This window comes from Lentzea sp. NPDC036949, assembly GCF_055608075.1.
The window spans coordinates 1,120,031-1,175,558 of record NZ_JBVJRA010000001.1 but is presented as its reverse complement, the minus strand read 5'-3'; the positions used below and the strand labels follow the sequence as shown (position 1 = coordinate 1,175,558).

The 55,528-nt window shown below is 70.5% G+C and carries 58 protein-coding genes (2 of these 58 cut by a window edge); 20 read left to right on the top strand and 38 right to left on the bottom strand.

Annotation, left to right across the window (positions count from 1 at the left end):
- The 4 genes from ACZ7CD_RS05965 to ACZ7CD_RS05950 all read right to left on the bottom strand — a co-directional run.
- A protein-coding gene (locus ACZ7CD_RS05965) for an ABC transporter ATP-binding protein (RefSeq protein ID WP_360385278.1) crosses the window boundary here: on the bottom strand, positions 1-807 show its 5' portion. It extends 288 nt beyond the left edge of the window; 807 of the gene's 1,095 nt are visible here — the first part of the coding sequence; the start codon lies at positions 805-807; the stop codon falls past the left edge of the window.
- A gap of 151 nt (positions 808-958) precedes the next feature.
- The gene (locus ACZ7CD_RS05960) at positions 959-1,855 is read right to left on the bottom strand and encodes a sugar ABC transporter permease (RefSeq protein WP_360385276.1); all 897 of its coding nucleotides are present in this window, start codon (positions 1,853-1,855) and stop codon (positions 959-961) included.
- Between the two features lies 1 nt (position 1,856).
- Entirely contained in the window at positions 1,857-2,774 is a 918-nt protein-coding gene (locus ACZ7CD_RS05955; protein ID WP_470378383.1) for a carbohydrate ABC transporter permease, read from the bottom strand.
- A 61-nt stretch (positions 2,775-2,835) separates the two neighbouring features.
- A complete protein-coding gene (locus ACZ7CD_RS05950; protein WP_470378382.1) occupies positions 2,836-4,095 on the bottom strand; it encodes an extracellular solute-binding protein in 1,260 nt (419 codons plus the stop codon).
- A gap of 220 nt (positions 4,096-4,315) precedes the next feature.
- Here ACZ7CD_RS05950 and ACZ7CD_RS05945 point away from each other — a divergent pair, with 220 nt between their 5' ends.
- Together ACZ7CD_RS05945 and ACZ7CD_RS05940 are read left to right on the top strand one after the other, a co-directional pair.
- Complete coding sequence (locus ACZ7CD_RS05945) at positions 4,316-5,353, top strand: LacI family DNA-binding transcriptional regulator (protein ID WP_360385272.1); 1,038 nt, start codon at positions 4,316-4,318, stop codon at positions 5,351-5,353.
- A gap of 134 nt (positions 5,354-5,487) precedes the next feature.
- Complete coding sequence (locus ACZ7CD_RS05940) at positions 5,488-6,591, top strand: LacI family DNA-binding transcriptional regulator (RefSeq protein WP_360385270.1); 1,104 nt, start codon at positions 5,488-5,490, stop codon at positions 6,589-6,591.
- 7 nt (positions 6,592-6,598) lie between these two features.
- Here ACZ7CD_RS05940 and ACZ7CD_RS05935 read toward each other — a convergent pair whose 3' ends face one another.
- A complete protein-coding gene (locus ACZ7CD_RS05935) occupies positions 6,599-7,270 on the bottom strand; it encodes a hypothetical protein (protein WP_470378381.1) in 672 nt (223 codons plus the stop codon).
- A 150-nt stretch (positions 7,271-7,420) separates the two neighbouring features.
- On the opposite strand from ACZ7CD_RS05935, the gene ACZ7CD_RS05930 reads away from it, so the two are divergent.
- The 3 genes from ACZ7CD_RS05930 to ACZ7CD_RS05920 all read left to right on the top strand — a co-directional run bounded on the left by ACZ7CD_RS05930 (position 7,421) and on the right by ACZ7CD_RS05920 (position 9,526).
- Positions 7,421-7,933, top strand: a complete 513-nt coding sequence (locus tag ACZ7CD_RS05930; protein WP_458429621.1) for a beta-class carbonic anhydrase — start codon at positions 7,421-7,423, stop codon at positions 7,931-7,933.
- Between the two features lie 214 nt (positions 7,934-8,147).
- The gene (locus ACZ7CD_RS05925; protein ID WP_360385264.1) at positions 8,148-9,017 is read left to right on the top strand and encodes an A/G-specific adenine glycosylase; all 870 of its coding nucleotides are present in this window, start codon (positions 8,148-8,150) and stop codon (positions 9,015-9,017) included.
- Positions 9,017-9,526: a 2'-5' RNA ligase family protein gene (locus ACZ7CD_RS05920; protein ID WP_458429623.1), complete on the top strand. Its 510-nt coding sequence runs from the start codon at positions 9,017-9,019 to the stop codon at positions 9,524-9,526. The genes ACZ7CD_RS05925 and ACZ7CD_RS05920 overlap by 1 nt, the downstream gene beginning before the upstream one ends.
- Here ACZ7CD_RS05920 and ACZ7CD_RS05915 read toward each other — a convergent pair.
- Entirely contained in the window at positions 9,475-10,221 is a 747-nt protein-coding gene (locus ACZ7CD_RS05915) for an alpha/beta fold hydrolase (RefSeq protein ID WP_360385260.1), read from the bottom strand. The two genes, ACZ7CD_RS05920 and ACZ7CD_RS05915, sit on opposite strands and share 52 nt — an antisense overlap.
- Positions 10,222-10,236: 15 nt before the next feature.
- Here ACZ7CD_RS05915 and ACZ7CD_RS05910 point away from each other — a divergent pair, with 15 nt between their 5' ends.
- From ACZ7CD_RS05910 to ACZ7CD_RS05900, 3 genes are read left to right on the top strand one after another with little or no spacing between them, the layout of a single operon-like run.
- On the top strand, positions 10,237-11,697 hold the full coding sequence (locus ACZ7CD_RS05910) for a M1 family metallopeptidase (RefSeq protein WP_470378380.1): 1,461 nt from the start codon (positions 10,237-10,239) through the stop codon (positions 11,695-11,697).
- A 10-nt stretch (positions 11,698-11,707) separates the two neighbouring features.
- The gene (locus ACZ7CD_RS05905; RefSeq protein WP_360385256.1) at positions 11,708-12,019 is read left to right on the top strand and encodes an antibiotic biosynthesis monooxygenase family protein; all 312 of its coding nucleotides are present in this window, start codon (positions 11,708-11,710) and stop codon (positions 12,017-12,019) included.
- Positions 12,020-12,024: 5 nt separating this feature from the next.
- Positions 12,025-12,834, top strand: a complete 810-nt coding sequence (locus tag ACZ7CD_RS05900) for an SIR2 family NAD-dependent protein deacylase (RefSeq protein WP_360385254.1) — start codon at positions 12,025-12,027, stop codon at positions 12,832-12,834.
- On the opposite strand, the gene ACZ7CD_RS05895 is transcribed toward ACZ7CD_RS05900, so the two are convergent.
- The 7 genes from ACZ7CD_RS05895 to ACZ7CD_RS05865 form a co-directional block, all read right to left on the bottom strand.
- Positions 12,794-13,885, bottom strand: a complete 1,092-nt coding sequence (locus tag ACZ7CD_RS05895; protein ID WP_360385252.1) for a hypothetical protein — start codon at positions 13,883-13,885, stop codon at positions 12,794-12,796. The genes ACZ7CD_RS05900 and ACZ7CD_RS05895 overlap by 41 nt on opposite strands.
- A gap of 23 nt (positions 13,886-13,908) precedes the next feature.
- Positions 13,909-14,886, bottom strand: a complete 978-nt coding sequence (locus ACZ7CD_RS05890) for an endonuclease/exonuclease/phosphatase family protein (protein WP_470378379.1) — start codon at positions 14,884-14,886, stop codon at positions 13,909-13,911.
- 147 nt (positions 14,887-15,033) lie between these two features.
- Positions 15,034-15,825: a hypothetical protein gene (locus ACZ7CD_RS05885; RefSeq protein ID WP_458429628.1), complete on the bottom strand. Its 792-nt coding sequence runs from the start codon at positions 15,823-15,825 to the stop codon at positions 15,034-15,036.
- A gap of 22 nt (positions 15,826-15,847) precedes the next feature.
- Positions 15,848-16,984: a hypothetical protein gene (locus ACZ7CD_RS05880; RefSeq protein WP_470378378.1), complete on the bottom strand. Its 1,137-nt coding sequence runs from the start codon at positions 16,982-16,984 to the stop codon at positions 15,848-15,850.
- 7 nt (positions 16,985-16,991) lie between these two features.
- Complete coding sequence (locus ACZ7CD_RS05875) at positions 16,992-17,312, bottom strand: WXG100 family type VII secretion target (RefSeq protein ID WP_360385244.1); 321 nt, start codon at positions 17,310-17,312, stop codon at positions 16,992-16,994.
- Positions 17,309-17,944 (bottom strand): YbaB/EbfC family nucleoid-associated protein, encoded by a 636-nt coding sequence (locus ACZ7CD_RS05870; RefSeq protein ID WP_470378402.1) that lies wholly within the window; start codon positions 17,942-17,944, stop codon positions 17,309-17,311. Before ACZ7CD_RS05870 ends, ACZ7CD_RS05875 begins: the two co-directional genes overlap by 4 nt.
- A gap of 247 nt (positions 17,945-18,191) precedes the next feature.
- Positions 18,192-20,756, bottom strand: a complete 2,565-nt coding sequence (locus tag ACZ7CD_RS05865; RefSeq protein WP_360385242.1) for an ATP-dependent Clp protease ATP-binding subunit — start codon at positions 20,754-20,756, stop codon at positions 18,192-18,194.
- 318 nt (positions 20,757-21,074) lie between these two features.
- Between ACZ7CD_RS05865 and ACZ7CD_RS05860 the strand changes: the two genes are divergently transcribed.
- Positions 21,075-21,869, top strand: coding sequence for a (2Fe-2S)-binding protein (locus tag ACZ7CD_RS05860; protein ID WP_360385240.1), 795 nt, complete (start codon positions 21,075-21,077; stop codon positions 21,867-21,869).
- Positions 21,870-21,927: 58 nt separating this feature from the next.
- Here the strand turns inward: ACZ7CD_RS05860 and ACZ7CD_RS05855 are convergent, their stop codons facing one another.
- The 6 genes from ACZ7CD_RS05855 to ACZ7CD_RS05830 all read right to left on the bottom strand — a co-directional run bounded on the left by ACZ7CD_RS05855 (position 21,928) and on the right by ACZ7CD_RS05830 (position 27,231).
- A complete protein-coding gene (locus ACZ7CD_RS05855; protein ID WP_360385238.1) occupies positions 21,928-22,725 on the bottom strand; it encodes an ABC transporter ATP-binding protein in 798 nt (265 codons plus the stop codon).
- Positions 22,722-23,774, bottom strand: coding sequence for a FecCD family ABC transporter permease (locus ACZ7CD_RS05850; protein WP_360385236.1), 1,053 nt, complete (start codon positions 23,772-23,774; stop codon positions 22,722-22,724). The genes ACZ7CD_RS05855 and ACZ7CD_RS05850 overlap by 4 nt, the downstream gene beginning before the upstream one ends.
- Complete coding sequence (locus tag ACZ7CD_RS05845; protein ID WP_470378377.1) at positions 23,771-24,763, bottom strand: FecCD family ABC transporter permease; 993 nt, start codon at positions 24,761-24,763, stop codon at positions 23,771-23,773. Before ACZ7CD_RS05845 ends, ACZ7CD_RS05850 begins: the two co-directional genes overlap by 4 nt.
- A gap of 333 nt (positions 24,764-25,096) precedes the next feature.
- Positions 25,097-25,450 carry a histone-like nucleoid-structuring protein Lsr2 gene (locus ACZ7CD_RS05840; RefSeq protein ID WP_360385232.1) on the bottom strand — a complete coding sequence of 118 codons (354 nt, stop codon included), beginning with the start codon at positions 25,448-25,450 and terminating at the stop codon, positions 25,097-25,099.
- Between the two features lie 112 nt (positions 25,451-25,562).
- A complete protein-coding gene (lysS, locus tag ACZ7CD_RS05835; protein WP_360386605.1) occupies positions 25,563-27,017 on the bottom strand; it encodes a lysine--tRNA ligase in 1,455 nt (484 codons plus the stop codon).
- Between the two features lie 85 nt (positions 27,018-27,102).
- Positions 27,103-27,231, bottom strand: coding sequence for a hypothetical protein (locus ACZ7CD_RS05830; RefSeq protein WP_470378376.1), 129 nt, complete (start codon positions 27,229-27,231; stop codon positions 27,103-27,105).
- 295 nt (positions 27,232-27,526) lie between these two features.
- On the opposite strand from ACZ7CD_RS05830, the gene ACZ7CD_RS05825 reads away from it, so the two are divergent.
- The gene (locus tag ACZ7CD_RS05825; RefSeq protein WP_458429632.1) at positions 27,527-28,279 is read left to right on the top strand and encodes a class I SAM-dependent methyltransferase; all 753 of its coding nucleotides are present in this window, start codon (positions 27,527-27,529) and stop codon (positions 28,277-28,279) included.
- Here ACZ7CD_RS05825 and ACZ7CD_RS05820 read toward each other — a convergent pair.
- The 5 genes from ACZ7CD_RS05820 to ACZ7CD_RS05800 form a co-directional block, all read right to left on the bottom strand.
- Positions 28,269-29,060, bottom strand: coding sequence for a type III pantothenate kinase (locus tag ACZ7CD_RS05820; protein WP_360385228.1), 792 nt, complete (start codon positions 29,058-29,060; stop codon positions 28,269-28,271). The two genes, ACZ7CD_RS05825 and ACZ7CD_RS05820, sit on opposite strands and share 11 nt — an antisense overlap.
- A complete protein-coding gene (gene panD / locus ACZ7CD_RS05815; RefSeq protein WP_360386602.1) occupies positions 29,060-29,548 on the bottom strand; it encodes an aspartate 1-decarboxylase in 489 nt (162 codons plus the stop codon). The genes ACZ7CD_RS05820 and panD overlap by 1 nt, the downstream gene beginning before the upstream one ends.
- Before the next feature lie 10 nt (positions 29,549-29,558).
- Positions 29,559-30,449 (bottom strand): pantoate--beta-alanine ligase, encoded by an 891-nt coding sequence (panC, locus tag ACZ7CD_RS05810; protein WP_360385226.1) that lies wholly within the window; start codon positions 30,447-30,449, stop codon positions 29,559-29,561.
- A gap of 1 nt (position 30,450) precedes the next feature.
- Positions 30,451-31,341, bottom strand: coding sequence for a Rossmann-like and DUF2520 domain-containing protein (locus ACZ7CD_RS05805; RefSeq protein WP_360385224.1), 891 nt, complete (start codon positions 31,339-31,341; stop codon positions 30,451-30,453).
- 102 nt (positions 31,342-31,443) lie between these two features.
- Entirely contained in the window at positions 31,444-32,592 is a 1,149-nt protein-coding gene (locus ACZ7CD_RS05800; RefSeq protein ID WP_360385222.1) for a PrsW family intramembrane metalloprotease, read from the bottom strand.
- A 30-nt stretch (positions 32,593-32,622) separates the two neighbouring features.
- Here ACZ7CD_RS05800 and ACZ7CD_RS05795 point away from each other — a divergent pair, with 30 nt between their 5' ends.
- Genes ACZ7CD_RS05795 through ACZ7CD_RS05785 form a run of 3 tightly spaced genes read left to right on the top strand, consistent with a single transcriptional unit; the run spans position 32,623 to position 35,066 of the window.
- The gene (locus tag ACZ7CD_RS05795) at positions 32,623-33,534 is read left to right on the top strand and encodes an SAM-dependent methyltransferase (protein WP_470378375.1); all 912 of its coding nucleotides are present in this window, start codon (positions 32,623-32,625) and stop codon (positions 33,532-33,534) included.
- A 16-nt stretch (positions 33,535-33,550) separates the two neighbouring features.
- A complete protein-coding gene (locus ACZ7CD_RS05790; protein ID WP_470378374.1) occupies positions 33,551-33,973 on the top strand; it encodes a DUF1203 domain-containing protein in 423 nt (140 codons plus the stop codon).
- 13 nt (positions 33,974-33,986) lie between these two features.
- Entirely contained in the window at positions 33,987-35,066 is a 1,080-nt protein-coding gene (locus ACZ7CD_RS05785; protein ID WP_470378373.1) for an NADH-quinone oxidoreductase subunit D, read from the top strand.
- A 32-nt stretch (positions 35,067-35,098) separates the two neighbouring features.
- Here the strand turns inward: ACZ7CD_RS05785 and ACZ7CD_RS05780 are convergent, their stop codons facing one another.
- The 7 genes from ACZ7CD_RS05780 to ftsH are packed head-to-tail and all read right to left on the bottom strand — an operon-like array spanning position 35,099 to position 41,670.
- On the bottom strand, positions 35,099-36,640 hold the full coding sequence (locus tag ACZ7CD_RS05780; RefSeq protein WP_470378372.1) for a DUF6779 domain-containing protein: 1,542 nt from the start codon (positions 36,638-36,640) through the stop codon (positions 35,099-35,101).
- A 50-nt stretch (positions 36,641-36,690) separates the two neighbouring features.
- Positions 36,691-37,143: a DUF3180 domain-containing protein gene (locus tag ACZ7CD_RS05775; protein WP_360385212.1), complete on the bottom strand. Its 453-nt coding sequence runs from the start codon at positions 37,141-37,143 to the stop codon at positions 36,691-36,693.
- Complete coding sequence (gene folK, locus ACZ7CD_RS05770; RefSeq protein WP_360385210.1) at positions 37,140-37,637, bottom strand: 2-amino-4-hydroxy-6-hydroxymethyldihydropteridine diphosphokinase; 498 nt, start codon at positions 37,635-37,637, stop codon at positions 37,140-37,142. The genes ACZ7CD_RS05775 and folK overlap by 4 nt, the downstream gene beginning before the upstream one ends.
- A complete protein-coding gene (gene folB, locus ACZ7CD_RS05765) occupies positions 37,634-38,026 on the bottom strand; it encodes a dihydroneopterin aldolase (RefSeq protein WP_360385208.1) in 393 nt (130 codons plus the stop codon). Before folB ends, folK begins: the two co-directional genes overlap by 4 nt.
- Positions 38,019-38,804: a dihydropteroate synthase gene (gene folP / locus ACZ7CD_RS05760; RefSeq protein ID WP_360385206.1), complete on the bottom strand. Its 786-nt coding sequence runs from the start codon at positions 38,802-38,804 to the stop codon at positions 38,019-38,021. Before folP ends, folB begins: the two co-directional genes overlap by 8 nt.
- Before the next feature lie 32 nt (positions 38,805-38,836).
- On the bottom strand, positions 38,837-39,484 hold the full coding sequence (gene folE, locus ACZ7CD_RS05755) for a GTP cyclohydrolase I FolE (RefSeq protein ID WP_360385204.1): 648 nt from the start codon (positions 39,482-39,484) through the stop codon (positions 38,837-38,839).
- The gene (gene ftsH / locus ACZ7CD_RS05750; RefSeq protein WP_360385202.1) at positions 39,481-41,670 is read right to left on the bottom strand and encodes an ATP-dependent zinc metalloprotease FtsH; all 2,190 of its coding nucleotides are present in this window, start codon (positions 41,668-41,670) and stop codon (positions 39,481-39,483) included. The genes folE and ftsH overlap by 4 nt, the downstream gene beginning before the upstream one ends.
- A 378-nt stretch (positions 41,671-42,048) precedes the next feature.
- Here ftsH and ACZ7CD_RS05745 point away from each other — a divergent pair, with 378 nt between their 5' ends.
- Complete coding sequence (locus ACZ7CD_RS05745) at positions 42,049-43,695, top strand: substrate-binding domain-containing protein (protein ID WP_360385200.1); 1,647 nt, start codon at positions 42,049-42,051, stop codon at positions 43,693-43,695.
- Positions 43,696-43,764: 69 nt separating this feature from the next.
- Here ACZ7CD_RS05745 and hpt read toward each other — a convergent pair whose 3' ends face one another.
- The 4 genes from hpt to dacB are packed head-to-tail and all read right to left on the bottom strand — an operon-like array spanning position 43,765 to position 48,532.
- Positions 43,765-44,313, bottom strand: a complete 549-nt coding sequence (hpt, locus tag ACZ7CD_RS05740) for a hypoxanthine phosphoribosyltransferase (protein WP_030472607.1) — start codon at positions 44,311-44,313, stop codon at positions 43,765-43,767.
- A gap of 17 nt (positions 44,314-44,330) precedes the next feature.
- Positions 44,331-45,242, bottom strand: coding sequence for a tRNA lysidine(34) synthetase TilS (gene tilS / locus ACZ7CD_RS05735; protein WP_470378371.1), 912 nt, complete (start codon positions 45,240-45,242; stop codon positions 44,331-44,333).
- Positions 45,243-45,252: 10 nt separating this feature from the next.
- Positions 45,253-46,296, bottom strand: a complete 1,044-nt coding sequence (locus tag ACZ7CD_RS05730) for a zinc-dependent metalloprotease (RefSeq protein ID WP_360385196.1) — start codon at positions 46,294-46,296, stop codon at positions 45,253-45,255.
- Between the two features lie 28 nt (positions 46,297-46,324).
- A complete protein-coding gene (gene dacB, locus ACZ7CD_RS05725) occupies positions 46,325-48,532 on the bottom strand; it encodes a D-alanyl-D-alanine carboxypeptidase/D-alanyl-D-alanine endopeptidase (RefSeq protein WP_470378370.1) in 2,208 nt (735 codons plus the stop codon).
- A 915-nt stretch (positions 48,533-49,447) separates the two neighbouring features.
- Between dacB and ACZ7CD_RS05720 the strand changes: the two genes are divergently transcribed.
- A complete protein-coding gene (locus ACZ7CD_RS05720) occupies positions 49,448-49,951 on the top strand; it encodes an inorganic diphosphatase (RefSeq protein ID WP_360385192.1) in 504 nt (167 codons plus the stop codon).
- A 61-nt stretch (positions 49,952-50,012) separates the two neighbouring features.
- Here ACZ7CD_RS05720 and ACZ7CD_RS05715 read toward each other — a convergent pair whose 3' ends face one another.
- Both ACZ7CD_RS05715 and ACZ7CD_RS05710 read right to left on the bottom strand, forming a co-directional pair.
- On the bottom strand, positions 50,013-51,653 hold the full coding sequence (locus tag ACZ7CD_RS05715; protein WP_470378369.1) for an MDR family MFS transporter: 1,641 nt from the start codon (positions 51,651-51,653) through the stop codon (positions 50,013-50,015).
- Positions 51,653-52,189 (bottom strand): MarR family winged helix-turn-helix transcriptional regulator, encoded by a 537-nt coding sequence (locus ACZ7CD_RS05710; protein ID WP_360385188.1) that lies wholly within the window; start codon positions 52,187-52,189, stop codon positions 51,653-51,655. The genes ACZ7CD_RS05715 and ACZ7CD_RS05710 overlap by 1 nt, the downstream gene beginning before the upstream one ends.
- Positions 52,190-52,352: 163 nt before the next feature.
- Here ACZ7CD_RS05710 and ACZ7CD_RS05705 point away from each other — a divergent pair, with 163 nt between their 5' ends.
- The 3 genes from ACZ7CD_RS05705 to ACZ7CD_RS05695 all read left to right on the top strand — a co-directional run bounded on the left by ACZ7CD_RS05705 (position 52,353) and on the right by ACZ7CD_RS05695 (position 54,619).
- Positions 52,353-52,811 (top strand): DUF4442 domain-containing protein, encoded by a 459-nt coding sequence (locus ACZ7CD_RS05705; protein ID WP_360385186.1) that lies wholly within the window; start codon positions 52,353-52,355, stop codon positions 52,809-52,811.
- An 83-nt stretch (positions 52,812-52,894) separates the two neighbouring features.
- Positions 52,895-53,614: an excalibur calcium-binding domain-containing protein gene (locus ACZ7CD_RS05700; protein WP_470378368.1), complete on the top strand. Its 720-nt coding sequence runs from the start codon at positions 52,895-52,897 to the stop codon at positions 53,612-53,614.
- A 36-nt stretch (positions 53,615-53,650) separates the two neighbouring features.
- Entirely contained in the window at positions 53,651-54,619 is a 969-nt protein-coding gene (locus tag ACZ7CD_RS05695; RefSeq protein ID WP_360385182.1) for a TIGR03617 family F420-dependent LLM class oxidoreductase, read from the top strand.
- Here ACZ7CD_RS05695 and ACZ7CD_RS05690 read toward each other — a convergent pair.
- A complete protein-coding gene (locus tag ACZ7CD_RS05690) occupies positions 54,597-54,770 on the bottom strand; it encodes a hypothetical protein (RefSeq protein ID WP_360385180.1) in 174 nt (57 codons plus the stop codon). The two genes, ACZ7CD_RS05695 and ACZ7CD_RS05690, sit on opposite strands and share 23 nt — an antisense overlap.
- Before the next feature lie 144 nt (positions 54,771-54,914).
- Between ACZ7CD_RS05690 and ACZ7CD_RS05685 the strand changes: the two genes are divergently transcribed.
- Both ACZ7CD_RS05685 and ACZ7CD_RS05680 read left to right on the top strand, forming a co-directional pair.
- The gene (locus tag ACZ7CD_RS05685) at positions 54,915-55,511 is read left to right on the top strand and encodes an ArsR/SmtB family transcription factor (protein ID WP_458429648.1); all 597 of its coding nucleotides are present in this window, start codon (positions 54,915-54,917) and stop codon (positions 55,509-55,511) included.
- Positions 55,508-55,528, top strand: the start of a protein-coding gene (locus tag ACZ7CD_RS05680) for an SRPBCC family protein (RefSeq protein WP_470374212.1). 720 nt of this gene lie beyond the right edge of the window; 21 of the gene's 741 nt are visible here — the first part of the coding sequence; its start codon is at positions 55,508-55,510; its stop codon lies off the right edge, out of view. The genes ACZ7CD_RS05685 and ACZ7CD_RS05680 overlap by 4 nt, the downstream gene beginning before the upstream one ends.

Genomic DNA, 55,528 nt, shown 5'->3' with positions numbered 1-55,528 from the left:
GGCGATCGCGTCACGCGAGAGCGGCACGATGACGCCGTCGAGCTTCGCGCCCTCGGACGTGATCGGCACGGTCTTGAGGTTCATGGCCGGCGAGCCGATGAAGCCCGCGACGAACGCGTTGGCCGGGCGGTCGTACAGCGCGCGCGGGGTGTCGCACTGCTGCAGCAGGCCGTCCTTGAGCACGGCGACGCGGTGACCCATCGTCATGGCCTCGACCTGGTCGTGCGTGACGTAGATCGTGGTGGTGCCGAGGCGCTGCTGGAGGGCGGCGATGTTGGCGCGGGTCTCGACGCGGAGCTTGGCGTCCAGGTTGGACAGCGGCTCGTCCATGAGGAACACGGAGGGCTCGCGGACGATGGCGCGGCCCATGGCGACGCGCTGGCGCTGACCACCGGAGAGCGCCTTCGGCTTGCGCTCCAGGTACTTGGTGAGGTCGAGCATCTTGGCGGCCTCTTCGACCTTCGCCTTGATCTCGGTCTTGTTGACGCCGCGGAGCTTGAGCGCGAAGCCCATGTTCTCGGCGACGGTCATGTGCGGGTAGAGCGCGTAGGACTGGAACACCATGGCGATGTCGCGGCCCTTCGGCGGGACGTTCGTGACGTCCTTGCCGCCGATGTGGATGGCGCCCTCGTCGATGTCCTCGAGGCCGGCGAGCATGCGCAGCGCCGTCGACTTGCCGGAACCGGACGGGCCGACGAGCACCAGGAACTCGCCGTCAGCGACCTCGAGCGACAGCTCGTCGACCGCGCGCACCGGCGGGTTGCCGGAGAACACCCTCGACGCCTTGACGTAGGACACCTCTGCCATGTGACGCACCTTTCACCGCTTGTCTGGGCGCGACGTTATGCATTGCAAGCGCTTACGGGAATGGCCGTAAGCGCTTGCGTTGCGCGAGTTCGCAACGCAAGCGCTTACGTCCGACAGCATGGATGAGCGCGCTCTCACGCGCCGCCCGCGGTCAGCCCTTCACGGCACCGGACGCGAGCCCGGTCACCAAGAACCGCTGCACCAGGTAGAACACGACGATCGCCGGGATGGCGACCAGGATGGACGCGGCCGCGAGGTGGCCCCACTCGGTGCGGTTCTGCTGCACGAACACCTGCAACCCGACGGCCAGGGTCTTCGACTCGTCCGCCGCCGACAGGAACGCCGACGCGAACGCCACCTCGCCCCACGCCGTGAGGAACGCGTAGAACGACGTCACCGCGAGGCCCGGCTTGGCCAGCGGCATGATCAGCCGCCAGAACACGCCGAACGGCGACAAGCCGTCCACGCGGCCGGCCTCGTCGATGTCGGCGGGGACCGTGTCGAAGTAGCCCTTGAGCATGTACGTGCAGAACGGCACCGCGGTGGTGCAGTAAACGAGCACCAGGCCGATGGTGGAACCGTTGAGCCCCAACGCGATCAGGATGTTGTAGAGCGGCACGATCAGGACCGCGAACGGGAACATCTGCACCAGCAGGAACGACATCATCAGGCCGCGCTTGCCGGGGAACCGGAAGCGCGAGGCCGCGTAGCCGGCGGTGGCCGAGATGAACACGCCGAGCACGGTGGTCAGCAGTGCGATCACCACGGAGTTGCCGAACCAGGCGAGGAAGTCGCCCTTCTCGCCGGCCAGCACGCGGCTGTAGTTGTCGAACGAGGACTCGTTCCACAGCTTCGGCGTCGGTTCGACGGCGCGGGCGTCGGGCTTCAGCGAGGTGACGAACACCCAGAAGATCGGGAACACCGAGATGACCGACGCGGTGATCAGCGTGGCGTGCAACAGGATCGAGGACCCGGCGGAGCGGTCCGACCGGCTCAGGCGGCGTTCGGGGGCCTTGACCACCTGGAGGGACGAAGCATCGAGCGTCACGTCACCACACCTCGCCCTGCTTGCGCAGTGCCCGCCGGTAGACGGCGGCGAACACCAACAACACCGAAAGGATCAGCACGCCGTAGGTCGACGCGATGGCGTAGTCGCGGGACGCGCCGGAGAAGAAGCGCTCGAACGCGTAGGTCACCAGGATGCGGGTGTTCGGGTTGGGGCCCGCCACCAGGTAGATCACCGGGAACATGTTGAACGTCCAGATGATGCCGAGCAGGATCACCGTGGACGACACCGAGCGCAGGCCGGGCAGGGTCACGTGGCGGAAGCGCTGCCACGGCGTCGCGCCGTCCATCTCCGCCGCCTCGTAGAGGTCGCCGGGGATCGACTGCAGGCCGCCCAGGAGCGCCACCATCATGAACGGCGTGCCCAGCCAGACGTTGACCATGATCACGGACACGAGGGCCCAGTCGGACTGGCCGAGCCAGACCGGGTCGGGCAGGCCGACGGCGCGCAGGATCTGGTTGATGATCCCGTACTGCGCGTTGAACATGTACTTCCAGGCGAACGCGCTGATGAACGCGGGCACGGCCCACGGCAGGATCAGCAGCACGCGGTAGAGCGAGCGGCCCTTCACCTGGCGGTTGAGCAGCATCGCCAGGCCCAGGCCGATGGTGTAGTGGAAGAACACGCAGGCGAACGTCCAGATCAGCGTGCGGACCAGCGTGCCCCAGAAGGCGCCGTAGGAGTCGCCGCCGGACAGGACGTTGAGGTAGTTCTTGAAGCCCACCACGTCGTAGGACGCGGCCCGGTCCAGGACCGGGTTGGCGATGTTGCCCTCGTTGATGTTCGTGAAGGTGAAGAACACGCCCTGCGCGAGCGGGTAGAGCACCAACACCGCGATGACCACCACGACCGGCAGCACCATCGCATACGCGTACCAGTACCGGTCCAGGAACCGACGCACCGATCTCCTCCGAACCCCAGGCGGACGGCCGGGGCGGCAGGCCCCGGCCGTCCAACACCAATCAGCCGATCGAGTACTCGGTGACGACCTGCTCCTTGTACGCCTTGGCGACGTCGTCGAGAGCGGCCTTCGGCTCCTTCTTGCCGGCGAGGACGTCGGCGTAGGCGATCTTCAGCGGGTCGAACAGCTGGCCGCCCTCGGGGATCCAGGCGCGCTCGTGCGCGACCTTGGTGACCGGCTCGAACGCGGAGACGACGGCGTTGGCCTTGACGTCGGCGTTCTGGTAGGCCGACTTGCGGGTCGGCAGCAGGCCCAGCTCCTTGGCGATGGCGGCCTGCGACTCGGCCGACGCCATGCACTGGACGAACTTGATCGACGACTGCTTCGCCTTGGTGCCCTGGCGGATCGTGTAGTCGTGGCCGCCGACCGGGGCGCTGCCCTTGCCCGCGGTCGGGCCGGGGACCGGCGCGATGCCGAGGTTGGCCGGGTCGGTGAACGCGGTGCCCTTGAGGTAGTCGGCCACCGCCCACGGGCCGTTGATCACCATGGCGGCGTCGCCGCTGGAGAACGCGGCCTGCATCGTGGTGTAGGAGTTGCCGGCGTCGAGCGAGGTGAACGCGGCCTTCGAGTCGAGCAGGCCCTTCGCGGTCTGCAGCGCCTTCACGTTCTTCTCGGAGTTGACCACGATCTTCTTCGCGGAGGCGTCGACCAGGTCACCGCCCTCGCCGTAGATGAACGGCAGCGCGTAGTACGCGTCGTTGTTGAGGAAGAACGCCTTCTCGCCGCCCAGCTTGGCGGCCGCTGCCTTGAGCTCGTCCCACGTCTTCGGCGGTTCGACGCCCGCGTCGGCGAGCTTCTTCTTGTTGTAGAGCAGCGCGAGGGAGTCGGTCACCTGCGGCACCGCGTAGGTCTTGCCCTCGAACTTCGTGGAGCCCAGCGGGGCCTCCAGGAAGTCGCCGGTGTCCTTCGCGAGGTCGGTGTCGGAGAGGTCGGCGACGTAGCCCAGCTTGGCGAACTGCGGCACCCAGGCGACCTCGGCGCGGAAGACGTCGGGGCCCTGGCCGCCCTGGGCTGCGGTCTTGTAGTTCGCGAGCGCCGTGTCGAACGCCTGCGTCTCGACCTTGACCTTGTAGCCGCCCTTCGAGGCGCAGTCGTTCGCGATCTTGGCGAACGCGGGGCTCTCGTTGGGGCCACTGGTGTCCCAGAACGTCACTTCGCCCGAGTCGGATCCGCTGTTGCTGCTCGATCCGCCGCTTCCGCAGGCGGTGAGCACGAGGGCGACACCCGTCGCCATGGCGGTCACGAGGGTTGTCCGTCGCATCGTTGCTGCCGTTCCCTCCAGCTGGGGCCTCGACTCCGAGCGAGACGAGGTGTTGCAAGGTTTTGCGAGAATGTTGCGGGCGATTTCACTACCCGAACCATGGTCAGGTCAAGACGTCGACCGTAACCAAGCCGTAACGGCCCCGTCCCGTGAACCGTCATTGCAAAATTTTTCTGGACACGGCAGGCTTGCGCCGACCCAAGCTGAGCAGGGAGGCAACGTGTCCGGACTGTCCGAGATCGCCAGGGCAGCCGGGGTGTCCATCTCGACCGTCAGCCGAGTGCTGAACCGGCGGGCGGGCGTCAACGACGAGACCCGCCAGCGGGTGCTGTCGGTGCTCGCGGAGATGCCGTACACCCCGCGCGGACTCGGCGCGTTGCAGCGCACGGGCGTGATCGGCCTGCTGGTGCCGGAGCTGTCGAACCCGGTGTTCCCGGCGTTCGCGGAGGCGCTGGAGACCCGCGCCGCGCGGCTGGGCTACTCCTCGCTGCTGTGCAACACCCGCAGCGGCGCGCCGATGGGCGAGGAGGAGTACGTCCGGATGCTGCTCGCCCGCGGGGTCGAGGGCATGGTGTTCGTGTCACCGGAGATCACCAACGTCGAGGTCCCGCTCGGGCAGGCCCCGCGGCCGAGCTACTACGCGAAGCTGCTGGCCGACGGCGTGCACATGGTGTTCCTGAACGGCGCCACGCCCGCGCTGGACGTGCCCGACGTGACGGTGGACGAGCAGATGGCCGGTTACCTGGCCACCAAGCACCTGATCGACCTCGGGCACGAGCGGATCGGGTTCGTGTCGGGGCCGGCGCGGTCGCTGCCGTCACGGCTCAAGCGCGCCGGGTGGGCCGCCGCCCTGGAGGAGAACCACCTGCCGGCGGGCTCGGAGTACGTGGCGCACGGGCCGTTCAGCGCCGAGGGCGGTGGCGAGGCGGTGGCGCAGCTGCTCGACACGGTGGCGCCGACCGCGGTGATCTGCTCGTCGGACCACATGGCGCTGGGCGTCATGCGCGAGGCACACCAGCGGGGGATCGCGGTACCCGATCGGCTGTCCGTCGTCGGGTTCGACGACATCCCGCTGGCTGCCTACTCCTCGCCCGCTTTGACGACGCTGGCGCAGCCGATCGAGGAGATGGCGGCGGCCGCGATCGACGAGCTCGTGCAGCGCCTGGACCCGGATCGGCGCAGGCAGGGCAACGACAACTACACGCGCGTGTTCCGGCCGCGGCTGGTCGTGCGGGAGTCGTCAGCGGCCCCGAGGTGAGACACCCGGCGGGGGATATTGGTCTGGACCAAATTCTGAACAAGCCAGATGGGACGACCAGCGCGGATGCGTCATTTGAGGGACGCCGGTCACCCTGACTTCACGAATTGGTTCTGAACCGTTACGGTCCTTTCATGGCGCGGTCTATGCATGTGCGACGTCCTGCGACGCTGGCCTCCCTGGCCGCTGAGCTGGGCGTTTCCCGGACAACGGTGTCCAACGCGTACAACCGTCCCGACCAGCTCTCCCCCGAGCTGCGTCGCCGGGTGTTGGACACGGCCCGAAGGCTGGGTTACCCCGGCCCGGATCCTGTGGCGCGCTCGTTGCGCACCCGCAAGGCGGGGGCGGTGGGCCTGCTGCTCACCGAGAACCTCTCCTACGCCTTCCGCGACCCCGCGGCGATCGGCTTCCTCGAAGGCCTCGCGCTGGCGTGCGAGGACGCGGGTACGGGCCTTCTGCTGGTGCCCGCCAACCCCGAACGCGAGGACGTCGCGTCCGTCCACCGCGCCGGCGTCGACGGCTTCGTCGTCTACTCGGTGCCCGACGACGACCCGCACCTCGCGGCCGTGCTGGAGCGGCCGGTGCCCACGGTGGTCTGCGACCAGCCCGACCTCGGCACCGTCGACCGCGTCGGCATCGACGACCGCGGGGCGATGTACGAGCTCGCGCAGCACCTGATCTCGTTGGGGCACCGCAGGATCGGCGTCGTGTGCATGCGCCTGGCCCGCGACCGCAACGACGGGTTCGTGACGCCGGACCGCCAGCACGCCGCGCACTTCCACGTGCAGCGCAACCGCCTCTCCGGTCTCGCCGAGGCGTTCAGCGAGGCCGGTGTCGACTGGTCGCAGGTGCCGGTGGTCGAGCGGTTCGACCACAACCCCTCGTCCGGTGCCTCCGGTGCCGCCCAGGTGCTCGACCGGGACCCGCAGGTCACGGCGTTGATCTGCACCTCGGACGTGCTGGCGCTGGGTGCCATGACCGAGGCGGCCCGGCGCGGGCTGCGGGTGCCGCACGACCTCACGGTCACCGGGTTCGACGGGATTCGCGGGGCCGAGGAGGCCGGGCTGACGACCGTGCGCCAGCCGGTGCTGGAGAAGGGGCGGGCGGCGGGCAAGCTGCTGCTCGACGCCAACGAGCGGTCCCGGCCGCGGTCGGTGAACCTCGCGACCGAGCTGATGATCGGCAACACGTCGGGCCCGCCGCGGGGCGGGGCGGAGGAGCGCTGGTTCGGCCCGTGAGCCGGGCCTAGTTCCCCAGCCGGAACACGGTGGGCTGGCTGGCCTTCCCGGCCAGCTTCGCCACCAGCAGGTAGTCGCCGGCGCCCAGCCGGGTGTGCGGTCCGCACCCCGGCTGCGAGGTCGAGGCAGCCCACTTCGTGCCGAAGTTGAAGACCTCCTTCGGTGCCAGCACCCGCACCTCCCTGCCCGTCGCGGCGAGGCAGTGGTTGCTCGACCACAGCACCGTGTGCCCGTCGGCGGTCAGCACGGTCAGCTCGCGGTGCTCGCGGCCGATGTCCTTGATGCACGGCGCCGGACCGTTGTTGACCACGTCCATCGACAGTTCCGGCTGGTCACCGCCGCTGTAGACCGGTTTGTCGACCTTCGCGACCACCACGACCGCGTCGTCGGGACACGGCTGCGGCGGGCCGGGCGGCGGAGGCGGCGCGGCTGTCGGGGTGCTCACCGCGGGCGGCGGGGTCGTCGAGGAGGACGCCGCACCGGCCTCCGACATCGTCGGCGGTGGCGTGGAGGCCGCGGCGGCCGCGGCGTTGGTGGGCTGCGACGGCTGGTCGGGGCCGGAGCCGAAGAGGCCGACGATCCAGATCACGAGCAGCAGCGTGACCAGCGCCGCGCCGATCGCGGCGATGCGGCGGCGCCAGTACACCGAGGACGAAAGTGGTGCTGTGGGCTCGATCACGGCCCGAACGTAGCGGGGTGACGTGGAATCCAGGCGTAGGCGAGCGTCGCTCGATCCGGTGAACGTGATATTGCCGGAAAGCCCTTGTGAACGCGCGCTCGCTGAAGTTCCATCGAGCGGGGGTCCGCCGGTAGGCCATGGAGGGTAGTCATGACCGCGATCGACGAACTGCTCAAGCGGAACTACGAGCTCGGGAACGTGGTTCCCGGAGACCGTTCCTCCGCGCGGCCGTCCCTGCAGGTGGCGATCCTGACCTGCATGGACTCGCGCATCCGGGTGTTCGAGATCTTCGGGTTGAAGCAGGGCGAGGCGCACGTGCTGCGCAACGCGGGCGGCGTCGTCACCGACGACATGATCCGCTCGCTGGCGCTGAGCCAGCGCAAACTCGGCACGCGTGAGGTGCTGCTGGTGCACCACACGAACTGCGGCCTCGAAATGGTCACCGAGGACGACTTCAAGGACGAGCTGGAGTCCGACACCGGCCTGCGGCCGACCTGGGCCGTGGAGGCGTTCAAGGTCGTCGAGCAGAGCGTGCGCGGGTCGATGGCCCGCCTGCGGCGCAGCCCGTTCATCCCGCACACCGACAAGGTCCGCGGGTTCGTCTACGACGTGCACACCGGCGAGCTGCGCGAGGTCGACGCCGCGGAGACCGCCGCCGCCTGACCCCGCCGCCACCTGACCTCGTGCCACGCGGGGCCCCCGCGTTTCCCTGAGGGGAACGCGGGACTCCCGCGTGACATCCAGGGGAACGCGGGACTCCCGCGTGCCCTCCAGGGGAACGCGGGCCCCCCGCGTGACATCCAGGGGCACGCGGGGAGCCTTCGTGCACCACGAGAGTACGAAAGCTCCCCGCGTGCGTTTGCGACAATGGCGAGCGATGAATCACGAGTTGCTGCTGGGCTGGTGGGACACCGCCGCCCGCGACCTGCCGTGGCGCCGACCCGACTGCACCGCCTGGGGTGTGCTGATCAGCGAGATCATGCTGCAGCAGACGCCGGTGAGCCGCGTGGAACCGATCTGGCACGAGTGGCTGGCGAAGTGGCCGGTCCCGAGTGCGATGGCCGCGTCGTCGCAGGGCGAGGTGCTGCGGATGTGGGGCAAGCTCGGCTACCCGAGGCGCGCGCTGCGGTTGCACGAGGCGGCCACGGCCATCGCGCGCGACCACGGCGACGTGGTGCCGTCGGACATCGAGACGCTGGAGTCGTTGCCGGGCATTGGCAGCTACACGGCCCGTGCGGTGGCGACGTTCGCGTACGGGCAGAAGTGCGCCGTCGTGGACACGAACGTCCGCCGGGTCGTCGCGCGCGCTGTGCACGGTGCCGGTGACGCGGGTCCGCCGTCGACCAAGCGAGACCTGCGGGACGTCGAGGCGATCCTGCCCGAGGACCGGGACGACGCCGCCGTGTTCAGCGCCGCCCTGATGGAGCTCGGCGCGTTGATCTGCACGGCGAAGAACCAGAAGTGCGCCGACTGCCCGCTGTACGCGGAGTGCGCGTGGCAGCTGGCCGGGCGGCCCGCCTACGCCGGGCCGGAGAAGAAGGTGCAGAAGTTCGCCGGCACCGACCGGCAGGTGCGGGGCAAGCTGCTCGACGTGCTGCGCGGCGCACCCGGCCCGGTGCCCAAGATCCAGCTCGACCTCGTCTGGAACGACGTCACGCAGCGGGAGAAGTGCCTGGTCTCGCTGCTGGACGACGGCCTGGTCGAGCAGACCCGCGACGGCCTGTTCGCGCTGCCGGGAGAGCACTGATGCACGCGCTGGTGGCGTTCTTCGACGACGACGCGGACAAGAAGGTTCGCGACCTGCAACGACGCATCGGCGTAACACCCGGCTTCCCACCGCACCTCACTTACGCGGCGGCGACGACCATCGGCCAGAAGGTGCGCAAGGAGCTGCGCGAGGACCTCGAACGGCTCTGGCTGCCGGACCTGTGGCTGCACCACCTGGGCACGTTCGCCGCGGTCGACAACGTGCTGATGCTCGCCGCCGTCGTCGACGCCGAGCTGCTGGCCGTCCACTCGGCGATCCACGACGTGCTGGCCGGCAACGTGAAGAACCCCAGCGCCTACTACCTGCCGGGCAACTGGGTCCCCCACTGCACGCTCGTGCACGGTGTCGGCGAAGCGGCGATCCGGGCGGCGTTCGCCGAGGTGTTCCCGGTCGAGCCGATCCGCGCGAAGGTCCGCGAGGTGTCGGTCGTGGACACTCAGACCGGTGAGGTCGACGTGCTCAAGAAGGCCTCCACGGCACCGCGGTAGACCCACGGAGCGGTGGCGTGCACCAGGTGCCCTGCTTCGGGGACGTGGAGGTACTGCCCGCCGCACGACCGCGCCGCCGCCGCCATCTGCCCTGGCAGCTGCCCGCCCTGGCCCGCCTCGATGACGAGCGACGGGCAGCGGACGGCCGCGATCTGGTCCCAGTACGCCCGCGTGCCCCACTCGGCGGCGATCTCGTAGAGGTCGTCCATCGCCGCGATCAGGTGCCAGCCGTCCTCGCGTTCCTCGAAGTACTCGGCGAACACCGGCGCGCCGAAGAACGACGTCACGTGCGCGAGCGACTGGAACGGCACCGGCCAGGCGTCGAAGAACCACTTCCACTCGTCGGTCGTGCGGCCCCTGTTGTCCGGGGCGAAGTCCTCGACCACAATCGCGCTGACCAGGTCAGGACGGGCCGCCGCGAGACACCACGCGTGCAGCCCGCCCATGGAGTGCCCGATCACGACGGCGGGTGCGAGATCGAGCCGCTCGATCGCCGCCGCGGCGTCGGCGACGAAGTCCTCGGTGCGGTAGGGGCCCCGCTGCGGGTTTCGGCCGTGCCCCCGCGCGTCGATCCCGACCACGCGGCCGTGCGGTGTGAGCCACTGCGCGACCGGCCACCAGGCCGTGGCCCTGCTCATCAGGCCGTGCAACAGCAGGACGCCCCGCCCCGTTCCGCCGAACTCCACCACCGACACAGGGATGATTAACGCATGAAGGCCCGTCCGTACCTCGTCGCCCTCGTGCTGGTCGTGCTCGTCGCCGGTCTGCTGGTCGTGTTCCGCACACCCGGCGGTGACCCCGCGCAGCAGCAGCAGCAGCGCCAGGACACGTCACCGCAGGCCGCGGTGGAGGCGGGCGCCGGTGCGGGCGACCCCTACTACCCGGCGGACGGCAACAGCGGCTACGACGTGCGGCTCTACGACCTCGCGATCACCTACGACCCCGGCTCGCAGCGGCTCGACGGCGTCGCGACGATCACCGCGACCGCGACGGACGACCTGGCCAGGTTCAACCTCGACCTGGAGGGCCTCGACGTCAGCGGGGTCGAGGTCGGCGGTCGGCCCGCGAAGTTCGCGCGGGAGGGCGACCACGAGCTCGTGATCACGCCGTCCGCCCCGGTCGCGAAGGGCGGGCAGTTCGTCACCGCCGTCACCTACGGCGGCAAGCCGACCACGATCAACGACGCTTCCCTGGGCCGCAGCGGCTGGCAGGTCTCGTCCACCGGTGGCGCGTTCGCCGCGGGCCAGCCGCACTCGGCGACGACGTGGTTCCCCGCCAACGACACCCCGCGCGACAAGGCCGCGCTGAAGGTCGCCGCCCGCGTGCCGGACGGCTGGTCGGTCGTGTCGAACGGCCTGGAGGGCGAGGTGACGAAGGACGGCGGCTGGTCGACGTTCCGCTGGCAGGAGGACACGCCGCTGGCGACGTACCTGGTCACGGTGGCCATCGACAGGTGGGAGATCGTCCGCTCGCAGCTGCCCGGCGGCACGCCGGTGGTCGACGCCTACGCACCCGGCACGTCCGCGCAGAAGAAGCCGGTCCAGGCGCGGCTGCCGGAGGTCCTCGCGCTGCTGGAGTCGAAGTTCGGCCCGTACCCGCAGCGCGCGGCCGGCAGCATCTGGGTCGCCGACCAGATCGGGTTCTCGCTGGAGACCCAGACCCGGCCGATCTACGCGGCCTGGGCGGACCTGGAGACCGTCGTGCACGAGAACGCCCATCAGTGGTTCGGCGACTCGGTGACGTTGCAGAGCTGGGCGGACATCTGCCTGAACGAGTGCCTGGCGTCGTACTCGCAGTGGCTGTGGGCCGAGCACGAGGGCGAGGACCTCGACGACCGCTACCGCCGCGAGCTGGAGCAGAAGCGCGGCAGCACCCGGTTCTGGTCGCCGAAGCTCTACGACATGGGCCAGGGCAACGAGTTCCGCGGCGTCTACGACAAGGGCATCTTCGCGCTGCACGCGCTGCGCAGGCAGGTCGGTGACGACGTGTTCTTCCCGGCGCTGCGCTCGTGGACCGCGCAGCACCGCGACGGCAACGCGTCCTGGCCGCAGTTCGAGGACCACGTCGCGAAGGCGTCCGGGCAGCAGCTCGACGGGTTCTTCCAGGCGTGGTTCCACGACTCGGGCATTCCGGGTGATCAGTACCTGCTGCCCGGCGTACTCCGCCGCTAGTGTGGGTGGCATGGCAGTCGTGAAGATCAACGCGATCAAGGTTCCCGAGGGCAACGGCCCCGAGCTCGAGAAGCGCTTCGCCGCCCGCCTCGGCGCGGTCGACGAGCAGCCGGGGTTCCTCGGCTTCGAGCTGCTGCGGCCGGTCGCGGGCGAGGACCGCTACTTCGTCGTCACGCACTGGGAGACGCACGAGGACTTCGTCGCGTGGCGCGACGGGCAGGCCGGTGCCGCCGCGCACTCCGGTGAGCGCGCGCGTCCCGTGTCGTCCGGTGCCGACCTGCTGGAGTTCGAGGTCGTGCTCGGGAGCAAGCCCAAGCAGTGACCGCGGTGGACAGCGCCTCCGTCGAGAGAGCCGCTGAGCTGGTCGCCGGCGCGGACGCGGTGCTCGTCTGCGCCGGTGCCGGCATCGGCGTGGACTCCGGGCTGCCCGACTTCCGCGGCACCGAGGGGTTCTGGCGGGCCTACCCGCCGTACGAGCGGCTCGGGCTGCGGTTCGAGGAGCTCGCCGACCCGGCGCACTTCGCCGACGACCCCGCGCTCGCGTGGGGGTTCTACGGCCACCGGCTCGCGCTGTACCGCGACACCGTGCCGCACGAGGGTTTCGCGATCCTGCGGTCGTGGGGTGCGCGCGTCTTCACGTCCAATGTGGACGGCCAGTTCCAGCGGGCCGGGTTCACCGACGTCGCCGAGGTGCACGGGTCGATCCACCACGCGCAGTGCGTGGAACCGTGCTGCGACGACGTCTGGGAGTGCTCGTTCGACGTCGAGGTCGACCCGGAGTCGATGCGCGCGCTCGACCCGTTGCCGACGTGCCCGAACTGCGGCGGGCTGGCCAGGCCGAACATCCTGATGTTCGGCGACTGGGGCTGGGTGCCGCACCGCAGCCAGGCGCAGCTCGACGCGCTCGCGCGGTGGCGGCGGGAGCAGCGGCGGCTGGTGGTGGTCGAGATCGGTGCGGGCACCGCGGTGCCGACCGTGCGGCGGCAGGCCGAGCTGGCCAGTGCCGCCTCCGGTGCGCTGGTCAGGATCAACCCGCGCGAGCCGGAGGTCAGGCACGGCCGGGGCGTCTCGTTGCCGATGAACGCCCTCGAAGCCCTCACGGCAGTTCGCGACTCAATCGGTCGAGGGTCGCGATGACCTCCTGCTGGGTGCCCACGGCCGCGTAGGCCTCCAGTGCGGCGTGCCGCTGCCCGGTGGTCTTGAACGTCACCTCGACCGTGTACGAGCCGCCCCACGCGGTGTACTCGTTCGGCTCGACGCTCGCCTGGTAGGCGTAGGCCGTGCCCTGCGGGAACCGGCTGCGCTGCCAGTACAGGCCCAGGCAGTGCTCACCGCCCTCGGTGCAGCGCAGCAGCGGGCGGTTCTTGTGGTCCCAGTCGTCCACGAACGGCACCGCCCCGCCGTCGACGTAGGTGTACTGGCGGGTGAAGTCCTTCAGCGTGTACGCGACGACCGTCGTGTAGACCTCGCCGAGGTGCGCCGCCGGTTCCGCGTCCTCGACGTGCAGGCCGGCGCCGAGCCGGATGACGTTGTCCCGCACGTCCACGTCCGGGTTGAGCCAGTACCGCGACAGCCCGAGCGGCATCGGGTTGACCGCCTCACCGGCGACGGGAGCGGGGTCCTGGTAGTGCGCCGGGTCGCACGAGTCGAACTTGCTGCGCTCCCCCAGCGGCACGTACATCGCCAGCCTGCTCGCGGCGGCGTAGCTGGTGGGTCCGGTCTTCTCGAACCGGGTGAGCGCGCTGGTGGAGGGGCCGTGGAACGGCGGCGGCTCGTCGTGGTCGTCCTTCTGGCTGCCGGCCTGGGTCGGGTTGTAGCACTCGGTGGTGTGCGGCCGGCCGTCGTTCTGGCCGAGCTTCGCGACCGACGGGCGGACGGCCCACTGCAACGCCGACCCGTGGCCGCCGCTGCCGATGTACTCCCGGCCGCCGTGGCGCACCGAGGCGATGGCACCGGCCAGCGCCGTCGAGGCCGTGACGGACACCCGGTCCGTCGCGATGGTGACGTCGGCGAAGGTGCGGTCCCAGTTCTGCTTGGACGCGCACTGCGTCTTGTAGAGCAACGCGAAGTCGTAGTGCTCCTGGACGCGCATGTCGAACGGGTCGGGAGCCTGGCAGCTGACGGTCTCCTCGGCCTGAGCGGGCGCGAGCAAGCCCCCCAGCAGAGCCGCGGTGGCGAGGATCTTCATGCCGTCGTTGTACCGACAACCCGCTAGCGCGGTACAACGAACTGTGCAACCAGGGCGCGGTGGTCGCTGCCCGGGATGTCGAACACGTCCACGGTGTCGACGGGACACCGCGGGTCCACCAGGACGTGGTCGATCGTGACCGGCGGTGGCCAGATGCCGCTCTGGCTGGGCCACGTGTGCACCAGCCCCTTGCCGACCTGGTCGGCGGCGTCGACGTAGCCCTTGTTGAGCAACCGCGTCATGCCGACGTGGTCCAGCGTGGCGTTGAAGTCGCCCGCGAGCACCCGCATCGAGCCGGTGGAGTCGGGGCTCGGCAGCCCGGCCAGCTCGCGCTGCCACGGCTCCGGCCCCTCGTCGACCACCGGTGGCAGCGGGTGCACCGACACCACCTCGATGTCCTGCGCACCCGGCAGGTCGACCAGTGCCCCTGCCTGCCGCAACGTGCCCGGAGGCGTGAGGTCGCGCCGGGTGAGCGGGAACCGGGACGCGATGCCGGAGCCCGACCCGCCCGGTTCCGGGATGAGGACCTGGTTCGGCAGCACCTGGTCGAGCCCGGCGCGTTGGAGGTCCCGCACCATCGCGGGCGACAGCTCCTGCATCGCGAGCACGTCGATCCGGCGGGCCTTGACCTGCGCGACCACGAACTCGGCGTCCGCCTGGCCCACCAGGAGGTTCGACGTCATCAGCCGGACCTCCTGCCCGACCACGTTCGGCCGCGGGTCCGAGAACGCCCGCGGCACCACGTTCGCGACCAGCACGACGGCCACCAACGTCATCGTCAGCCCCACGACCCACCGTTTGCGGAACAACGCGAACAACCCGATGACCAACCCCGCCACCGTGATGTACGGCGTCAGCGCCGTCGTGGCGATCATGTACCGGGTGCCGTCGATGCCCAGCAGCCGCACCAACGCCGCCGCCACGAACGCGACGGCGCAGATGACCAGCACGAACGTGGTGAAGCCGTTCCTGGGCTGCCTGAGCTCGATCCGGGTGTCCACGTTCGGGGGACGGCCGGTGGCACGGTTGCGTTGCCTCGCGGAACTGTCAGGCCCCTCGTGCATCCTGATCTCAACACCAACTCTCAGGGGGACGAACGGGAGCCGAGGACTGGATGCTCTTCTGCGCATCCGACGACGTCGGTGTGCTCATGCGGCAGAAGCGGGGTTCCTCGGTCTCACACCCGGAAAGCGCTGCAGCAGACCGGTTATCGCGTCGACCTCCTGCAGCAGGCGCTCGGGGTCGATCTGGCCGGGCAGCACCGAGTAGGCGATGCCGCCCTCCAGCGTCAGGTTGTGGAAGTCGTCCGCACCGGCCTCGGCGAGCAACCGCTGCACCACCTCCGGGACGAACATCGCGGCCGCTCGGTGCGGGTCACCGGTGAGGGCTGCGAAAGCCCGGTCCAGGCCCGCGGGAAGCGTCAGTTCACGCCATTCCCGAGACCCACCGTCCGCGACCGGTCGAGGCGCCTCACCAGCCCAGTTCCGCGCCCCTTCGCCCCCACCCGGGGAGCGGACCACCAGCTTCAGCGGCGGGAGCTCGGACGTGGCCACCTCGACACGGCGTTCGTGATGGGTGTTCGCGACGTCGGCGTTGGTCGGGTCCTGCAGCTCGATCGACGCCTCGGTCACCCGGATGCGCCACCCGTGTCGTTCGAAGTCCAACGCGTGCTCGAACCGCGAGTCGGAAACGCGTCCCAGCCAGGCGATCACGTTGCCGTACTCGTGGGCGAACGGGCGGAGGAGCCCGGCGGACCAGGCGCTCACGTCCTCGCCAGGACCCGACGCGGTCCCGCCCATCATCGCCGCGAACCTGGCCAGGTCGGCGGCGTGGTCGGCGGCTTCCCTCCTGGCGACCCGCCACCTCCACCAGAACATCAGCGCCAGCAGCACCACCAAGATCAGGACGAACAGCCCGAGCTTGAGCTCCCACGGTTTCATGCGTCCAGCTCCCCCAGCGTGGTCAGAGGTCCAGGTAACCCTGGATCCGGTGCTTCGGTTCGTCTGTGCCGATCTGGTCGTTCTCGGCTGCCTTCTCCACCGCGGCGATGTTGCGCAAGCCCTTCTCGTGCGACGGGTTGACCTGGGCCAGCGCCTCACCACCCACGGCCTCCACCATCGACTTGCCGAAACCGTGCTTCATCCGCTCCCCCGCGTCGCCCTTGGAGCTGTTGAGCTTGTCGCCCCACTGCCGGTGCACCGCGAACGGGCTGAGGCGCTCCAGGTTCTTGTCGGCGGTCGCGACACCGGCCTTCTTGTCCGCCATGGACTTCTGGAACGCGGTCCGCACGTTCTTGAGGCGGCTGCCCACGTTGCGCAGGAACTCCATGATCTTCTGCAGGAACTGGCGCAGCTTGGCCACGATGCGCGACACCCGCCCGGCGGTGGACGCGACACGCACACCGGTGGCCGCACCTGCCGCCGCGGTGGAGGCACCGAAGCTGGGTGCGGCGGCGGCGAGCGCCGGGACCCAGATGAGGATCAACCAGGTGATCAGCTCGGTGAGGATCGCCTTGATGATGTCCTCGATGATCTGCATGATCATGCTGGAAATCGTCAGCATCTGGGCGAGCTCGCCGGCTTGGCCCGCGACACCGCTGATGCCACTCGCGAACTCACCCAGCCTGGTCGCGGCCATGTCGGCCGTTTCCCCGCCCCAGGTCTGCACGGAGCTGGACAGGTCCTCGTCGAAGTTCTCCCGCAGGGTGGCGACACCCTGGGCGATGGCACCGAAGTTGTCGGCGGCCTGCGACAGCGCCGGGCCGTCGCCGCTGACGAAGTGGATCGCATCCTCCAGCGGCTGGACCACGCTGATGAGGAAGTTCAACCCCTGACCGACCAGCCAGCCGATCGGGTCCATCGCAATGCCCTGCGCCGCCGAGCCGACCGAGCTGAGCAGCGCGCTGCCCTCGGACGCCAGCGTGCTCGCGCCACCGGCCTCGCCACGCTTCTCGAACGCCTCGGACGTCTTGAGGTAGCTGCCGACGAACGGCGTCGCCTCGAGTGCTTTCTCACCCGTGGTCTTCTCGCCGACGGTGATCTCGACGCTGCCGGTCAGGTTCTGCGCGCCCTCGCTGACGTTCGAGGTTTCTTCCGCCATGCCGCGCCTACCCCCTGTCGATCTCGACCTGGAGCCCGTCGAAGATCTGCATCAACGCGTCCTCCTGGTCCTGGTAGCCCTGCGCGGTGCCGCGGAACTTGTCGGCGCCCGACTGCAAACCGTTCTGCATGTCCTTGAACAGCTCGTTCAGGTCGTTCAGCATCTGCGTGTACTCGTCCTTGACGAACAGGCCGATCACGCCCCACGACTTGCCGCCCACGTCCGACTGGCCGACCAGACCGGCGAGCTCGCTCGCGGCGCTGCGGTAACCGTCGAGCTTCCCGGCGAACGCGGTCAGCTCGGCCGGGTTGACGTCGAAGCCGCTCATCGTCCGTCCTCATCGTCGTACAGGTTGAGGTAGCCGCCGCCCTGCTTCGGTGGCGCCGGCGGAGGTGGTTGCTGCGAGCGGGACTGCCACGAGTCCTCGCGCAGCACGTTCTGGTCGGAGAAGTCCTCCGGGGACTCCTGCGCAGGCCGGCGTTGTGGCGGTGGTGGCGGCTGCCGGACCTGTCCCGCCTGCGGCACGGGCGGCGGAACCGGCGCGCGCGGCGGCACGGGCGGTGCGGGAGGAGTCGGCTGGGGCGGCTGCTGGGCCGCAGCCGCGTCCTGCTCGGCGGTGGCGCGGACGAGGTCCTCCTTGGACATGCCGAAGAGCTGCGCCTGGGTTTCCAGCACCTGGTCCTTGAGGTGCATGTCATCGCCCAGCGCGCCTTCGACGATGCCCGCCTGCCGACGGGCTGCCTCGGCGACGGCCTTCTGCAGCGTGGACATCAGTTCGGCGGCCAGTGCGTGCGGTGGGCGGCGCATGGCCAGGTCGGTGAGGCGGATGTCCCTGATGGACCCCGACGGGCCGGCCACGACGGTGACCGCCCTGTCCGCCGAGGTGGCGACGGCTTCCAGCTCGGTGAGCTGCTGCTGCATCTCGCCGATGCCGGCGAACTGCTGGTCCACGCGGTGCATCTGGGCCTGGAACCGCTCGAACTGAGCGACAAGCTGATCAAACTCGGCCGACACTGCCGTGACGCTCCTCAACACTCTCGGGTCAGCGGTGCTCAGCAGTCTGGCAGCGGCCGCACACCGAGGCGGCGAAACGGGCAAATCCACGCGGTCGAGTGACCGCGGCCACCGGCTCCGAACGCGAACCGGCCCCCAGGCGGTGTGCCTGGGGGCCGGTTCGGGTCGTGCCGGTCGTGCTAGTGGTGCTCGGTCACTCGTTCTCGGCGGCCGGCGCGTCCTGCTGCTCGGTGGCAGCGGCGGAGGCGGTCAGGTCGACCGGGGGCGAGTCCGGCACGCGGGTGGGCTTGGCCTCGCCGCGGAACACGAACTTCGCCTTGTCGTGCTGGTCCGACTCGCCGTCCCAGCCCTCGACGTCGGTGATGATGATCTGGCCCGGCTGGATCTCGCCGAACAGGATCTTCTCCGACAGGGTGTCCTCGATCTCGCGCTGGATCGTCCTGCGCAGCGGGCGGGCGCCCAGCACCGGGTCGAAGCCGCGCTTGGCCAGCAGGGACTTGGCCCTGTCGGTCAGCTCGATCGCCATGTCCTTGTTCTTCAGCTGCGTCTCGACGCGGGCGATCATCAGGTCCACCATCTTGATGATCTCGTCCTGAGTCAGCTGGTGGAAGACGATGATGTCGTCGATGCGGTTGAGGAACTCGGGCCGGAAGTGCTTCTTCAGCTCGTCGTTGACCTTGTTCTTCATGCGCTCGTAGTTGGACGCGGTGTCCTGACCCGAGGTGAAGCCGAGGCCGACGGCCTTGCTGATGTCCGACGTGCCCAGGTTCGACGTGAAGATGATGACGGTGTTCTTGAAGTCCACCGTCCGGCCCTGACCGTCGGTCAGGCGGCCGTCCTCCAGCACCTGGAGCAGCGTGTTGTAGACCTCCTGGTGGGCCTTCTCGATCTCGTCGAAGAGCACGACGGAGAACGGCTTGCGGCGCACCTTCTCGGTGAGCTGGCCGCCCTCTTCGTAGCCGACGTAACCGGGAGGGGCACCGAAGAGCCGCGACGCGGTGTACCGGTCGTGGAACTCGCCCATGTCGATCTGGATGAGCGCGTCGTCCTCGCCGAACAGGAAGTTCGCGAGCGCCTTCGAGAGCTCGGTCTTACCGACACCGGACGGGCCGGCGAAGATGAACGAGCCGGAGGGGCGCTTCGGGTCCTTCAGGCCGGCGCGGGTGCGGCGGATCGCCTGCGACACGGCCTTGACCGCGTCGACCTGGCCGATGATCCGCTTGTGCAGCTCGTCCTCCATGCGGAGCAGACGCGTGGTCTCCTCCTCGGTGAGCTTGAACACCGGGATGCCGGTCCAGTTGGCGAGGACCTCGGCGATCTGCTCGTCGTCGACCTCCGCGACGACGTCCAGGTCACCGTCCTTCCACTGCTTCTCCCGCTCGGCCTTCTGGCCCAGGAGCTGCTTCTCCGCGTCCCGCAGCTTGGCGGCGCGCTCGAAGTCCTGCGCGTCGATCGCGGACTCCTTGTCGCGACGCACGTCCGCGATCTTCTCGTCGAACTCGCGCAGGTCCGGCGGCGCGGTCATCCGGCGGATGCGCATGCGGGCGCCCGCCTCGTCGATGAGGTCGATCGCCTTGTCCGGCAGGAACCGGTCGTTGATGTACCGGTCGGCCAGCGTGGCGGCGGCGACGAGCGCGGAGTCGGTGATGGAGACGCGGTGGTGCGCCTCGTACCGGTCGCGCAGGCCCTTGAGGATCTCGATGGTGTGCTCGAGCGACGGCTCGCCCACCTGGATCGGCTGGAAGCGGCGCTCCAGCGCGGGGTCCTTCTCGACGTGCTTGCGGTACTCGTCGAGCGTGGTGGCACCGATCGTCTGCAGCTCACCGCGGGCCAGCATCGGCTTGAGGATGCTCGCCGCGTCGATCGCGCCCTCGGCGGCACCCGCGCCGACGAGCGTGTGGATCTCGTCGATGAACAGGATGATGTCGCCGCGCGTGCGGATCTCCTTGAGGACCTTCTTCAGGCGCTCTTCGAAGTCACCGCGGTAGCGCGAGCCCGCGACCAGCGAGCCGAGGTCGAGCGTGTAGAGCTGCTTGTCCTTGAGCGTCTCGGGCACCTCGCCCTTGACGACCATCTGCGCCAGGCCCTCGACGACGGCCGTCTTGCCGACGCCGGGCTCGCCGATGAGGACCGGGTTGTTCTTGGTGCGGCGGGACAGCACCTGCATGACCCGCTCGATCTCCTTGGTGCGCCCGATCACCGGGTCGAGCTTGCCCTCACGGGCCGAAGCCGTGAGGTTGCGCCCGAACTGGTCGAGGACCAGGGACGACGACGGGGTGCCCTCGCCGCGACCAGGGGCCTCCGACGAGCCCTTCTCCGTCGAGTAGCCGGACAGCAGCTGCAGCACCTGCTGCCGCACCCTGTTGAGGTCGGCGCCCAGCTTCACGAGGACCTGCGCAGCAACGCCCTCGCCCTCGCGGATCAGGCCGAGCAGGATGTGCTCGGTGCCGATGTAGTTGTGTCCGAGCTGCAGCGCCTCGCGCAGCGACAGCTCCAGGACCTTCTTCGCGCGTGGGGTGAAGGGGATGTGTCCACTCGGGGCCTGCTGGCCCTGGCCGATGATCTCCTCGACCTGCTGGCGGACGCCCTCCAGCGCGATCCCCAACGACTCGAGCGCCTTGGCGGCGACACCTTCACCCTCGTGGATCAGACCCAGGAGGATGTGCTCGGTGCCGATGTAGTTGTGGTTGAGCATCCGTGCCTCTTCTTGGGCAAGGACAACCACCCGCCTCGCGCGGTCGGTGAACCTTTCGAACATTCGCACTCCCTGACTGCTGCGTCGGCGGTCCTCGGCTCCACCGATCTACCCTGGTGAGCGCGGCACCGTGGCTCCACTGTAGTGGGCGGTACCGAGGCCTGTGGTTCCCGTCAGCGGACAGTCGCGTCCGTGGAACTCTGACATCAGCATCAACGCAGGTCGGGCCCAGCGGATTCCACAGATCGGGCGATGTCCGCTGAGCGCGAACAACCCCCCGTTGAGCGACGCTGCTGTGACCGGGCCCACCTCAGGGGGCGCGATCGGGTACCTTTTAGGTAAGGTTAGGCAAGCCTCATTCGCTGAGATTGGACTTGCGCGTTGACCGTACCTGCGAGGGTCTCACAGCAGAACCCGCGTGCGTTCACGCCACTGGCCGAATCCGTCGCCCGCCTGGACGTGGGAACCGAGATCCGCTTCGGAGTCCCCCCGTCGGACTGGACGATCTGCTCGGAGCTGGTGGCCGAGCCGTCGCGCTTCGACCTCTGGCGCAAGGACCTCGCCGAGTGGATGGTCGAGCAGCACGGCGAGTCGGACGACCGCGCGACCGCCGGCTACGTGATGGGCTGGTACCTGCACGTCCCCGCCTACCTCGCGAGCCTGCTCTTCCACACCGTCCGCCGCATCCCGTCCCTCAAGCCCGCGGACGTCGCGTTCCGGATCGCCCAGGAAGGCCGCCCGCACCCCGACGGCATCGCGCTGCTCTCCGACGAGTTCGCCTGTCTGCCCGACGACCCGGCCTCGAACCACCCGGCCGCGACCGTCGTGGCGAACGAGGCGGCGCTCGCCGCCCTGTTCCGCGCCCGCTACGCCGCGCACGCCGCGCAGTTCGTGACGTCGTTCGGCCAGGTGGTCCGCTTCGGCCGCCGCACCCTCTGGGCGGCGGCGACGGACATGCTGGAGTACGGCCCCTGGGCCGCGGGCCGGGTGTGCGGCGACGAGACAGCGGGCGTCACCGACGCGGCCCTGCTCCTGCCGGAGAAGCTCGACCCGTTCATCTCCGCGTCGACGCTGCACCTGACGGACGAGGGCTGGAAGCGCCGCCGCCGTTCGTGCTGCTTCCACTACGTGCTGCCGGACGCCGAGCCGTGCACGGCCTGCCCGCGCACGAGCTGAGCTGAGCGCCGCCCCCACCCGATGGGCGGCGCTACGGCCTGAGGCACCGCCGCAGGCGCTACGGCAGGCGGTGACGTGACCCGACCGGCACCACCAGCGGCGTTCCGGCCACCGGGTCCTCGACGACCCGCGCGTCCAGCCCGAACACCTCCAGCAGCATCTCCTCGGTCAGCACCTCCGCGGGCGTTCCCTGCGCCACGATCCGCCCACCGCGCATGGCGACGACGTGGTCCGCGTACCGCGCCGCCAGGTTGAGGTCGTGCAGCACCATCACGATGGTCCGCCCCATCGACGCGTGCAGCTCCTGCACGAGGTCGAGCACGTCGATCTGGTGCGCCAGGTCCAGGTACGTGGTGGGTTCGTCGAGCAGCAGCAGGTCCGTGCCCTGGGCGAGCGCCATCGAGATCCACGCCCGCTGCCGCTGGCCGCCGGACAGCTCGTCCACGGTGCGGTCGGCCAGGTCGGAGATGCCGGTCATCTCCAGGGCCGCGTCGACGGCGGCCGCGTCGTCCGAGGACCACTGCCGGTACCAGGACTGGTGCGGGTGCCGGCCGCGGGCGACCAGGTCCGCGACGGTCAGGCCCTCGGGGGCGGACGGCGCCTGGGGCAGCATGCCGAGCACCCGCGCCACCTCGCGCGTGGGCATCGAGTCGATCGCCTTGCCGTCCAGCAGCACCGCGCCGGACCGGGCGGGCAGCAACCGGCCGAGTGCGCGCAGCAGCGTGGACTTGCCGCAGCCGTTCGGGCCGATCACGGCCGTCACGGTGCCGCCGAGCACCGCCAGGTCCAACGAGTCGACGACCAGCCGTTCGCCGTAACCGACCGACAGCGACGTGGCCTCAAGACGCACACTCATACCCGCGCCTCCCGGCGGCTCCGAACCAGCAGGTACATCAGATAGGGGGCGCCGAGCACCGCCGTCACGACGCCGACGGGGAGCTCGGTGCGGTAGATCGTGCGGGCGACCAGGTCGGAGAGCATGACCAGGGCGCCGCCGATGACGACCGAGCCGAACAGCGGGGGCTGGGCGGTGCCGGCCAGGCGCAGGGCGATCTGGGGCGTGGCCAGCGCGACGAACGTGATCGGGCCCGCCGCGGCGGTGGCCACGGAGGCCAGGACGATCGCGACGACGATCAGGAACGAGCGGGCCGGGTTCACGCGGATGCCCAGGCCGCGGGTGGTCTCGTCGCCGAACTGGAGCGCGCCGAGGACGTGGCCGCCGACCAGGGCGACGGGGACCAGCACGGCCAGCGCCAGCGCGACCGGGACGACGTGCTCCCAGCCGCGGCCGTTCAGCGAGCCGGTGATCCACACCATCGCGCGGCCGGCGTCCTGGACGTCGCCGACGGTCAGCAGGTAGTGGGTGAAGTTGCCGGCCACGGCGGTGACGCCGATGCCGACGAGCACCATCCGGAAGCCCTCGATGCCCTTGCGCCACGCCAGCGCGTAGACGAGCAGGCCCGCGGTCAGGCCGCCGAGCAGACCCGCCAGCGGCACGCCGATCGACGCGGCGCTGCCGGTCACCACGCCGAGCGAGCCGGCGAACGTGATCACCGAGACCGCGCCGGCACCCGCACCCCAGGTGACGCCGAGGATGTCGGGTGAGGCCAGCGGGTTGCGCACGATCGCCTGGAAGATCGCGCCGGACAGGCCGAGCGCGGCGCCGACGAGCAGGCCGGTCAGCGCGCGGGGCATGCGCAGCTCGAAGACCACGAACTGGTCGCGGCGCGAGCCACCGCCCAGCAGGGTGTCCACGACCTGCGCGGCGGTCAGCGGGAAGTCGCCGATCATGATGTCGGCGACGAACAGGGCCGCGAGCACGACCAGGGCGCACGCCACCACCAGCAGCGGGCGGCGGCGGAGCTTGAACGAGGTGGCCCCGACCCTCAGCGCGGTGGCGGTCAAATCTTCACCAGCCTCTTGCGGCGCACCAGGAAGATGAAGAACGGGGCGCCGAGCAGCGCCAGCACCACACCGACCTCCACCTCGGACGGACGGGCGACGACGCGGCCGACGACGTCGGCCACGAGGACCAGGACCGCGCCGAGCACCGCCGAGAACGGCAGGATCCAGCGGTAGTCCGGCCCGGTGAACGCACGCGCGATGTGCGGCACGACGAGTCCCACGAACCCGATGGGCCCGCACGCGGCGACGGCGGCGCCCACCAGCAGCGTGATCGCGAGGATGCCCAGCGACCGGGTGCGGCTGACGTTCACGCCGAGCGACCGCGCCACGTCCTCACCGAGCGAGAGCGCGTTGAGCCCCGGCGCGTTGAACGCCGCCACGACCAGACCGGCCAGCAGGAACGGCAGCACCTGCGTCAGCACCGACAGGTCGCGGCCGGCGATCCCGCCGAGCTGCCAGAACCGGAACGCGTCGAGCGACTGCTGGTCGAGCAGCACGATCGCCGACACCAGACCGTTCATCAGCGCCGATACGGCGGCACCGGCCAACGCCAGCGTCACGGGCGATGGACCCGCACGCCCGGCCGAGCCGAGCGCGAACACCAGCACGCTCGCGACCATCGCGCCGGCGAAGGCGAACCAGATGTAGCCGTACAGCGACGAGACGCCGAACAGGAAGATCGACAGCACCACGGCCAGCGCGGCGCCGTGCGTGACGCCGAGGATGCCGGGGTCCGCCAGCGGGTTGCGCGTGTGGCCCTGCATCAACGCGCCGCCGACGCCCAGCGCGATCCCGACGGCGATGCCGATCAGGGTGCGCGGGACGCGAAGCTCGCGGACGATCACGTCGTCCTCGACGCCGGTCGGTGTGAACAGCCCGTGCCACACGGCGGAGAGCGGGATGTCCTTCGAGCCGACCGCGATGCTCACCAGCGCCACAGCGACCAGCACGACCAGCAGGAAGAGCAGGCCCGACGACCTACGACCCAAGGCCCACCCTCCTGTACTCCTCAAGGAGAGGTAAGCCTAACCGAACCGACCGGGCGGTCGGCCGCGCAGTCCCGTTGCCCTCGTCACGCGGACGCACGCCCCGCAGAACGCCCAGGCGAGAACAGCGGAACAACGGCCGTCGGACGATCGAGGAAGAATATTCCACGGAAACGTTCTCGGCTCATCCGAACGTGAACCGAGAAAGTCGTTTGGACAGCACCGGTTCCCGGACGGGTCACACCAGCGTCCCCCGGAAGTAGTTGAGTGGTCACTCAAATAGCACGAAGGGGTTCCGGGAATGCGCCCCGGAACCCCTTCGTGCTTTACCGAATTTCAGCCCTGCTGGTGGTAGGCGTCGAGCACCTCGGCCGGGATGCGACCCCGGTCCGACACCTTCATGCCCTGCTTGCGGGCCCACTCGCGAATGGCCTGGTTCTGCTCGCGGTCAGCCGATGCCGGACGCGCCTTCACGCTCGCCGGACGGCCGGGTCCAGTGCCGGTGCGCTTGCGACCACCCGCGCGGCGGGCACCCGCCACGTAGTCGGACAAGGCGTCCCGCAGTTTGCCCGCATTGCCCGAGGAAAGGTCGATCGTGTAGCTGACACCGTCCAGCCCGAACTCGACGGTCTCCTCCGCAGTGGAGCCGTCCAGGTCGTCGACGAGGGTCACCGTGACCTTCTGCGCCATGCGTATCCTCCTGGACCCCGAATGCGCGGTCACCCGCACGCCAACTAATGCCCTGCGGACGCAGGTTAGCGCACAGGTGCCGCATTGCACCTATCGACTCGCGAAAAGTTACTCATTCAGGGCGAACGAGCGGGAACAAGATGGTCTCTCGGATACCCAGCCCGGTCAGTGCCATCAGCAGCCGATCGATCCCCATTCCGACACCACCACTCGGTGGCATTCCGTACTCCAGTGATCGCAGAAAGTCTTCGTCGACCGGCATGGCCTCGTTGTCGCCGGCCGCGGCAAGGCGGGCCTGCGCTTCGAGGCGTTCCCGCTCGATCACCGGGTCCACCAGTTCGGAGTAACCGGTGCCGAGTTCGAATCCGCGGACGTAGAGGTCCCACTTTTCGGCGACACCCGGCTTGGTGCGGTGCTGCCTGGTCAGCGGCGACGTCTCCACCGGGTAGTCGCGCACGAACGTGGGCAGGTAGAGCGAGTCGCACACCAGGTGCTCCCACAGCTCCTCGACCAGCTTGCCGTGCCCGAACTTCGGGTTGACCTCCAGTTCGTGGCGGTCACAAAGCTTGCGGAGCACCTCGGCCGGCGTCTCGGGGGTGATTTCCTCACCGACGGCTTCGGACAACGACTCGTAGATGCTGATCGTCCGCCATTCGCCTGACAGGTCGTACTCCGTGCCGTCGGCGAGGGTGACAATCTGCGAGCCCGTCACGGCTTCCGCGGCTTCCTGGATCAGCTCGCGGGTCAGCACGGCGTTCGTGTCGTAGGTCGCGTACGCCTCGTAGTACTCCAGCATCGAGAACTCGGGCGAATGAGACGAGTCGACACCCTCGTTGCGGAAGTTGCGGTTGATCTCGAAGACCTTCTCGATCCCGCCGACCACGCAGCGCTTCAAGTACAGCTCCGGCGCGATGCGCAGGAACAGGTCGATGTCGAGCGCGTTCGAGTGCGTGATGAACGGACGCGCCGACGCACCGCCCTGCAGCGTCTGCAACATCGGCGTCTCGACTTCGAGGAAACCGCGCCGGTGGAACGACTCCCGCAAGGAACGGACGACGTTCGCGCGGGTCCGAACGGTGTCACGCGCGAGGGGCCGCAGGATCAGGTCGACGTAACGCTGGCGAATGCGGGTTTCCTCGCCGAGTTCCTTGTGCGCGACCGGGAGCGGGCGCAACGACTTCGACGTCAGCTGCCACGCGTCGGCCATCACGGAAAGCTCACCGCGGCGCGAGCTGATGACCTCGCCGTGCACGAAAACGTGGTCGCCGAGGTCGACGTCGCTCTTCCACTCGGAAAGCGCTTCTTCACCCACACCGGCGAGGCTCAGCATCGCCTGCAGTTCGGTGCCGTCACCTTCCCTCAGGGTGGCGAAGCACAGCTTTCCGGTGTTGCGCAGGAACATCACCCGGCCGGTCACTCCGACGACCTGACCGGTCTGCGTGTCGGGCTCCAGTTCCGGGTGCGTCTCGCGAATCTCGCGCAACGTGTGCGTGCGCCCGACTTCGACCGGATACGGCTCCTTGCCGGAAGCGAGCAGCCGCGCACGCTTCTCCCGGCGCACGCGCATCTGCTCGGGCAGGTCTTCTTCGCTGGTCACGGGGTTTTGCTTCGGCTGCTCACTCACGCCGAGAAGGGTACGGAAGGGCGGGAGGTCAGGGCGAACCGGATACCCGTTGCACCAGCTCGCCACCGATCCCGAGATCGACGAGGAACCGACGCGCGAGCTCTGCTTCCGCGGGGGTGCAGTCGAGGAGGACCTTCACCTCCACGTCCTGCTTCACCACGTCCCTGCTCGCCGAGCCGCGCTTTCCGCATCCCGGAACCTGAGAAGTGCACGCGGGGAGCTTTCGTGCGCTCTGAGGGTACGCAGGGCCCCCGCGTGACCGGAAAGGGGAACGCGGGGCCCCCGCGTGACCGGAGAGGGGAACGCAGGACTCCCGCGTGCCCGTGAGGGGAACGCGGGACTCCCGCGTGACCAGCGAGGAGCGCGAGAGGGCGGGCGTGCGGCGGGATGGCGTGACGCGGGGAACCCGACCGGACCATTTCGGACACCGGGCCGGTCACTAAGTTGGACGGATGGATCTACACGCGAGGCGAGCTGACTCGTTCGGCGCGCAGGCGGAGGCCTACGCCGAACACCGGCCGGACTACCCCTTGGCGGCGATCCGGTGGGCTTTGGAGCCGCTGGCACAGGACAGGCGCCTGGACGTCCTGGACCTGGCCGCCGGCACCGGCAAGCTCACCGCGGGACTGGTCGCGGAGGGCCACTGCGTCACCGCGGTCGAGCCCAACGAGCAGATGCTGTCGGAGCTCGTGCGCCGGGTGCACGACGTGCGCGCGTTGCCCGGCCATGCCGAGCACATCCCGGTGCCGGACCAGACGGTCGACGCGGTGCTGGTCGGGACCGCGTTCCACTGGTTCGACCACGCGAAGGCGATGCCGGAGATCGCCCGCGTGCTGCGGCCCGGCGGGGTGGTGGCGGCGATGTGGAACGAGCCGGACACGTCGGTCGAGTGGGTGGCGGAGTTCGAGCGGGTGTCGGCGAACAGCATCGAGATGAACCGGCAGGACCCCACGGGCCTCCTGGCCCACCCGTTGTTCGGCACGCCTGAGCGGCAGGTGTTCCAGCACGCGCAGCACCGGGACTCACCGGAGGCGCTCATCGCCACCGTGAACACCCATTCGCGGATGCTGGTCGTCAGCGCCGAGGAACGCGAAGCGGTCAACGAGAAGATGCTCGCGTTCCTGCGTTCGCGGCCGGAGACGTCGAACGGGCCGTTCGACGTCCCCATGCTCACGGACGTGACACGGATGGTCGTCAGCGGCTGACGAGGTTGCGCTCGAACACCAGGCGCAGCCCCAGCAGGGTCAGGTCGGGCACGTGGTGCGCGATCGTCGAGGACTCCGCCACGACCAGCGGGGCCAGGCCACCGGTCGCGATCACCGTGACCGGGCCGGGGTCGGTCTGCTGGAGCTCCTGGGTGATCAGCCGCACCAGTCCGTCGACCTGGCCGACGAACCCGTAGACGATGCCGGACTGCAGGCACTCCACGGTGTTCTTGCCGATGACGTTGCGCGGGCGGACCAGCTCCACCTTGCGGAGCTGGGCCGCGCGCGCGGCGAGGGCATCGACGGAGATCTCGATGCCGGGCGCCAGCGCGCCGCCCAGGAACTCGCCGCGCGAGGAGATCACGTCGAGGTTCGTGGACGTGCCGAAGTCGACCACGACGCACGAGGTCGCGTAGAGGTGGTGCGCGGCCAGCGTGTTGATCACGCGGTCGGAGCCCACCTCCTTCGGGTTGTCCACGAGCAGCGGCACGCCGGTCTTCACGCCCGGCTCCACCAGCACCTTCGGCACGGTGTCGTAGTAGCGGCCGAGCATCACCCGCAGCTCGCGCAGCACCGCGGGCACGGTGGACAGCGCGGAGATGCCGGTGATCTTGTCGGCGTACTCGCCGAGCAGGCCGCGCATGGTCAGCGCGAGCTCGTCGGCGGTCATGCGGGCGTCGGTGCGCATCCGCCAGTCGCGCACGAGCGGCGCGGAGTCGCCCACGCCGTCGTAGAGACCGAGCACGATGTTGGTGTTGCCGACGTCGATGGCGAGCAGCACTAGGAGATCTCCTGCTTCAGGTTCTCGGCCTGGATCAACGCGTCCAGCGCGGTCGCCTCAACGGTCTCAGATGACGGGGCGCTCGTGGAGCCGTTCACCAGTCCGGAGCCCTCGGGGGCGTGCGCCGGGTCGGTGCCGAGGTCCACGACCTTGTTGTCCGCGTCCACGAACACGACGCGCGGCTTGTAGGTGCGGGACTCGGCGTCGTCCATCTGCCCGTAGGCGATGAGGATGACGATGTCACCGGGGTGCACCAGGTGCGCGGCGGCACCGTTGATGCCCAGCACGCCCGTGCCGCGCTCACCGGGGATGACGTAGGTCTCCAGGCGCGCGCCGTTGGTGACGTCGACGATCGCGACCTGTTCGCCGGCGAGCAGGTCGGCGGCCTCCATCAGGTCCTCGTCGACCGTCACCGAACCCACGTAGTGCAGGTCGGCCTGCGTCACCGTGGCGCGGTGGATCTTGGACTTCAGCATCGTGCGGAACATGGCCATCCCCCTACTCGTCGCCTTCGCCGAGCAACACCGCGATGTTGTCGATCAGGCGGGTGGTGCCGACGCGGGCCGCCACGAGCAGCCGCGCGTCGCCGTTCTCCGGCGCGGGACCGAGGTCGACCCCGCGCAGCTCCAGGTAGTCGAGCTCGACCTCCGGCACCTGCGCCAGCACGTCGTGCGCGGCCTTGAGCACGGCGTCCGCGCCCTGCGCCGACACGTGCGCGCCCGCGGTCAGGGCGGCCGACAGCGTCACGGCGTGCTGGCGCTGCTCGGGGCTCAGGTAGGCGTTGCGCGACGACAGGGCGAGACCGTCGTGCTCGCGCACCGTCGGCACGCCGACGACGTCGAGCGGGAAGTTCAGGTCGCGCGCCATCTTGTGGATCAGCTGGAGCTGCTGGTAGTCCTTCTGCCCGAACACCGCGTACGTGGGCTGCACGATGTTGAACAGCTTCCCGACGACCGTGAGCACGCCCGCGAAGTGACCGGGGCGGACCGCGCCCTCCAGCTCGTCGCCGAGCGGACCGGGGTGCACGGTGACCTGGGCGCCCTCCGGGTACATGTCCTCGACGGACGGCGCGAAGACCAGCCCGACCCGCTCCGCGCGGCAGATGTCCACGTCGGACTCGAACTGCCGCGGGTACTTGTCCAGGTCCTCGTTCGCGCCGAACTGCAGCGGGTTCACGAAGATCGACACCACGACCACCGTGTTCTGCATGACCTGGGCCTCGCGGATCAGCTGCCGGTGCCCGGCGTGCAAGGCGCCCATGGTGGGCACCAGTGCCACGTTGCGTCCGGCGTTGCGCAGCGCGCGCACGACCCGGTTCAGCCGCGCGGGGTCGCGGTGCACCGTGACGTCGTCGGGGCGGAAGTCGTCCTTGGTCAGGGGCTTGGTCACGTCAGTCCTCGAGAGTGGTGCGAACGTCGTCGGCCGCGTCGGGCTTGAGCAGCCCGGAGCGTTCGGCCCGCTCGGCGGTGCGCCGGGCGAGCACGCGGTAGCTGGGCAGGGTGTCGGGTGCCTGCTCGGCCAGCACGGTGAGGTGCTTGCGCAAGGTACCCGTGTCGCCGCGGGCGACCGGACCGGTGAGGGCCCGGTCGCCGTGGCGCAGCGAGTTGTCGAGCGCGGCCGACAGCAACGGCCCGAGCAGGCGCTCGGCGTTGGCGACGCCCGCGTTGGTGAGCAGGTCCGCGGCGTCGCGGACCAGCGTGATCAGGTGGTTCGCGCCGTGGGCCAGCGCGGCGTGGTAGAGCGGGCGGACGGCCTCCGGCACGCGCACCGGTTCGGCGTCCATCTCCACGACCAGCGCCTCGCCGACGCTCCACGCCACCTCGTCGCCGTCCGCGGCGGTCACGCCGACGCACGCCGAGCTCATCCGCTGGAGGTCCTCCGACCGGCCGGTGAAGGTCATGACGGGGTGCAGCGCGAGCGTCAGCGCGCCCAGCTCGGCGGCGGGTTCGAGCACGGCCACGCCCTGCGCGCCGCTGGTGTGCACGACGATCTGCCCCGCGCGCAACGAGCCCGTGGCGACCAGTCCGCGCACCAGGCCGGCCAGCTCGTCGTCCGGGACGGCCAGCAGCACCAGGTCGGCGCGCTGGGCGACCTCGGTGGGGTCGGCGATGGCGACGCCGGGCAGCAGCTCCTCCGCGCGGGCGAGGGAGGCCCGGGAGACGGCGGCGGCGCCGACGACCACGTGACCGGTTCTGGCCAGCGCGGCGCCCAGCACCGAGCCGACCCGGCCGGCCGAGATGACGCCGACGGCGAGCCTGGCCGGACGAGGGGTCGCGTCCATGCGACTAACTCCTTCTGACGTTCCAGTCCCGGTTCGGGTACCAGACGACGCCGCCGAGGGTAATCCCGCACGTCCCGGCGCGTGGCCGGGCGGTGACCGGACTCACCCGCGGGCGGCGGACCTGGCCGCGTGCAGCGTGTCGAGCAGCACGCCGTGCCGGCTCTCGGCGCTCTGTCCGGCGGTGCCCTGCTCGATGCGGTGGCGCAGGAACGCCAGCTCCGTGACGGCCACCTGGTAGTTCCGCACGGACCTGGCCGCGGCGTCACCGGACTTGCGCTTGACCGCCCGCAGCCAGTTCCTGCGGCCGTTGAGGCTCGCCAGCAACGCGACCTCGCTGTTCGCGATCCACCGGTTCTGCGCCATCGCCGCGAGCTGGCCCGCCACGATCCGCTGCTCCCGGCGGCGCTGCCACACGACGATCGCGACCGCGCCCGCGAACAGCGGCACCATGACCAGGAAGTACAGGTTGATGAACGCCGACCCGGTCTCGACCTTGGTCATCGCGTTCCAGCCCGCGTGCAGGCCGACCGCGGCCAGGTACCCGGCGATCGGCGCGACGACGCGGGTCGCGGCCCTGCTGGAGCTCGCCGCGATGCCGACGCCGATGCCGGTCATCGACGTGAACAGCGGGTGCGCGAACGGCGAGAGCACGCCGCGCAGCAGGAACAGCGCGACCACACCGCCCTCCAGGTCGCCGAAGCCCTGCTGGGCGAAGATCCGGCCGAAGTACCAGATGTTCTCGGTGAACGCGAAGCCCGCCGCGGTGATGCCCGCGTAGACCATGCCGTCGACGACGCCGTCGAACTCGTGCCTGCGCCGCAGGTAGACGGCGATCAGGAAGGCCGCCTTGGTCGCCTCCTCCACCACCGGCGCGCCGATGAGCAGCGTGAAGTCGCCGCCTCCGCCGTGGGTGAGGATGTCGCCGACCACGCGCGAGGTCTGGTTGAACACCAGCGAGCTGATCGTCGCGCCGCACGCGCCCCAGAAGAACGCGAAGAGCAGCATCTTCGCCGGTTCCGGCTCCCACCGGTCGATCCACAGGAACGCGCTGACCACGAACGCGACCGGGATCAGCGCGGCGGCGGCACCGACGAGGATCGGCTCCAGCCCGATGCTCGTCGACCCGAGCGCGAACAGCACGAGACCCGCCGCGGCCAGGGCGATCAGCCCGACGACGGGGAACAGGACGGTCCAGCGGCGCTGTTCGATGCGCTTGCGGCCCGGCGTCGGCGAGAGGTCGGCGTCGTTCACGAGAAATGACCTTAGATGCACACTTGTCCGGTGTTCGATCCGGAAGCCGCTTGGCACGCCGCGCTGTACGGCCCCGATGGCTTCTTCGCCCGCGGTGAGAAGCCGTCCGCGCACTTCCGCACGTCTGTGCTGGTCGGGCCGGAGCTGGCGGAGGCGCTGCTGGTGCTGCTCGCACGCGTGGACGCGGCGCTCGGATTTCCCCCGGTCGTGGACTTCGTGGACGTCGGCGCGGGCGGCGGCGAGCTCGCGTTCGCCGTCCGGCGGCTGGCGGCCGGGTCGCTGGCCGCGCGGCTGCGGGTGACGGCGGTCGAGCTCGGTCCGCCGGTGGAGCTGCCGGGGGTGCGGTGGACGGCGGAGGTGCCGTCGTGCACCGGGTTGCTGGTCGGGCACGAGTGGCTGGACGCGATCCCGTGCCCCGTGGTGACCGGCCCGAGCGACGACCCGTGGATCGCGCGGTGGTGGCCGTTGGCCGACGGTGAGCAGGCGGAGGTCGGGGCGCCCCGCGACGCCGCCTGGGCCGCGGCGGTCTCGCGGGTGCGCGGTGCGGCGCTGGCGGTCGACTACGGGCACCTGGTGTCGTCCCGCCGGTTCACGCTGACGGGTTACCGCGCCGGTCGGCAGGTGCCACCGGTGTTCGACGGTTCCTGCGACATCACCGCGCACGTGGCGCTCGACGCGTGCGCGGAGGCGGCCGGCGGTGACCGGGTGCTGGTGTCGCAACGGGACGCGCTCGCCGCACTGGGGCTGACCGGTGAGGTCACCGGGTCGGGCTGGGAGTGGCTGGAGTCGGTGGCGCGGGCGGGCCGGATCGCGGAGCTGCGCGACCCGGCGGGGCTGGGCGCGTTCGGGTGGCTGCTGCACGGCCGCGGTGTCGCGGTGGCGGACCTGCTGCCGGAACTGCCGCCCTGGCGTCCGATACCCGCCAGCACCGCCGACGTCTGACGACGATCGTTGCGGAATGCAAATCCACACCGTCGCCCCAGCAGCTGCCCTGTCCGACCCCGGCCGCGAGTACCGCACCTCCGAACCCGGCGTTCCGCTGCGGTGCTGCCTGCGCAAGTCGGCGCCGGACGAGCCGGTCTGGCTGTTCCGCTACTCCCCCGCCGCGGGCAAGGGCCCGTACGAGGAGGTCGGGCCGGTCTTCACGCACGTCGACTGCCCCGGCGGCGCTGCGCCGGACCGGCTGCCCGCCGGGTTGCTGAACAACTCCCGGGTGCTGCGGGCGTACAACGCGGCCGGGCAGATCGAGGACGGCGTCCTGGTCGAGCCGGGCGGGTTCGACAGCGCGGTGGAGGGGCTGCTGAACACCCCCTCGGTCGAGGCGGTGCAGGTGCGCAGCCTGTCGCACGGGTGCTTCCTCTTCGCGGTCACGCGGTCGTGAAACCATTGCCGGTGTGAGCGAGCAGATCACCGTCGGCGTCGGCGCGGGCGCGCAGTACCTGGGCGTGGACCGCGTGATCGACCTGGGCCCACTGCACCCGTCCGCCCACGGCGCCTACCGGTTGCGGCTCACGGTCACGCCGGACCTGGTGATCACCGCCGCGACCCCGCTCGTCGGCCACCTGCACCGCGGCGCCGAGAAGCTGTTCGAGGTCCGCGACTACCGCCAGGTCCTCACGCTCGCGAACCGGCACGACTGGCTGTCGGCGTTCTGCAACGAGCTCGCGGTCGCGCTGGCCGTGGAGCGGATGACCGGAATGGACGTCCCCGCACGAGCCCAATGGCTGCGCGTGTTGTTGTGCGAGCTCAACAGGCTGATGGCGCACATGGTGTTCCTGACGCCGTTGTGCCCGGCTGCTGCCGCGTACCGCGAGGGCGTGCAGGCGTTGATGGAGGAGGCGTCGGGCGGGCGCATCCACTTCATGTTCAACCGGATCGGCGGCCTGCGCGAGGACGTGCCGGCCGGCTGGACCGGCAGGGTGGCCGACTTCCTGTCCACAGTGGAGGACCTGGAGGTCGACCTCTCCGCGCTGGAGGGACTCGGCGTCCTGCCGCTCGCCGACGCGCTGCAGTACGGCGTGACCGGGCCGATCGGCCGGGCCAGCGGGGTCGACCTCGACCTGCGCCGCGACGACCCGCTGCCCGCGTACCGCTCGCTGGCGGTCACGCCGGTGGTGCGCACCGAGGGCGACGCCGCAGCGCGCGTGCGGTGCCTGCTCGACGAGGTGCGGCTCTCCCTGCGGCTGGCGCGGTCCTGCCTGGACGCCCTGCCGGCCGGACCGGTGAACCTGCGGCTGCCCAAGGCGATCAAGGCACCGGAGGGTTCGGTCTACACCCGCGTCGAGGCGCCGCTGGGCACGTCCGGCGTGCACCTGTCGTCCCGCGGCGAGAAGACACCGTGGCGGCTCAAGCTGCGCACGCCGTCGTTCAACAACGTCCAGGCGCTGTCCGCGCTGCTGCCGGGCACGTCGGTCGACGACCTGCCGGCCGTGCTGAGCTCGTTCGCCGTGATCGTCGGGGACATCGACAAGTAGACGGCCCTGGCACGGCGGTTCCGGCGACCTGCCTAGTCGTCGCGGCGACGGCGGCGGCGCGGGGCGTCCCCGCCGCCGAGTGACGCCAGCAGCTCGCTGACCGACTTGCCGTCGGCGTGCGCTCCCGACGGGTCCTCCGGCGCGGCCCTGCGGCCACCGGAGACCGCGGGCAGGCTGGCCGACGACTCCTCGGACGCGGCACGACGGCCCGTGGCCACCGCGGGCAGCCGCGCGGACGACTCCTCGGCGGCACGACGACCGGCCGGCGCCGGCGTGCGGGTGGCCGGCTCCTCCGGTCCGCGCCGGGTCACCGGCGGCAGCGACACGAACGAGTCCTCGGAGGCCGTGCGACGGCTGGACTGACCACGTGCCGGCGGGAGCGACGCGGAGGACTCCTCGGAGGCGGAGGCGGAGGCGGAGGCGGACGCGGACGCGGACGCCGCGCGGCGCTTGCCGCTCGGCGGCTCGTCCGGCTGCAGCGTCTCCCACGAGCCGCTGTCCTGCTCGGGTGCGCGTTCGTCGGCGCGGCGGCGGCCGGTCAGCGACTTCGGGTCGACGATCTCGGTGCGCTCGGCGACCCGCGACCGCGGTGCCTCCGGGGTGCGCGGCTCCGCGGCGGGGGTCTTCTTCACCGGCGGCTTCTCCGGGCGCTGCAACGCTTCCGTGCGCTGCGCCTGCGCCTGGGCCGGCTGCGGCTGGGGGCGCGGCACCCGTTCGGTGCGCTGGACCGGCTGCGCGGTCGGCTTGGGGGGCTGCTGCTGGGCGCCGAGCCGGGCCGACACCGCGGCGGCAGCGCTGCCGGCGCGTTGCGGGGCCGAGCGGGCGGCTTCCTGCTTCACGGCCTTGGCCGGCTCACGGCGGGCGGCGGCCGGCTGCGGGCGCGGCGAGGTGCGGGTGGGCTCCGGCCTGGCCGGCTCCGGGCGGGCGGGTTCGCGGCGCGGCGGCTGCACCTTGGCGTCGTGCGCCACGCGTTCGATCAGCTCGGTGCGCTCCGACGGCTTCTCCGCCGACGCGGTCACCGCGGGCTTGGCGGCGTTGATCGCGTTGATGATCCGCTTCTCCGAACCGGAGCTCAGCCGGGAACCGTCACCGGCCAGCGCGCGCAGGCGGGTCGACTCCGCGCGCAACGCCACGCGCTCGACCAGGACGTCACCACCGCCCAGCAGACCTTCGAGGTTCTCCCGCAACGCCCTGAGGTCCGCGCGCAGCGCCTCGATGTCGGCGCGCGACTCCTCCTCGATCCGCTTGCGGGTCTCGGCCTCGATCTCCAGCTCGTACTCGCGGCGGGCGGCCACCTCGCGTTCGAGCTCCAGCTCGTACACGCTCTGGAGGTCGGCCACCTCGTCGTCGCGCTCGCTGACCTGCTTGCGGTACTTGGCCGCGAGGAACGCACCGACCAGTGCGGCCCACAGCGCGGCCACCACGGCGAGGCGCAGCATCCGGGCGCTGTCGCTCAGGACGAGCACCGCCGCGGCCACGAGGGCGAGCGCCAGCGCTGCGACCAACAGCAACCGCCCGGAGCCACGACCGTGATCTTCTTGCTCGTCGTCGATCGACGCGCCGCGTCCGGTCATGCGCACTACGGTACCGCCTAGTTATCCGACTGAGACCTGCGCACCGGTGTCTAATCGTTCCCGGAACCCTCCGTCGGCGTCTTGCAGCAGTGCTCCAGCCACAGCGCCGCAGCGGTCAGAGCGGCCGCGCTGACCATCCCGACAACCGCCGCGAACAGGTCATTCCCGGCAGCGGCGAACGAGTCCTGGACGGGGATCACGTAGATCAGCAAGGCGGTCCAGACGCCGAACATCAACGCGCCGAGGACCGAGGACGCCTTCGCCAGCGCGACCGCGCGGGCGGCGGTGAGCGGCTGGACCGGGCGCGCGCCCTGGCGGCGTTCGATCCGGGCCCGCAGCGAGAACGCGAACCACACCTCGACGGCGGCGAGCGCGAGCAACGTCGACCCGGCCGCGCGCGGCAGCGGCGGCAGGGTGTCGTAGGCGAGTCGCAGGAACAGGTGCGCCAGCAGACCGGCGATGACCACGACGGTCGCCAGGTCGCGGGGACGGGTGAACCTCACGCGTCCATCCAACCGGAAGTCAGCACCAGGTCGTCGCGGCGGCGCACGCCCTCGGTCGAGAACTCCAGCGCCGCAACGGGTCCGTGCCCCGGCAGCACCGCGCCGGGTTCGACGTCGAGCCACGGCACGAGGACCGTGGCGCGTTCGAACGCGCCGGGGTGCGGCAGGAGGAGGTCCGGGTGGCCGGAGGTCACGCCGTCCACCGTGACCACGTCCACGTCGAGCGTGCGCGGTCCCCAGCGCTGCTCCCGCACGCGCCCTGCGGCGTTCTCCAGCGCCTGGCCGCGGCGCAGCCAGCCCCACTCGTCGACGTCGTCCGCCTCGACGACCACGACGGCGTTGAGGAAGTCCGGCTGGTCCTCCACGCCCCACGCGGCCGTCTCGTACACCGGCGACACCGCGACGACGTGCTCGCGCAGGCCGTCCACCACCGACCTGAGGAACGCGAACCGGTCACCCAGGTTCGAGCCGATCGACAGGACCGCGCGGGTCATTGCGCGTCTTTCTTGAGCGGCGCGGCGAGCCGGCGCGAGCGGCGGATCGTCACCGACACGTCGTCGAAGGTCAGCGGGATCGGCGCGGACGGCTTGTGCACCGTCACCTCGACCGCGTGCAGCCGGGTGTCGGTCATCGCGGCGTCGGCGATCTTGCCGGCGACCGTCTCGATGAGGTCGTGCGGCTCGCCGCCGACGATCGCCGCGGCCATCTCGGCGAGCTCGCCGTAGTGGTAGGTCTCCTTGAGGTCGTCGGTCCTCGACGCCGTGCTGAGGTCGAGCCACAGCGTGATGTCGACGACGAACTCCTGGCCCTCGCGCTTCTCGTGCTCGAAGACGCCGTGGTTGCCGCGAACCCGCAGGCCCGTCAACGCGATCCGGTCAGCCATGTCCCCGCCTCCACGCTCCGGCGACGGCGACCGCGTCCAGCGTCCGGTCGACGTCGTGCACCCGCACTCCCCACGCCCCGTTGAACGCGGCCAGCGCGGACACCGCCGCGGTCGCGTCCTCCCTGCCGTCCGGCGGGCGGTTGTCCAGCAACGTGCCGAGGAACCGCTTGCGCGACGCGCCCACCAGCACCGGGAACCCCAGGTCCACCAGCTCGTCGAGGCGGTGCAGCAGCTCCCAGTTGTGGTCGCCGAGCTTCGCGAACCCGAGACCGGGGTCGAGCACGATCGACGACTCGGCGACACCCGCCGCCAACGCCGCCTCCACGCGCTCAAGCAGTTCCGAGCGCACGTCGGTGACCACGTCGTCGTAGCGCGCCAACGAGTCCATCTCCGTGCTGTGCCCACGCCAGTGCATCAGCACGTACGGCACTCCAGCGTCGGCGACGACCTCGACCATCTCCGGGTCGGCCAGGCCGCCGGAGACGTCGTTGACGATCGAGGCGCCCGCCTCCAGCGCCGCCGAGGCGACGGAGGCCCACATCGTGTCCACGCTGACCGGCACGCCCTCCGCGACGAGCGACCGGATCACCGGCACCACGCGGGCGATCTCCTCGGCCGGCTCGACGCGCGCGGCGCCCGGCCGGGTCGACTCGCCGCCGACGTCGACGAGGTCGGCGCCGCGCTGGTGCAGCGCGACCCCGTGCTTCACCGCGTCCGAGCGGTCGAGGTAGCGGCCGCCGTCGGAGAACGAGTCGGGCGTGACGTTGAGGACGCCCATCACGACGCACCGGTCCGGGCGGGGCAGACCGCTCACCGCAACCGGCCCCTGATCAGCTCGATCGCCTCCGCGCGGGTCGAGGCCGACGTGCGCAGCAGCCCGCGCACCGCCGACGTCGTCGTGCGCGAGCCGGGCTTGCGCACACCGCGCATGCCCATGCACAGGTGCTCGGCCTCGACGACCACGATCACGCCGCGCGGTTCGAGCTTGCGCACCAACGCGTCCGCGACCTGCGAGGTCAGCCGCTCCTGCACCTGCGGGCGCTTCGAGTAGAGGTCGACGAGCCGGGCGAGCTTCGACAGCCCGGTCACGCGGCCGTGCTCGTTCGGGATGTACCCGACGTGCGCGACGCCGTGGAACGGCAGCAGGTGGTGCTCGCAGAAGCTGAACATCGGGATGTCCGTGACGAGGACGAGCTCCTCGTGGCTCTCGTCGAACGTCTTCGCGAGCACGCTGTCCGCGTCGGTGTAGAGCCCGGCGAACAACTCCCGGTAGGCACGCGCCACCCGAGCGGGGGTCTCGCGGAGGCCTTCGCGCTCCGGGTCCTCACCGCACGCGATCAGCAGCTCACGCACCGCGGCCTCGGCACGGGCCTGGTCGAAGGCCCGCCGCGCGGAGACGCCGGCCTCCCCGTCGTGGGTGAGGCCGGCGTCTGCGTCGAGCCGGTGGTGCTCGGTCACTGCCGCTCGTCCTGGTCTGGCTGCGGCTTGCGCGGCTCCCAGACGTTGTGCGGCTGACCGGGGACGGTCGCCGGTGTCCACCCGGGCGGGGCGCCGTAGTGCGGCGGGCCCGACCCGGCCGGCTGACCCGGCTGGTGCACGCCGTTCGCACCGTTGGCACCGTTCGGCGAGGGCAGTTCCTCGGTCGGCGCCGCAGCGGCGGGCTCCTCCTGCTGCAGCTCCTCCTCGATGACGTCCTCGACGACCGGCGGCCACGGCTCGCCGCGTTCCTTGGCGAGCTCGCCGGGGGTCTTGACCGGCGGGATGTCGGACGGCGTGCGGTCACCGAAGTCGTTGAACTGGGTGATGCGCGGCCGCTTCTCGACGCGGGCGAAGATCCGCTCCAGGTCCTTCTGGTGCAGGGTCTCCTTGTCGATCAGTTCGAGCGTGAGGTCGTCGAGGACGTCGCGGTAGGTGTTGAGCACCTCGTACGCCTCGGTGTGCGCGGCCTCGATGAGCTTGCGCACCTCCTCGTCGATCTCGTGCGCGACCTCCAGCGAGTAGTCCGCCTGGCGGCCGGCCGAGCGCCCGAGGAACGGCTCGCCCTGCTCCTGCCCGTACTTCACGGCGCCGAGCTTCGCGCTCATGCCGTACTCGGTGACCATCGCGCGGGCGATCTTCGTCGCCTGCTCGATGTCGTTGGACGCACCCGTCGTGGGCTCGTGGAAGACGAGCTCCTCCGCGGAGCGGCCACCCAGCGCGAACACGAGCCGCGCGATCATCTCGGACCTGGTCATCAGGTCCTTGTCCTCTTCCGGCACCGAGAGGGTGTGACCACCCGTGCGGCCGCGGGCGAGGATCGTGACCTTGTAGACCGGGTCGATGTCCGGCATGGCCCACGCGGCCAGGGCGTGCCCGGCCTCGTGGTACGCGGTGATCTTCTTCTCCTTCTCGGAGATGATCCGGCTCTTGCGGGCCGGACCGCCGATCACGCGGTCGACGGACTCCTCCAGCGCGGCACCGGTGATGGTGGTGCCGTTCTGACGCGCGGTGAGCAGCGCCGCCTCGTTGATCACGTTCGCCAGGTCGGCGCCGGAGAACCCGACGGTGCGCTTCGCGAGCCCGTCGAGGTCGGCGTCGTCGGCGAGCGGCTTGCCCTTGGAGTGGACCCGCAGGATCTGCTTGCGGCCCTTCAGGTCCGGCGCGGAGACCGGGATCTGGCGGTCGAAGCGACCGGGGCGCAGCAGGGCGGGGTCGAGGATGTCGGGGCGGTTCGTCGCCGCGATCAGGATGATCCCGCCGCGCGAGTCGAAGCCGTCCATCTCGACGAGCAGCTGGTTGAGGGTCTGCTCGCGCTCGTCGTGCCCGCCGCCGAGACCGGCACCGCGGTGGCGGCCCACCGCGTCGATCTCGTCGACGAAGATGATGCACGGCGCGTTCTGCTTGGCCTGTTCGAACAGGTCGCGCACACGCGAGGCACCGACACCGACGAACATCTCGACGAAGTCCGAACCGGAGATCGAGTAGAACGGGACGCCCGCCTCACCGGCGACGGCCCGTGCGAGCAGCGTCTTGCCGGTTCCCGGCGGGCCGTAGAGCAGCACGCCCTTGGGGATCTTGGCGCCCAGCGCCTGGTAGCGGCCGGGGTTCTGGAGGAAGTCCTTGATCTCCTCGAGCTCCTCGACGGCCTCCTGGGCGCCGGCGACGTCCGCGAACGTCGTCTTCGGCATGTCCTTGGAGAGCTGCTTGGCCTTGGACTTGCCGAAGTTCAGGACGCGGTTCCCGCCGCCCTGGGCGTTGTTCATCATCCACATCAGGAGGAGCAGCAGCAGACCCAGTGGCACCAGGTAGATCAAGATCTGCATCAGGATGGACTCCTGGCTGACCTTGGTCTCCACCACGGGCTTGTTGCCGGCCTGGTCGAGGATGGTGAAGATCTCGTCCGTCGAGCTCGCCGGGAACTGCGTGATCAGGCGGTTGCTGTTCTCGAACGTCGAGCCGTCCTTGAGGGTCAGCCGGAGACGCTGCTCCTTGTCCTCGATCGTGGCTTCCTTGACGTTGCCCTCACGCACCTGTTGCAGTGCCTGAGACGTCTTGACCTGGTGGTAGCCCCGTGAGTCGTCGAAGAGCACGGTGAAGACGAAGTAGAGCAGCAACACCGCAGCGATCCACAGCAGCGGGTTGCGAAGCAGGCGCTTGCGGTCCATGCACTTACGGCCGGCGGGCGGCCTCGACCCTCCCTGACTTGCGCGTCGGGCAGTGGAAGACCCACATACCGCGTCCGACCAGCCTACCGCCCGCTGGTCGGGTACTGGACAACCAACGGTCTTGCCCGCCGCTGGGTTCCCGCGCGTGACCGCTGCCACGCATGTTCACGCTGTTTGGTTCACCCGGAACAAGTGCGGCCGACCAGACGAGTGACGCAGGTCACGCCATCTCATTACGTTTGGGGGTCACATGTCATCCTCATGCATCCCCCGAGTGTTCCCCCGCCACTCGAAAGAGTGAACACGTGACCGAAGGTAAGTAACCGTATGTCAGCTCGCCATACGTCCCCCGGGTTGTTCCGGAGGGTCGCCCTCCCCGTGGGCGCCCTGCTCGGTGTGATCGCGGCGGCCGGCGTCACGGTCGTGGCACTGCGCGTGACCAGCGGCCCCGACTGCGCGGGCGCCCTGCCGCTCAAGATCGCCGTCACGCCCGCGGCCCTCGACGTGGTGAACGCGGCCGCACAGGACTACCAGCGGTCCCAGCCGGTCGTGAACGGCCGGTGCGTGCAGGTCCAGGTCGAGTCGCGCAACGCGGCCGACGTGGCGCACGAGCTGCCGACCGCGCAGATCAACCCGCACTCCCTGTGGATTCCCGACTCCTCGATGTGGGCGGCCGAGGCCCAGCGCCAGTCGGCCGAGACCGGTCCCGAGGCCCCGAAGCTGGACATCAAGCCCTCGCTGGCGTCCTCTCCGCTGGTGGTGGCCGGTTCGGAGACGACGATGGGCAAGATCGGCTACCCGATCTCCCCGGTCTCCTGGACCAAGGTGATCGACCCGAAGGTCACCGTCTCGATGAGCGACCCCACGATGACGTCGGAGGGCCTCGCGACCCTCTTCGTCATCCGCACCCTGCTCGGCAACGCCGACGGCACGCCGAAGCCGGAGCTGGTCAGCACCCTGCTGAGGGTGGGCCGCACCGCCATCCCGTCGGTGCGCGACGCGTTCGGCAAGGTCACCACCGACGCCGAGAAGGCACCGCTGTTCGCCGCGACCGAGCAGTCGGTCGTCGCGAACAACCGCACCGTGAAGAAGAACGCCGTCCTGGGCGCACCGCCCCGGGAGGGCACGCTGTCGTTCGACTACCCGCTGGTGCGCGTGTCGCGGCAGAACGAGCAGGACGGCACCGGCGAGGCCGCCGCCGAGTTCGAGCGGGTGCTGCGCTCCGCGGAGACGGTCAAGCGCTTCGGCGAGGCCGGCTTCCGCACCACCTCCGGTGCCGCGCCGGCGAAGTGGTCGACGCAGGTCGAGGGCGTGCAGGCCGGTGACGTGAAGCTGATCGAGACGCCGGGCGCCGACCAGGTCTCCGAGCTGCTGCGCACGTGGGGCGCCATCAGCCTCGACATGCGCATGCTGACCGTGGTCGACGTGTCCGGCTCGATGATCGAGAAGGGTCCCAACGGCAAGACCCGCGTGGAGGCGGCGACCGAGGCGTCGATGACGGCGCTGTCGATGCTGCCCGACACCACGCAGATCGGCCTGTGGGCGTTCTCGACGGACAAGAAGCCGCCGCAGGACTGGATCGAGCTGGTCCCCGTCGGCCCGCTCGGCGAACCCCTGCAGGGCGTCGCCCGCCGCAAGCGCCTGGAGGCCGGGGCCTCGCAGCTGAACGGTCTGGTCGGCGGCGGCACGGCGTTGAACGACACCACCCTCGCCGCGTTCCGCCACGTGCTGGCGGGCTACGACCCGTCGAAGGTCAACTCCGTGGTCCTGATGACCGACGGCCGCAACGACGACATCTCGTCCATCAGCACGGCCTCGCTCATCGAGACCCTGAAGCGCGAGTCGGACCCCGCGCGCCCGGTGCCGATCATCATGGTCGGGCTCGGCCAGGAGGCCGACATGGACGCGCTGCGGGCCATCGCGGCCGCGACCGGCGGCAAGGCGTACCAGGCGCCCAACCCCGAGGACATCCGCGGCGTGCTGCTGGACGCCGTCTCCCAGCGCCGCTGCCGCCCGAACTGCTGAGCCGCTGAACGCACGCGGGGAGCTTTCGTACTCCAGACGAGTACGAAAGCTCCCCGCGTGCGTTGCGGCTCAGCTGGAGTAGACCTTCGGGTCCAGCGTGCCGATGTAGGGCAGGTCGCGGTAGCGCTCCGCGTAGTCGAGGCCGTAGCCGACGACGAACTCGTTGGGGATGTCGAAACCGACGTACTTCACCGGCACCTCGACCTTGACCGCGTCGGGCTTGCGCAGCAGCGTGCACACCTCGAGCGAGCGCGGGCGGCGCGACTGGAGGTTCTTGAGCAGCCACGACAGCGTGAGACCGGAGTCGATGATGTCCTCGACGATCACGACGTTGCGGTCGGCGATGTCGCGGTCGAGGTCCTTGAGGATGCGCACCACGCCGGACGACGAGGTGGACGAGCCGTAGGAGCTCACGGCCATGAACTCCAGCTGCACCGGGACGGGCAGCGCGCGGGCAAGGTCCGCCATGAACATCACCGCTCCCTTGAGAACGGTGATCAGCACGAGGTCGGAGTCACCTTCTGGGTGATCGTCAGCGACCTGCTTGGCGAGTTCGGTGACCTTGTCGCTGATCTCCTGCTCGGTGATGAGCACGGATGCGATGTCGCCGTCGTACACGGAGAGGTCTCCTCTGGTTAAGACTCCGGTTCCACCTGGAGCCTGCCATGCGCACGGCGCGCGACAAAGCCGCCGGGTAGCCAGACACCGCCCTGACCACGCCATTCACTCACCAGTGCGTCCACCCGGCGCAGGTGCGAATCGGACAGTTCCGGCACGCCTTCGTCGAGGAGCCACGACCTGAGCACTCTGCGTCGCAGCGCCGCCGGCAGCTCCGCGACGTCGGCCACGGCGCAGCAGTCGCCCGCAAAGGCCTCCGCCAGCTCGTCGAGGGCGTCGCAGTCCTCCCTGAGCTGCGCCGCAGTGCGCGCCAACGACCCCGCGACACCGCCTTGCAGCACGTCTTCGAGCAGTGGCAGCACTTCCGCCCGCAGGCGCACACGGGTGAACGACGGATCGTTGTTGTGTGGGTCGTCCCACACTTCGATGCCCTGCTCCGCACACGCAGCACGCGTCGTCGCGCGGGAGACGTTCAGCAGCGGTCGGCCCCATGGCGGGTCATAGGCGCGCATGCCGGCGATCGAGCGTGGACCGGAGCCGCGGCCGAGGCCCAGCAGGACCGTCTCCGCCTGGTCGTCCAGCGTGTGGCCGAGCAGCACGACGCCGTTCTCCGGCTTGAGGGCGGCGTACCGGGCCCTGCGCGCGGCCGCCTCGGGACCGCCGGGACCCGTGACGTCGACGGGCGCCACGCGTGCCGTCAACCCCAGGTCGGCGCAGATGCCCGCCGCACGTGCCGCGACCTCGTCCGAGCCGGGCTGGAGCCGGTGGTCGACGACCACCGCCCGCGCACCGGGGACCAGCCGCGCGGTGGCGGCGGCCAGTGCGAGCGAGTCGGCGCCGCCGGAGACGGCGACGGTCACGCCGTCCGGGCGCACCTCGTCGAGGAACCGCCGGACAGCGGCCCTGACCTCGGAGACCGGGCCGTTCACGAGGCCGCGCTCACGGGGAGACGCGGCGCAGCCAGGTCATCGGCTCGGCGATCTCCGCGCGGGTCGGGAGGGTGTCGGCGCTGGTCCAGACGGCGTTGAAGCCGTCCATGCCGACGCGTTCGACGACGTACTCGGTGAACGCCGCGCCCTCCGCGTACTGCCGCACCTTCGCCTCGACGCCGAGCAGCGTGCGCAGGACCCGGTCGAGCAGGCCGCCGCCCTTGCGCCGCACGGTGAAGCGGCTGCGGATCGTCGACACCGACGGCACGACCGCCTCGCCCACGGCGTCCATCACGTGGTCGGCGTGGCCTTCGAGCAAAGTGGACAGTGCGATCAGCCGGTCCAGCACCGCTTTCTGCTGCGGTGACTGGACGAGCTCGATCAGCCCGATCGGACCGTCGCCCGCGCGCAGCTTCGTGCGGAAGTCGCGGATGACCTCCGGCAGCGGCGCCCTGTCCTCGTCCATTGTGGACAGCAGCGTCGTGACCTGCTCCGCGAAGTACCTGCGCAGCCACGGCACCCCGGTGAACTGCAGCCGGTGCGTGCACTCGTGCAGGCAGACCCACATCCGGAAGTCGTCCGCCGGGACGTCCAGCGCCTGTTGCGCGCCAACGATGTTCGGCGCCACCAGCAGCAGCCGCCCGGCCAGCTGGTCGCTCGGGCTGAACGGGTCGTACTGGCCCAGCACCCGCGAACTGAGGAACGACAGCACCACACCGGCCTGCACGCCCGCGGTGCCCGCGAGGACCGCCGCCATCGCACCCGTCTGCCGCGGCATCGCCGGAGCCGTGAGCGCTTCCAGGCCCTGCGCGGCCGCCTTGACCCAGGCGGGCCGGTCCACGACCTCACCCGGCAGCAACGGCAGCCCCTGACCGAGCCCGGTCAGCTCCCGGACGTGCACCTCGGCCTGCGGTGCCAGCTCGCGCAACCGGCCGACGACGTGCCCGGCCTCGTCTCTGCCGACCACCGGACCGGGCCGCACCAGCCGGGTCGCGGTCGCCACCGCCAGCTCCCAGTCCACCGGGCCGAGCTCTGCCTCCGTCGCGCCGTTCACCCCGCCGACGCTACCTGCGCACGCCCCGCTACGAACAGCCACAGCCTCGCAACGCCGCCGCCAGCACGTCCAGCGCCGGCCGCACCTCGGTGTCCGGATTGCCCGGGTTGCCGGACATGAACGCGAACACCAGCACCCGCCCGTCCACGTCGACCACGACACCGGCGAGCGCGTTGACGGCCGTCAACGTGCCCGTCTTGGCCCGCACCCAGCCCTTGCCGCGCGCGGCGGCCCCGTCGTACCGCCCGGCCAGCGTGCCGCTGCCACCGGCCACCGGCAGCGCCGTGAGCAACGGCCGCAGCTTCGCGGTCTTGTCGTCCATGGTGGGCTTCGCGGCCGCCGTGAGGACGTCGGTCAGCAGCTTCGCCGGGATCTTGTTCGTCGCCGACAACCCGCTGCCGTCCACGAAGTTCGCCCCGGTGAGGTCGAACCCGTGCTTGGTGAGCACGTCCCTGACCGCCTTCACCCCACCCGCGAACGACGGCTCGTTGCCCGTCCTGATCGCGAGCTCCCTGGCGATGGCCTCGGTGAGCACGTTGTCGGAGATCTGCATCATGTTGTCGACGAGCTGCTCCACCGGCGCCGACTTCACCTCGGCGACGGTCTGCGCCCCCGGAGGTGCCGCACCCGCCGCCGCCGTGACCCCGAGCCTGGCCGCGAACGCGTCCGCCGCCTGCTGAGCGGGCGTCGGCGTGCGGGCCCCGTCGACCTTCTTCGGGTCCAGCCGCCCACCGTCGACCATGAACGGCACGATCGGCGTGACCGACCCGCCCGCGATGTCGGCGGTCTCCCACTGCGGCCCCATCGGCTCGCCCGCGTACCGCCCGAGGTCGTAGAGGACCTTGGTGACCGGCCCCTTGGCCTTGACCTGGTTGACCAGGTCGTCCAACGACGCCGCACCGGGGTAGACGCTGCTGCCCGGCGTCGCCGAGATCGTCGGGTCACCCCCGCCGACCACGACCACCGTGCCCGGCTCCGACCCTTGCACCACCTTGGTGCTGAGCTGGGCGGTCCGGTCCAGCTCCAGCAACGCGGCCGCCGCGGTCAGCACCTTGAGGCTCGACGCGGGCGTCGCCGGGGTCGTGTCCCCCTGCTGCCACAGGACGGTGCCCGTGGAGGGGTCGACGACGCTGCCCGTCAGCGGGCTGAGCGCACCACTGGCCGCCGGACCGGCCAGTGCCTGCCTGATCCCCTGCGGAGTCGGTGCCGGTCCCTGCGCACTGATGGGCTTGACCAGTGGCTGGACGTTGGCCGGCGCGGCCGGCGGCTTCGTCTCGACCGCCTCGGTGCCGCCGAGCTCGTTGACCGCGTAGACGGTGGCGCCGGCCAGGGCCGCCACGACCACCAGGGCCAGGACGACGGCCAGGGGCTTGCGGCTCTTCTTCGGCCGGTCGTCCTGGGTGTTCTTGGTGTCGTTGAGGCGGTCTTCGGGTTCCTCGTCGTAGCCGGGGAGGGCTTCTGGCTCTTCTTCTCGCGGTTCGGCCGGCTTCACCGGGGCCAGGCGGATGGTCGCCGGGTGGGCGGCGTCGTGGCGCTGCTGGGGTGGCGTCGGGTGTTGGCGCTGGTTGACCGGACGCAGGTTCTGCCGAGTGGGCGGGTCCTGGTGCTGCGGCTCCTGACGCTGAGGCTCTTGGCGCAGAGCGGAGGGCCACGGCTGGTCGGGGGTGCGCTGGCCCGGTCGCTGGTCAGGGCGGTACTGGCCGGGGCGGGGCTGCTGACCCGGCCGGTGCTGGTCAGGGCGTCCCTGGCCCTGGCCGAACTGGCCTCCGCGCGGCTGGCCGGGCGCGGATTGGCCAGGTGCGGGGTTGCCGGGTGCGGGGTTGCCGACGTGGGGCTGGCCTGGGCGGGCTTGACCGGGTCGGCCCTGGTCCGGACGGCCTTGAGGACGGGCCTGGCCCGGCCGCGCCTGTCCCTGTTGTTGGTCCTGGCGGCGCTGATCCGGCTGGTTCTGGTCCTGACGCGACTGCTCCGGACGCGTCGGCTCCGACCGCGGCTGCTCGGTGCGGGGCTGTTCCGGACGGGTCTGCTCGGTGCGCGGGGACTCGGCGGGCGAGGGCTCGGCCGGGGGCGGGGGGCCGAGCTCCAACTGGCCGGAGCGGGACAGCTGCTCGTCCTGCTCCGGTTCCGCGGTGGTCGGCTTGGGGACCACGCGGGTCTGGTCGCTGGGCGGTTCGACCGTGGACGCGGGCTCGACGCGGGATGCGCCGTCGCCGTCCTTGGACGGGGTGATGCGCACCGGGGTTGCGCGCGGTGGGTCGGCGGGTGCGGGCGGGATGACGGGGAGGGGGACCTGGACCGTCGCGCCGTCGGGGGTGGGGAGCGGGACCTGGATCGTCGCGCCGTCAGGCAGTGCCGGGGGCTCGGCGTCCGCAGCGGGTGCAGGCGTGGCTGGCTCGGCGGACTCAGGTGCGGCCGGCTGCGCAGCGGGTTCCGGCTCCGGGGTCGTGGGGGCCTGCGAGGCGGGATCGGGCTCGGCGTCCGGGTCGGCGGCGGTGTCGGGCTCGGCCTCGACGGGCGGTTCGGGTTCCGGGCGTTCCGAGGAGTCCGGGGGTTCCGAGGAGTCCGGGGGTTCCGGGGAGTCCGGCTCCGGAGTGGAGGGCTCCTCCTCCGCGACGGGGACCGGGAGCGCGGTGGTGCTCTGCTCGGGAACGGCGTCCGCAGCAGCGTCGGCAGGCGTAGAAGACGAGGTCGAAGCCGGTTCGCGACCGTTCAGACCAATCCCGTCGTGAGCATCACCACTCGGATTTTCACCCGATGGTTCCGCTGAACCGCCGTTCGCTGAGGTCGCAGGCCCGTCAGCCGGGTCGGAACCAGCAGAAGACGCCTCGACGGGGACAGAGTCCGCGGAGGGCAGCGGGGAGGACGACGGAGGCTCCGGAGTGGACGGTGCCGTGAGCACCGGTGCCACCGGGAGCGCGAGCGTCGGGCGCTCGGGTGAAGGTGTGGTGACCTGCGACGGAACGGTGGTGGCCGGCGACTCCGGGGTGGTGTCGTCGTCGTCGGTCGGCCACTGGGGGTCGTCCGGCACAAGGGCCTCCGTCAGCTCGGTACGGGCAATCTCACACCCGCCAGCCGCGGCTCCGATGAGGGTTGACAGGGCGTCGTGGTCCACACTAGTGGCGTCACGAATGGGCTACATGAGCGAGGACCAGTGGAGTTCGACGTCCTGATCGAGATCCCCAAGGGCGTGCGCAACAAGTACGAGGTGGACCACAAGACTGGTCGCATCCGCCTCGACCGCACGTTGTTCACGTCTACGCAGTACCCGGCCGACTACGGGTTCATCGAGGACACCCTGGGTGAGGACGGCGACCCGCTGGACGCCCTCGTTCTCGTCCAGGAGCCGACGTTCCCCGGCTGCCTGATCAAGGCCCGCGCCATCGGCATGTTCCGCATGACCGACGAGAAGGGCGGCGACGACAAGGTCCTGTGCGTGCCGGCCGACGACCCGCGGCACGAGCACCTGCGCGACATCCACCACATGGCGGAGTTCGACCGCCTGGAGATCCAGCACTTCTTCGAGGTCTACAAGGACCTGGAGCCCGGCAAGAGCGTCGAGGGCGCGACCTGGGTCGGCCGCACCGAGGCCGAGGCCGAGATCAAGCGCTCCTACCAGCGTCTGAAGGACGCCGAGGCGCACGGCGAGGGCCACTGAGGCACGCACGGGAGAGGGGCCGCGCTGGATCAGCGCGGCCCCTCTTCTCGTTCTCGCGTCCCTAGACGGCCACGGACTCCGCGTCGGCGACGCGCTCCAGGCCCGACCTGTTCGACAGCGGCTTCTCGCGCAGGAACCACACGAGCACGAACGCCGCCACCATCACGATCCCGCCGGTCATGAAGACCGTGTCGATCGCACCGGAGAAGCCGTCGAGGAACGGCCGCGCCAGCACCGGGTCGAGGTTGTTCAGGAACTCGGTGTTGTTGATGTCCACACCGGACCCGCCCGCGTTCTGCAGCGACTTCGCGAACTCCGGGTTGTGCGCCAGCGCCGCCTTGAACGCCTCGGTCTGCATCGCCGACCGCAGCCCGGACGCGATCTTGTCGCCGACCGTGCTGAACAGGATCGACAGGAACACCGCGGTGCCGACGGTGCCGCCGATCTGGCGGAAGAACGTCGCGGAGGCCGTCGCCACGCCCATGTCACGCGGCTCGGCGTCGTTCTGGATCGCCAGCAGCAGCGTCTGCATGCACTGGCCCAGGCCCGCGCCCATGATGAACATGTAGACCATCACGAGCCAGTTCGGCGTGTCGGTGCCGATGGTGCTGAACAGGAACAGCGCGATCGACATCAGGCCGGCACCGATGATCGGGAAGATCTTGTAGCGCCCGGTCTTCGAGGTGATCCGGCCGGCCGTCGCGGTGGCCGACATGATGCCGAACGTCATCGGCAGCAGCATCAGACCGGACATGGTCGGCGAGACGCCCTTCACGATCTGCAGGTACAGCGGGATGGAGACCATGCCGCCGAACATGCCGACGCCGAGCACGAAGTTGATCGTGTTGCCCAGCGCGAACGTGTGGTTGCGGAACATCCGGATCGGCAGCAGCGCCTCGTCGCCCATGCGGTTCTCGACCCACACGAACGCGAGCAGGCCCAGGACGCCGACCACGTACATGGTGATCGCCGTGGCGGACGCCCAGCCCCACTCGCGGCCCTGTTCGGCCACGATCAGCAGCGGCACCAGGCCGACGGTCAGCGCGGCCGCGCCACCGAAGTCGATGCGGTGGTCGACGCGCTTGTGCGGGATGTTCAGCACGCGGCCGACGACGAACAGCGCGAGCAGCGCGATCGGCACGTTCACGAGGAACACCCAGCGCCACCCGGTGACGCCGATGAAGGTGTCGAGACCGGCGAACACGCCGCCGATGACCGGGCCGAGCACGCTGGCCGACCCGAACACGGCCATGAAGTACGCCGAGTACCTGTTGCGCTCCCGCGGCGAGATGATGTCCGCCATGATCGCGAACGCGAGCGACATCAGACCGCCGGCGCCGAGGCCCTGCACGGCGCGGAACGCGGCCAGCTCGTACATCGAGGTCGCGATGCCCGACAGCAGCGAGCCGACGAGGAACAGCGAGATCGCCGCGAGGTACATCGGCTTGCGCCCGTAGATGTCGGACAGCTTGCCGTACAACGGGGTCGTGATGGTCGCGGTGATCAGGTAGGCGGTGGTCGCCCACGCCTGCAGCGTCTGCCCGTGCAGCTGGTCCGCGATGGTCTTCATGGCGCTGGAGACGATCATCTGGTCCAGCGCCGCGAGGAACATGCCCAGCAGCAGACCGGACAGGATCGTCATGATCTGGCGATGCGTCAGGGAAACCCCTGGCGTGGGTGTCGCATCGGTTGTCGTTGACATTACTGGTCTTCCCCTCCTGCGCGGGTCCCCGTCCCGCGTTCGGTCATAAGCGCCGGAATCGTGCGCTCGTAGTCGTGGACGAAGCGTTCGAACAGGTCCGCGAAGCCCTTGAAGTCCTCGTCGGCCCAGTCCGCGAACACCTGCTCGAGCGCCTCGTTGCGCATCCGGCGTCGCTTCAAGATCAGCTCGCGGCCCGCTCCGGTGACCGCGAGAACACTGGCCCGGCCGTCAGCCGGGTCAGCACGCCTCTCGACGAGCCCGTCCTTGACCAGCCCGGCGACCTGCCTGCTGACCGTGGACGGGTCGGAGAGCACCGCCTCCGCGAGCGCGCTCGAACGGCACTCACCGAGACCGGAGAGCGTCGCGAGGAGCACGAAGGCGGACTTGTCCATCCCCTGCTTCGCCATCTGGTGGGAGACCTGGGCGTGCATCTTGTTCAGCCGCACCATCGCCATGCCGACGCGGTCCGCGAGCTCGTGCTCGGGATCGACGCCGACACCGGTGACGCCGTTGACGCACCCGCCCGGATCTGACATCGCCCACCTCGTTGCTTGTATCACCCAACTAGTTGCTCGCTACAAGCATCCATCTCGGTACGCCGATGTGCAAGCGAGTTTCGAGTCACACCCCAGGAAAGTGTGGTATGTCCGGTTACTGGCGGGTAGCCGAGTGGGTTACTCGCGAGTAGCATCCGTGCTCATGAGCCAAGACGTCTCGTTCATCGCCGACGCCATGAAGCAGGCCGTGCCGTACGTGAAGACCACCGGCATCGACTTCGACGAGGTCTCCGCCACGCGCGTCGTCGCGTCGCTGCCCGACGACGAGACGCTGCGCAACCACGTCGGCGGCCCGCACGCCGCGATGATGTTCGGCCTCGGTGAGACGGCCTCCGGTGCCGTCGTCATGGCCGCGTTCGCCCAGCACATGGCCAAGGCGACGCCGCTGGTCGCCCGCGCGGACATCGCGTACAGGAAGCTCGCGATGGGCCCGCTCAAGGCCGAGGCGGTGCTCGGCCGCTCCGCCGACGAGGTGCTCGCGGAGCTCGACGGCGGCACCCGCCCGGAGTTCCCGGTGACCGTCACGATCACCAACGCCGAGGGCGTCACGACCGGCGAGATGGTCGTCGTCTGGACACTCAAGCCGGTCCGCACAAGCTGACCTGCGCGGTTCCAGGTCTCGAAACGGTCTCCGCGTGAACCGATCGCGGCGGAATACGTAACCTTGGCCACACTCCGGGCCGGGTGCATATTCGACCCCATGTCGGGGTGGAGAACTGCGGGCGGAGTGCTGCTTGCCGCCCTGTGCGCGGGGTGCACGGGCAACGCGCAGCACGCGCGTCCGGTTCCGGTGGCGGTGCCGGTCGACGTGCCAGTCACCACCACGGCGTCGGTCCCGCCGGCCAAGCTGGAGCTCACGGTCCAGACCGTGGTCAACGGGCACGCGGTGACGTTGTCCGACGGCAGGACCGTCGAGGTCGGCGGTCTCGCCTCGCCCGGCGCGTGCTGGGCGAGGGCGGCGAGCGACTTCGCCGCGCGCATGCTGCTGGACCAGCAAGTGCGCTTCGACCCCGAGTCGCGTGCGCTGACCCTCTCCGACGGCACCGACTACGCCCTGCTCGCGCTGGGCAACGGCGCCGGCCGCGCGACGACGTCCGCGACGGCGGCGATGAAGGAGGCCGAGGCGGCGGCCGTGAAGGGCACGCTCGGGTTCTGGGGCCCGCCGTGCAACGGCAGGGACGTCACCGAGACGCCCACGCCACCGCCTCCTCCCCCACCGCTGCCACCGCCCGCGCCGGCTCCGGGCCGACGACGACAACGCCCAAGCCGAAGCCGGTGTTCTTCGCCTCCTGCGAGGACGCCTGGCGGGCCGGTGCCGCGCCGATCCCCTGGGGTCAGCCCGGCTACCGGGTCGAGCTCGACGGCAACCGCAACGGCATCGCCTGCGAAGCACCGCGCCGGTAGCGCGCACCGCGGCCCACGGCCAATAACCTCGCCGGTATGAAGCTGGACTGGAGCGCTGTCGACTACACCCCCGGCGACGCGGGGACGATCGCGAAGCGGGCGGAAGACCGCGGTTACGACGGGTTCTGGCTCGCCGAGACCAAGCACGACCCGTTCCTCGCGCTCGCCGGCGCGGCCGCGGCCACCGAGCGGGTCGAGCTGGGCACGGCCATCGCGGTGGCGTTCGCGCGCAACCCGATGACCGTCGCGACCACGGCGAACGACCTGCGGCTGCTGTCGGGCGGCCGGTTCAACCTCGGTCTGGGCTCGCAGGTCGAGGCGCACATCACGAAGCGCTTCTCCATGCCGTGGAGCAGGCCCGCCGCGCGCATGCGGGAGTTCGTGCTGGCGCTGCGGGCGATCTGGCACGCGTGGGAGACCGGCGAGCGGCTGGCGTTCCGCGGCGAGTTCTACACGCACGCGCTGATGACGCCGTTCTTCAACCCCGGTCCGAACCCGCACGGCACCGCGCCGATCTACCTGGCGGGCGTGGGCGAGCGGATGACGGAGGTGGCCGGCGAGGTCGCCGACGGCTTCCTGTGCCACAACTTCACGACGCCGCGCTACCTGCGAGAGGTGACGCTGCCCGCTCTCGAACGCGGCCGCGCCAAGGCCGGGAAGTCGTTGGAGGGCTTCGAGATCAGCGGCCCGGTGTTCGCCGCGACCACCGACGAGGAGATCGCCGACGTCAAGCGGCAGATCGCGTTCTACGGGTCGACGCCCGCGTATAGGGCGGTGCTGGACCTGCACGGCTGGGGCGAGCTGCACGAGGAGCTGCACCGGATGTCGCGGCGGCAGCAGTGGGCGGAGATGAGCGCGTTGGTCACGGACGACGTGCTGGCGGAGTTCGCCGTCGTGGGGTCGTCCGCGGAAGGTGTCGCGGCCGCGCTGCTGGACCGCTACGGCGACGTCGTCACCCGGCTGTCCCCGTCGGGGGACGTGCTCAGCGCCCTGAGGAGTGGCTGAGGCCCTGGCGCGCCAGCTCGGCGTGGAACGCGGTGAGCCCGGCGCGCACCCTGGCCACGCCCTGCTTGCGGATCCACCTGCGCCTGCCCACGTTCGCGGCGTTCAGGGCGAACGGCAAGGCGAGCACGGTCAGGACGAGCATCATGGTCATCTTGTCTCCCTGGAGGTTGTGAACGAGCAACGACCAATCGAGACATCGCTTACGGCACCGGTCCCAAAGCCACCCGGCTGGAGCAAAGCCACCGACAGCACGACCGTTCTTGACTAATTTTGTTTTCGGTGCGACCGTGGGTGCATGTTCGATGTGGCGGTGATCGAGGACCCGTCCGCGGCCGAGGTGTCGCTGGACCCCGTGCGGGCGCGGCTGCTCGCGGAGCTGGCAGAACCCGGATCGGCGACCATGCTCGCCGCGAAGGTGGGTCTGCCCAGGCAGAAGGTGAACTACCACCTGCGCACGCTGGAGCAGCACGGCCTGGTGGAGCTGGTCGAGGAACGGCGCAAGGGCAACGTCAACGAACGCCTGCTGCAGGCGACCGCGGCGTCCTACGTCATCTCCCCGACCGCGCTCGCGGCCGTGCAGCCCGACCCAGCTCGCTCACCCGACCGGTTGTCCGCGCGGTGGCTGCTCGCCGTCGCGGCCAGGCTGGTGCGCGACGTCGGAACCCTGCTCACCGGGGCGACGAAGGCGAAGAAGCGGCTCGCCACGTTCGCGCTCGACGGCGAGGTCCGGTTCGCCACGGCGGCCGACCGGGCGGCGTTCGCGGAGGAGCTCGCGGGCTGCGTGGCGCACCTGGTCGCCAAGTACCACGACGAGCAGGCAGAAGGGGGCCGTCCACACCGGATCGTGGTCGCCCTGCACCCGAGCGTCAGCGCCAAGGAGGAGGAGTCGTGACCCGCGAGTTCGAGATC

Bases quoted from the DNA above. Each gene is read 5' to 3' on its own strand.
- ACZ7CD_RS05950 (WP_470378382.1), bottom strand. From the start codon at position 4,095: ATGCGACGGACAACCCTCGTGACCGCCATGGCGACGGGTGTCGCCCTC.
- ACZ7CD_RS05940 (WP_360385270.1), top strand. From the start codon at position 5,488: ATGGCGCGGTCTATGCATGTGCGACGTCCTGCGACGCTGGCCTCCCTG.
- ACZ7CD_RS05930 (WP_458429621.1), top strand. From the start codon at position 7,421: ATGACCGCGATCGACGAACTGCTCAAGCGGAACTACGAGCTCGGGAAC.
- ACZ7CD_RS05925 (WP_360385264.1), top strand. From the start codon at position 8,148: ATGAATCACGAGTTGCTGCTGGGCTGGTGGGACACCGCCGCCCGCGAC.
- ACZ7CD_RS05920 (WP_458429623.1), top strand. From the start codon at position 9,017: ATGCACGCGCTGGTGGCGTTCTTCGACGACGACGCGGACAAGAAGGTT.
- ACZ7CD_RS05910 (WP_470378380.1), top strand. From the start codon at position 10,237: ATGAAGGCCCGTCCGTACCTCGTCGCCCTCGTGCTGGTCGTGCTCGTC.
- ACZ7CD_RS05905 (WP_360385256.1), top strand. From the start codon at position 11,708: ATGGCAGTCGTGAAGATCAACGCGATCAAGGTTCCCGAGGGCAACGGC.
- ACZ7CD_RS05895 (WP_360385252.1), bottom strand. From the start codon at position 13,885: ATGAAGATCCTCGCCACCGCGGCTCTGCTGGGGGGCTTGCTCGCGCCC.
- ACZ7CD_RS05885 (WP_458429628.1), bottom strand. From the start codon at position 15,825: ATGAAACCGTGGGAGCTCAAGCTCGGGCTGTTCGTCCTGATCTTGGTG.
- ACZ7CD_RS05880 (WP_470378378.1), bottom strand. From the start codon at position 16,984: ATGGCGGAAGAAACCTCGAACGTCAGCGAGGGCGCGCAGAACCTGACC.
- ACZ7CD_RS05875 (WP_360385244.1), bottom strand. From the start codon at position 17,312: ATGAGCGGCTTCGACGTCAACCCGGCCGAGCTGACCGCGTTCGCCGGG.
- ACZ7CD_RS05870 (WP_470378402.1), bottom strand. From the start codon at position 17,944: ATGCACCGCGTGGACCAGCAGTTCGCCGGCATCGGCGAGATGCAGCAG.
- ACZ7CD_RS05865 (WP_360385242.1), bottom strand. From the start codon at position 20,756: ATGTTCGAAAGGTTCACCGACCGCGCGAGGCGGGTGGTTGTCCTTGCC.
- ACZ7CD_RS05855 (WP_360385238.1), bottom strand. From the start codon at position 22,725: ATGAGTGTGCGTCTTGAGGCCACGTCGCTGTCGGTCGGTTACGGCGAA.
- ACZ7CD_RS05840 (WP_360385232.1), bottom strand. From the start codon at position 25,450: ATGGCGCAGAAGGTCACGGTGACCCTCGTCGACGACCTGGACGGCTCC.
- lysS (WP_360386605.1), bottom strand. From the start codon at position 27,017: ATGCGCGTGCGCCGGGAGAAGCGTGCGCGGCTGCTCGCTTCCGGCAAG.
- ACZ7CD_RS05825 (WP_458429632.1), top strand. From the start codon at position 27,527: ATGGATCTACACGCGAGGCGAGCTGACTCGTTCGGCGCGCAGGCGGAG.
- panD (WP_360386602.1), bottom strand. From the start codon at position 29,548: ATGTTCCGCACGATGCTGAAGTCCAAGATCCACCGCGCCACGGTGACG.
- ACZ7CD_RS05805 (WP_360385224.1), bottom strand. From the start codon at position 31,341: ATGGACGCGACCCCTCGTCCGGCCAGGCTCGCCGTCGGCGTCATCTCG.
- ACZ7CD_RS05790 (WP_470378374.1), top strand. From the start codon at position 33,551: ATGCAAATCCACACCGTCGCCCCAGCAGCTGCCCTGTCCGACCCCGGC.
- ACZ7CD_RS05780 (WP_470378372.1), bottom strand. From the start codon at position 36,640: ATGACCGGACGCGGCGCGTCGATCGACGACGAGCAAGAAGATCACGGT.
- folK (WP_360385210.1), bottom strand. From the start codon at position 37,637: ATGACCCGCGCGGTCCTGTCGATCGGCTCGAACCTGGGTGACCGGTTC.
- folB (WP_360385208.1), bottom strand. From the start codon at position 38,026: ATGGCTGACCGGATCGCGTTGACGGGCCTGCGGGTTCGCGGCAACCAC.
- folP (WP_360385206.1), bottom strand. From the start codon at position 38,804: ATGGGCGTCCTCAACGTCACGCCCGACTCGTTCTCCGACGGCGGCCGC.
- ftsH (WP_360385202.1), bottom strand. From the start codon at position 41,670: ATGGACCGCAAGCGCCTGCTTCGCAACCCGCTGCTGTGGATCGCTGCG.
- ACZ7CD_RS05715 (WP_470378369.1), bottom strand. From the start codon at position 51,653: ATGTCAACGACAACCGATGCGACACCCACGCCAGGGGTTTCCCTGACG.
- ACZ7CD_RS05710 (WP_360385188.1), bottom strand. From the start codon at position 52,189: ATGTCAGATCCGGGCGGGTGCGTCAACGGCGTCACCGGTGTCGGCGTC.
- ACZ7CD_RS05705 (WP_360385186.1), top strand. From the start codon at position 52,353: ATGAGCCAAGACGTCTCGTTCATCGCCGACGCCATGAAGCAGGCCGTG.
- ACZ7CD_RS05695 (WP_360385182.1), top strand. From the start codon at position 53,651: ATGAAGCTGGACTGGAGCGCTGTCGACTACACCCCCGGCGACGCGGGG.
- ACZ7CD_RS05690 (WP_360385180.1), bottom strand. From the start codon at position 54,770: ATGACCATGATGCTCGTCCTGACCGTGCTCGCCTTGCCGTTCGCCCTG.
- ACZ7CD_RS05685 (WP_458429648.1), top strand. From the start codon at position 54,915: ATGTTCGATGTGGCGGTGATCGAGGACCCGTCCGCGGCCGAGGTGTCG.